This window comes from Bradyrhizobium sp. LB14.3, from assembly GCF_040547985.1.
Classification (GTDB): domain Bacteria; phylum Pseudomonadota; class Alphaproteobacteria; order Rhizobiales; family Xanthobacteraceae; genus Bradyrhizobium.
Genome location: NZ_JBEPQT010000004.1, coordinates 111408 through 167169, shown reverse-complemented (window position 1 = coordinate 167169; position 55762 = coordinate 111408). Strand labels below are relative to the sequence as shown.

Below are 55762 nucleotides of genomic sequence, written 5' to 3'. Positions count from 1 at the left end.
TGATCATCGCTGACCGATTGCTCCTTCGGAGCTGTTCGCCCGGTGAGCTGACTGAATAAGTTCAGCCGATAGGTGTCTGCCGCAACTATCCAGGCCCAGTCATGCAGGTGCACTGTCTTGCGCATCTTTCCAGCTGCCCAGAACGGTCAATCACCCGGTCAGAATATCCTCACACTTTTCAACATCAACTATAATGTTCTCGTCCTTTTAGGGCAGGCTAAGCAAAGACTGCCGCCATGTGCCCAATGGGCCACAGGCTGACTTCCGCCCGAGTTGAGCTGGGATCGGCTTATTTCCTGAAGGCAGACATAGCGGCTGTGTTGGCGGAGGTCGGTAACGGGCCAGATTCAGTCTCATGCAGCGCAGCAAATCGCGCCCGATGATCAGCCCGTCGATGCGGCGAGCACGGTCTATTCGGGCAACCCCGCTTTCCTAAGTCCCTCACCGCTTCCTCCGGCAGCCCCGCATTCTTGCACGTGGCGTCTGCCACACCATGCGGCAGATGAGTTAATCAAGCAGATCGAACACCTGTGGTGCAAACGAAGACGGCGTCCGCCCCGCGATACAGCCCGCGCGCGTCATTGTCGAATACGTACTCCGCGAAGGGATAGCGCAAGATGCGGATCCCATTGGATGAGGGTTCCCGTAACCGGGTAGCGCTTTGGCCTCGCCGACAATCGCGAGAATAAGCCGCCGGTAGAGAAAATGTAAGCTGCCGGTTAAGCGTCCCCGCCAATCTCGCGGCACTCTCTCGTCGGTGGAAAAACACCATCGAGGAGACACCGCAATGACCACGACCACGACGCACAGCACTTCGTGGCTGGAACGGACATCCGTATCGACCCGGCATGTCGCCAATTTCATCTGGAAATGTTGGAATGCCTTTCAGGAGCGCCGCGAGCGCCAAAAGTTGAGCGCCACCTTATCCGACCTAAGCAACCGAGAACTGACGGATATCGGCACCACGCGTGGCGAGATCGACTACGTCGCCTCGCACCGAGGTATTGACCCGCGGGGCATCCGATCCGGCGAATGGCCGCGATATCTGCCAACGGTGGATGGCCAGATTGGGCCTACCGACTCCCGATAGGGGTCAGGAGCGCCGTTTTTGCTGCGCCCGAAGTCCCTTCTGATCTTCCTCAGACACCAGACATTGGAATTGGGTGCGGTAGGCCCAGAAGGGCCACTTCCGGATGCACGCACCGTAACAGTAAAGAGACGAAGCCTCTTGTCTTAACGAAACTGAGCAACCGATCTCAATGCTTGGGACCATCGAACTTGGATCATGCACTGGGTGCATCAGAGGATGGTCCGACGTATCAGGTCATGCTGCCCGGGATGAAACAGCGGACGCGAGGATGTCCATCGATGTTGTGCTTCCAGACCATCGTCCGTCCGGCAAGGTTGGGTTGCTTGATGACGGCGCCATCCGGCACGAGCACCCATTCGTCGTCGATGCGAACGCGATATTGTCCGTGATCGGACTTCCAATTGGGTTCGGAGACGACGTAGGCGTCAGACTCCTCACAGCACTTCCCGAATTCGCTTTGCAGACTCTCGAACCAGGGCTTCAGCGGGGAATTCGCATAGCGCCCATCATCTCGCGCAAGTATCGCGGTCGACGGCAGCAGCAGCAGACAAATTGGAACCGCCATGTGCTTCATCGCTCTGATCGCCAGCATTTCGCCCCTCGGCCATCTCAGTTTCGAATCAGCGCCGCTGGCGTCGTGGGCAAGGAGCGCAGGAACACGAAGCGGGAGGTCACTGGTATTTCCGCATCGGCGCGACCATCCTGGCCAACGAGGATGAGGCCCGCTCCCCCATTTGCCACGGTCAGGATGACTTCTTCACCAGCCCATGTCCGGATCGGGTTCATCCCGATGACGAGAAACTCACCTACGGGCTGGTCCAGATATTGAAGTCTGAGCTGCGGAGCGATTTCGGGCGGCGCAAGCCGGAAGCCCAGTTGCTGCGCGAGTTCGTAGATTTGCCGCAACGGCACCGTCTCACTCTTGAAGCCCAGGTCGGCCGCGGTCACTGTCAGAAGCGTCACCGCCGTTCTGGTGCCGCTAACGGTAAACGCAGGTCGAGCAAGGGCCTCCGCTGCCGAGTTACCGACGCCACAACCAATCGCACTCAGTGCGGTGAGGACAGCAAACGTATCCGGGAACGTCCCGATGCTTATTGTTTTCCATTCGGCAACATCCGAAACGGACGTTACTGGACCCATGCGTGTTGGGACAAATGGCGTCGCCTTGAGAGTCAACTGCCTCTGCAGCACATCACGCGGCGAGCATTGAGCGTGAGCGCGGTTCGCAGAGGCGAGAACGCAAACGACCCAGACCAAGAGCCTCGCTGCAGCCGCCGCTCCCGTCAGCGCAACCATCCGACTCATGATATCCTCCCTCGTGACGCGGGATCGGCGAGCAGTTCATACTGTTCAGCCGCGCACGAGGATGCACCGAGATCATGGGAAGCGCTTTACAAGCGGCTTCCATTCTTCTTACCGTCTGCTTACATCGCAGCTCTGCTGGGGTGCGATCGTACAATAGGAGGACGCATTTGCTTTACTCCTTTGCGGACTTCACGCTGGATACGGACCGGCGGGAGCTGCGGCAGGGAGCCGACACGATTGCTGTCACGCCGCAGGTATTCGACCTTCTGAACTATTTGATCCGGAACAGGGAACGTGTCGTCAGTAAGGACGACCTCATCGCTGGCGTCTGGAATGGTCGCATCGTCTCGGACGCCGCTCTGACGACGCGCATCAATGCCGCTCGGAGCGCCATCGGTGACACCGGCGAGAAACAGCAGTTGATCAAAACATTGCCGCGCAAAGGTTTTCGCTTCGTTGGTGCAGTGCAGGAAGCCCGGAGGCCCGCAAATGAGACGGTTCGCGCAGTCGAGCGAACCGGCGACACGCCGCCGCGCCTATCCATCGTCGTGCTACCCTTCACGAACCTGAGCGGTGATCGTGAGCAGGACTATTTCGCGGATGGTGTAACCGACAGTTTGACCACGGACTTGTCGCGCATCAGTGGTTCATTTGTAATCGCACGGAACAGCGCCGTCTCGTACAAGGGTAAAGCAGTCGATGTACGGCAAGTTGGCCGCGAATTAAACGTTCGCTACGTGCTCGAAGGCTCAGTGCAATGCAGCGGCAGTCGGCTTCGGATGAACGTGCAGTTGATCGATGCTGAGAGCGGCCGGCATCTTTGGGCCGAGCGCTTCGAGAAGCCTGTCGTAGACCTGTTCGACATGCAGGACGAAATCATAGCGAGGCTCGCCAATACATTAGGTGCCCAGCTCATCGAGGCTGAGGCGCGACGAGCCGAGCGTATGGTGCATCCCGATGCGATGGACCTGTACTTCCAAGGCCGGGCCTGGTTGATGAAGGGGTTTAGCCTTGAATGCGTGACGCAAGCGCGGAGCTTCTTCGAACGCTCTCTAGAGTTCGACCCCTGCAACGTCGAAGCAATGATTGGCCTGGCAAGTGTTGATACGGCAGTTGCGACCAGCTTTACGACGGATGACGGGCCTGCGCGGCTTGCAGCTGCCGAGGCGATGGCGAATAGGGCATTGTCCATCAGGCCAAACCGTACTTCGGCCCACTTGGCCCTGGGTTACGTCCAGATCTTTACGAACCGGGCCGCCCAAGGCATCCGCGAATTCGAGCATGCGTTGGCGCTGGATTCGAATAGGGCCAACGCTCATGCTGCCCTTGGCCTCGCCAAGTTCTGCATGGGTCGCGCTGCCGAGACCGAAGGCCATATACGCGAGGCTTTACGTCTCTCCCCTCGCGACGTTGAAGCCTACCAGTGGACGTGTTATGTGGGTGTGGCCAAGCTACAGCTTGGTTCGGACGTCGAAGCCGTCAGTTGGCTGCGACGAAGCACCGAGGCGAACCGCAACTTTCCTCTCGCTCATTTGTCGCTCGCCGCTGCATTGGGCCTGACCGGCGCGCTCGATGAGGCGCGAAATGCTGCAAGAACGGGACTTGCGCTCAACTCGGGTTTCACCATCCGTCGCTTTCTTGCTGCTCAACAAAGCGACAATCCGATTTACCTTGCTGGGGTCGAGCGCGCGTGTGAAGGCTTCCGCCTCGCTGGCGTGCCGGAAGGGTGACGGGCGCTTCCGGTCACAACTAGGTCCGCGACCCGCGTCAGCGACGCGCGTAGGTTCCCCGTTTGAATACCAGCACTAGCGTGACGCCGGCCGGCGTGCGTGGATTCGCTCCGAACAGTTTGGAATATGAACTCGTCTCTATGTTGACGTGGATCTTGGTGGCCTCGTCCACTGTGTACGTCCCGGTGTGGGGCACCACACCCGACGCAATCGCATGACCTCCTCCGGCGAGAGACGCGCGGAATCTCCTGATGCGTATTTCGGCGCATCGAAGGAGGCGCAACTGCCGCTTTGGGTCAAAAGCCGCTGTTGGCCAATCCGTCGGGCGGCGTCAGGCTTCCCCCAAACAGCAGACATGATCGCTCTCGTGGTGTTCAGCTCAGGCTTCACAGTCCTTCTTGTGACCAGATTCGGCCTGCCAACACCTGAGCGGGAGCATTCTTGGCACGTGCGGGAGCATCGCCGACGTTAACCCTGTCGGCAAATGATTCCTCGCGCGTCGGCAGCCGTCGACAAGTCGCCTCATTGCCGCGGAGAATTTCCGACGGCACGAACCTGGATCGGAGGCGCATTATGCTGAGAATGGCGTTGTTGGGCCTTCTGATCCTGTTCAGTGTCGGAGTGCTGTCGGCAATGGAGCTGAGCGCGCCACCGCGTCGCGTCGTCGCGACCGTCCAGCCGCTTGCCGAGCGGCGCGCAAACATCTCTGCTTCGTATGACGCGTCGGCGAAGGCCGATCGCCTCGAGGTTGCCGCCGCGAGCAGCGCGATGCCGACAGAGGCAGCTTCAGTCAAAAACCCCGGTGCTCCGCAAGACATCCATGTCCGCTCGCCCGCGCCGGAACCGATCGTCCGTCATCGGCCCGATCCGAAGACGATCGCGGCCGCCAAACCTCCCAAGCCGAAGCCAAAGCCAATTGTTGTCAAGCGGACCGCCAATGTTCAGCGCGCAAAGTCTGCCAGCGAGACCGAGCCCTGTCGGCTCAAGGCGTTCGGCGGCTTGCTCAAGGCTTTGAATTTGACGCGCTGCGAAATCTGAAAACTCCACGAGCAGTCCAAGCTCGTGCCTGCTTCCTCTAGGAGGCGCTTACGGGTCCACACTTGTCGCCATCTTTCCTCCGGCCGAGGTGTCGCAAATTCTTGCCGTCATCCATATGTTGCCTCCATGAAAAAAATCGGATTCCTCTCCTTCGGGCACTGGACGCCCTCGCCGCAGTCGCAGACCCGCTCGGCGGCGGATACGCTGCTGCAATCGATCGAGCTCGCGGTTGCGGCAGAACAGCTCGGCGCGGACGGCGCCTATTTCCGCGTGCATCACTTCGCGCGACAGCTTGCTTCGCCCTTTCCGCTGCTCGCCGCCGTCGGCGCCAGGACCAGCAAGATCGAGATCGGCACGGCCGTGATCGACATGCGCTACGAGAACCCGCTTTACATGGCGGAGGACGCAGGCTCCGCCGATCTCATCGCCGGCGGTCGGCTTCAGCTCGGCATCAGCCGCGGCTCGCCCGAGCAGGTGATCGACGGCTGGCGCTATTTCGGCCATCAACCGGCCGACGGCGAGAGCGATGCCGACATGGGCCGGCGACATGCCGAGGCCTTTCTCGACATCTTGCGCGGCGAAGGGTTTGCAAAACCCAATCCGCAGCCGATGTTTCCAAATCCGCCGGGGCTGCTGCGCCTGGAGCCCCATTCAGAAGGCCTGCGCGAGCGGATCTGGTGGGGCGCCGGCTCGAACGCCACCGCGATCTGGGCCGCCAAGCTCGGCATGAACTTGCAGAGTTCGACGCTGAAGAACGACGAGACCGGCGAAGCTTTTCACGTGCAGCAGGCCGCGCAAATTCGTAGCTATCGCGCCGCATGGAAGGAAGCCGGCCACACCAGGGAGCCCCGCGTCTCGGTGAGCCGCAGCATCTTCGCGCTGCTCGACGATCGCGATCGCGCCTATTTCGGCAGGAGCGGCGAAGGCGAAGACCAGATCGGCTTCATCGACCCGCGCACGCGGGCAATCTTCGGCCGCAGCTATGCCGCCGAGCCGGATGCGCTGATCGAACAGCTCCGGCAGGACGAGGCGATCGCCGAGGCCGACACGTTGCTGTTGACCGTGCCGAACCAGCTCGGCGTGGACTACTGCGCGCACTCAATCGAGGCGATCCTGACACAGGTCGCGCCTGCGCTGGGATGGCGGTGAGACGTACGCGCGCGTAAATCTTCCAGAACAAAATCACCAAAGAGGGTTGAATGACCTCTCGGAAGGTCATCTCCCGAACCACTGAACAGAACCGTCATGGCTAAGCGGACACGGCGCGTTCGTCTCGGCGCTGTTGCGGAAGTCGACTTTGCCAACATCCCGAAATGGACCATCGACGAGGTCCACCGAGACGGCTTCGACGTTCTCTCGGCCTGGCTCCTTCGCAAGCGTCCGCATGCGGCCTGCGTGTCGATGTACTCCCGGATGCTCGTCAGTCTGCCGTCCCGAACCGTAGCCATTTCTCCATTTCGCTCGGATCGGATCGCGCTCGATCCGATCCCGTGCGTCGTGTCCCCAACGGTGGGGACGTCGTGTTCATCAGTCGAACTTGACCAGGTCCTTAAAGATCAGTTGACCCCAGCTATTTCCGCGCGCCTGCACAAGCAGTCCACCTTCCGAAAGCCCGCCGAGTTTGATCGGCGAGAAGCCGAGCTTTTCCGCAAGCGCGCCAATCTCCGCGGCGGCAGCGTCATCGTCGCTCGCCAGGAACACGACTCTCCTGCCGCCATGTGCGGCCGGATCTTGGCCGAGGACGGCAGCGCCCAAATGGTTGAAGCCCTTGACCAGTCTACCGCCAGCGAAGGCCTGCGCGACGGCCTTGGAAGAAGGCTGTCCTCCCAGTTTCTCAGGGGGCACGCCGTAGGCATTGGTCACATCGACGATGGTCTTCCCCTGCCAGGTGGGCAGCGCCTTCGCGACCTCCTGGTGCGACTCGAAACGGACGGCCAAAAAGACGATGTCTGCCTTGGCCGCTTCTGCCAGCTTTTTGGGAATGATCGTGGGTCCGATCGCGGCCGCGGCGGATGCAAAGCTTTCCGGGTCGCGCGTCGTTGCAACGGATACTTCGATGCCGTTGCGGGCAAACGCCCTGGCCAGAGCCTGGCCGATATTGCCGAAGCCGATAATTGCGTAGCTCATGATGTTTCTCCGATCTAGTGTTGATGCCGGGGTCAGACCTGCGCCATGCCGCCATCGACGGCGAGATCCACGCCGGTGATGAATGAGCTTTCATCGGAGGCGAGGAACATGACGGCAGCCGCGATTTCCTCTGGCTTGCCCCTGCGACCCATTGGGATCTGTGAAGCAAACTGAGCGGCCGCTTGCTCGGCTTGCTCGGGGGTAAGGCCGGTCGTTGTCTCCAGGGCGGGAGTCTCGGTTGGTCCGGGGCTCATCGTATTCACGCGGATTTTCCGGTCTTTCAGCTCCAGCGTCCAAGCGCGCGAGAAGTTGCGCACAGCCGCCTTGCTCGCGGCGTAGGCGCTAAACCCCGGCAGCCCCAACACGTTCGACACCGAAGAGTTCAGGATAATCGAACCGCCGTCTTTGAAGAGGGGAAGGGCCTTCTGCACGGCAAAGAACAGCCCCTTCACGTTCACGTCGAAGGTCTGGTCAAAATGGGCCTCAGTCGCTAGCGCGAGCGGTGCGATTGTGCCGGAGCCCGCGTTCGCGAAGAGAATGTCGATGTGACCATGTTTCTCTTTCACGACGGCGTAGAGCCGGTCCAGATCTTCCAAGCGCGACACGTCGCCCACGACGGTCGTAACGTTCCGCTCGATGAAGGCTGTAGCCTCCCTCAGCTCTTTCTCGCGTCGCCCGGTGATTACGACGTGCGCACCTTCTTCCACGAAGCGCTTGGCTGTGGCCAACCCAATCCCGCTGCTTCCGCCGGTGATGACTGCGATCTTGCCTTCTAGTTTTTTCATGATCTTTTATCTTTCGTTGTGTGTGGGCCAGGCACGGGACCGCACCGGGGTCAGAGTTGCGCCAGGCCGCCGTCGACGGCGACTTCGCTGGCGGTCATGAAGCTGCTGTCCGACGATGCGAGAAAGGCCGCCACGGCCCCGATCTCCGCCGGATCGGCCATGCGCTGGAGCGGAGTCATCGAGGCGAAGACCTTCTGGCCCTCCTCGCCCAGCGCTTCCTTCGCGAGTTCGGTCGCAGTCGCCCCGGGCGACAGCACGTTGACCCGGATGCCGCTGCCTTTCAGGTCCTCCGCCCAGGTCCGCGCGAGGTTGCGCACGGCCGCCTTGCTCGCGCTGTAGGCGCTCATTGCCGGGGCGCCCGTGGTGCCGGCGCTCGATCCGGTCAGGATGATCGAACCGCCCCGGCCCATCAGCGGCAGCGCCTTCTGGACCGTGAAGATCATACCCTTCACATTGGTGTCGAAGGTTTCGTCAATGTGCGCGGCGGTGATCTGGCCGAGCCGAAGCTGGCTTCCCGCGCCTGCATTGGCGAAGACGATGTCGAGGGTTCCGCGCTCGGACTTCACCGCCGCATAGAGTCGGTCGAGGTCGGCCTCATCCGAGACCGAGCCCTTCACCGCGCGGGCATTGGGCCCGAGGGCGGCGACAGCAGCGTCGAGCGCCTCCTGTCGGCGGCCGAAGATGAAGACGAAGGCGCCTTCTTCGATGAAGCGCTTTGCTGCGGCGCGCCCAATGCCGGTAGCGCCACCCGTGATAACTGCAACCTTACCGTCTAGCTTTCGCACAACGTCTCCTTTCGTGATGTCGGGACGGCATCTGCCCCCGAGAACCTCGACATAGGTCGGTCGGCGTCAGGCGTTGAGTGCGGAAGCGCGCACATCGGTGGTGCGAAATCGATCCGCGCGGACGACTGACGGCAGGGCGACGATCGGTGTCCGCCGTTCGGGGGAATTGGTCCGTGCTTGTGGACATTGGCTGGAATGACCGCCCGTACTGCTGTACGAGACGTTAGATACGGGCTTTGGAAGGCGCACCGCGCGGTGCGGGATCGCACCATGATCGACTGGGATGACGTTCGCTACTTTCTTGCCGTCGCGCGCGGAGGCTCGGTGCGGGCTGCCGCCGAGCGCCTCGGTGTGAATCACGCGACCGTGCTGCGACGCATCGCCCAGCTCGAGGAACGGCTCGGGGTCCAAATGTTCGAAAAGCTGCCTTCGGGCTACCGCCTGACGGCTGCGGGCGAGGAGGTCCTCGAGTTCGCGGACCAGATGGAAGCGTCGTCGCACCTGCTGGAGACGCGCGTCTTCGGGCGCGACCAGAGCGTGCGCGGGCTTCTGCGGGTGACGCTGGCGCCGCCGCTGGCGACACACCTGCTCATGCCGGACTTCGCCGACTTCGCGCGTCTGCATCCGGACATCGAGATGGAAATCCTGTCGTTCGGCGAGCTGGCAAATCTGACCAACCGAGAGGCCGACGTCGCGATCCGCGTCGTCTACGACCGCAAAACCCTGCCGCTCAATCTTCACGGCATGAAGGGACCGGAGCTGTTCGGCGGCGTCTACATGTCCAGGGATCGACTAGCCGCGTGTCGTACGGGCGCGCCGGATCCCATCCGGTGGATCGTCATCAGCATTCATGGAATACCCGACTGGGCCAGCGAGGGTGAGGTTCGCACCACGGGGGTTCCATTCAGGATCACGGACGCCGAGGCGCAGATCGTTGCAGTACGGCAAGGGCTCGGGATCACGACGCTGCCGTGCTTCATTGGCGATGCCGACCCCCTGCTGGTGAGGGTGCCGGGCACCGGCCTGCACATGTACGGAACGCTCTGGCTTCTCACACACGGGGAGACCCGCAAGACGAAGCGCGTACGGCTCTTCACGGAGTTCGTATCCCGCAGGCTCGCCGCATACGCTCCGCTTCTCGCGGGACTGTCCCTATCGCGCGACTGACGCCCGGCAGGTCGCCGGCGATGCTTGCATCCTTTCGTCGCAACATTTAGATCGCACCCGATTTAACCGGATACGATTTATATCGGGACGATATCGCAAACTCCGGAGGGATCCATGAGCCGTTTCGGAAAGCCTGCATTAAAGGGTGCAAGGATGTGCTGGAGAGAGCCGAGCTGGCCAGTCAATCGGGGCCAAACCGCATTCGGAGATGAGTACCAAATGGCGCGCCCGGAACGATTCGAACGTCCGACCCTCAGATTCGTAGTCTGATGCTCTATCCAGCTGAGCTACGGGCGCGTTTTTCGCGAACAGCAATGCGGGCAAGGCCTACATGCACCCTCCGGACAACGCCGAAGGGGTGCGAAAGAGCGCTCTGACTAACCGCTCTTGCCCGAATTGGCAAGGTCCGGATTGGGGAGATTTTGCAGGGCAACGACGGTTTCCGGTGGGCTTCCGGCCGACTACGCCCTTGCCCGCTCGTTGCGGATGGAGAGGAGTTCCACGGGACGGTCGGGGATGACGATCCGGAAGGTGGCGCCGAGGGTGCCTTCGACCAGATGGATGTCGCCGCCATGGGCGCGGACGAGCTCGGCGGCGATGGCAAGGCCAAGGCCGCTGCCGCCCGGGCGGCCGGAGGTCTGGAACGCCTCGAACAGATGGTCCCGGGTCTTCTGGGGCACGCCGGGGCCGGTGTCGGAGACCTCCAGGATGGCGACGGCGCCTTCGCGTTTTCCCGTGATCCGGATCTGCTGCGCGCCGCCCTCGGCCGACGAATGGCTTTCCAGTGCCTGGGCGGCGTTGCGGACGAGGTTGAGCAGCACGCGGAACAGCTGGTCGGGATCGGCGTCGACCGCGAGCCCCCGCTCGATCGCGGCGACCCAGACGATCGCGGCATCGCTGGCAAGGCCCGCGGTCTCGCGCACCTCCAGCACCACCGGCTCGATCAGGATCATGCGCCGATCGGGCGCGGCCTCCTGGGCGCGGCCGTAAGACAAGGTCGACTGGCAGAAGGCGATGGCGCGCTCGAGCGAACGCACGAGCTTTGGCGCAAAGCGCTGCACCCGCGGATCCGGCACGCTGGCGAGCTGGTCCGACAAAAGCTGGGCCGAGGCCAGCAAATTGCGCAGATCATGGTTGATCTTGGAGACGGCGAGGCCGAGGGCGGCAAGCCGGCTCTTCTGATGCAGCATCGACATCAAATCGCGCTGCATGTCCGACAATTCGCGCTCGGCGACCCCGATTTCGTCGCTGCGCTGGCTCGGCACGATGATCCCCGCCGAGCTTTCGGGGTTTTCGTGGAAGCCGACCAGGCTCGCCGTCAACCGCCGCATCGGGCGCACGAACAGATAATGGAGCGCGAGATAGACGAGGCCCGCGGTCAGCGCCGCGATGATCAGCGCGACCACCACGACGTTGCGGGAGAAGCGGTACATCGACTGCCGCAGCGGCAGCTCGTCGGTCACGATCTCGATGAACTGGGCGTTGCCGACCCCGGGCCCGACGATCCGGATGGCCTGGTTGCCGGTCTCCAGCATCATCCGGAACGAGCCGGTGATCGCCTCCCACGCCGTCATGTCGCGCAGGTCGATGTCGTGCTCGATGGCGGTCGGCAGATTGTCGCTGGCGAGCAGACGGCGCTGCTGGCCCATCTTGATGGCGACGGCGCGGGCATTGATGCTTTTCAGGATCTGGCGCGACAGCGAATCGGGAACCATGCCGAGCGGAGCTGCATCGAGCACCAGCGCCGCCGTGTTGGCCGCCGCCACGCGGTCGTTCAGCCGGTTGACCCAGAAGTTGGCGATGGCAGGCACGTAGAGCAGGACGGCCGCGATCATCACCAGGGGAACAGTGAGCAGCAACAGCTTGCCGGATAACCCAAGCCCGCGCGTCCCGCGCGGCTGCGTCGCCGGCGGGTCCCGCTGATCCTGATCCTGGATCGGCTGGAGGTCTGTCGCTGCCACGTATTCGCCCCTGTTGGCCTGGCTGATGGAGGATGCGACCAGCCCGGGGGCCGGTCAAATTACAGATCGCTAATCTGCCGAGGTGGGATGTAAGCGCGGATATCGCTAATCGCTACCTCGAGGGTTAAAAACCCCGCACAAACAGCGATATTCACCGGATCAGAGCGCTTGTGCGGCGTTGACGAAAAGGAGGCGCTCGCATATAAGCCGGCCAAATTGTCCGCGATGACCCGGTGTAACGCCGGGAGCGGCTCTCTTGGGGCCGAAAGCGGGCCCGTTTTGGGCAGCATCTTCCGGACTTTATCATCAATTCTACAGGCAAATTGCCCGGTCAGCGGAGAAAAACCCGTGAAGCGGACTTATCAACCCAGCAAACTGGTGCGCAAGCGCCGTCACGGCTTCCGTGCCCGTCTCGCTACTGCCGGCGGCCGCAAGGTTCTCGCCGCACGCCGCGCTCGCGGCCGCAAGCGTCTGAGCGCCTGAGCCGGACCCCCTTTTTGGGATTTCATCATGGATCGGCTGAGGCAGCGAGCGGATTTCCTCGCCGTTGCCAATGGCGCGCGGGTGAATAGTCCCGCGTTCGTCCTGCAAAGCCGTGGCCGTGACGACAGCGGCCCGATCCGGATCGGCTTCACCGTTACCAAAAAGAACGGCAACGCCCCCGAGCGCAATCGCATCCGGCGCCGGCTTCGCGAACTGGTGAAGCGGCTCGATCCGGTGTCGATGCAGCCCCATCATGATTATGTGCTGGTCGGCCGAAGGGACGCGCTCTCGCGCGGCTTCGCCACCATGCTCGACGATCTGCGCATAGCGTTCGCGAAGCCCGCGCGGCATACGCACAAGGGACGCGGCCCAAAAACCGACGGCCAAAGAACCGACGGCTTAAAGCCCGGCCCCGCTCCTGCGACCAGCCGCAAACCGGATTGATGACGAGAATGATGACCGATAACCGCAACACCATCCTCGCCGTCATTCTGTCGGGCCTCGTGCTGATCGCCTGGCAATATTTCTACAACATGCCGGCGATGGAGAAGCAGCGCGTCCAGCAACAGACGCAGGCCGAGCTGCAGAAGACCACGCCGCAGCCGACGGCTTCCGGGACGCCGGGCGCCACGCCGCAGCCCGGCACCGCAGGCTCGCCCTCCGCTCCCCAGACCGCCAATCAGCCGGGCCAGCCGATCGTCAGCCGCGAGGCGGCGATTGCCGCCTCCCCCCGCGTCAAGATCGATACACCCCGCTTGACCGGCAGCATTGCCTTGAAGGGTGCGCGCATCGACGATCTCGCGCTGGTGCAGTATCGCGAAACGGTCGACCCGAAGTCGCCGCCGATCATCCTCTATTCGCCGTCGGGCACTGCAGAGCCCTATTACGCGGAATTTGGCTGGGTGGCCGGGACAGGCGGCACAAAGGTGCCCGACCGGACCACCGATTGGCAGCAGGAGGGCACCAACAGCCTGACGCCGTCCACGCCGGTCATGCTGAAATACGACAATGGCGAAGGCCTCACCTTCCGCCGCACCGTCACGATCGACGACCACTACCTCTTCAGCATCAAGGACGAGGTGACTAATGTCGGCAACGCGCCGGTCAAACTCTATCCCTTCGCGCTGATCTCGCGCCACGGCACGCCGCACGTCTCGGGCTACTACATCCTGCATGAAGGCCTGATCGGTTATTTGGGCGAGCAGGGCTTGCAGGAGAAGGCCTATAAGGCTGTCGGCGAAGCACCCGCGATCGGCAACGGCGGACACGGGTTCGAATTCAACAACGTCACCAATGCCTGGCTCGGTATTACCGACAAATATTGGGCGTCTGCGCTCCTTCCCGACACGTCGGCAACGCTCAAGGCCCGTTTTGTCGCCGAACCCGGCACCCAGATCCGATACCAGACCGACTATCTGCAAAGCGAGCAGACCGTCCCGATCGGCGGCACGACGACGACGAACGCGCGGCTGTTCGCCGGCGCCAAGGAAGCCGGCGTCGTCGGCGTGTTCCCGTTCGCCGGCCTCGGCGGCTACAACAAGGAGCTCGGCCTCAACCATTTCGATCTCTTGATCGACTGGGGCTGGTTCTACTTCATCACCAAGCCGATGTTCCTCGGCCTCGACTTCTTCTACCGCTTCTTCGGCAATTTCGGCATCTCGATCCTGCTCGTGACCGTGATCGTGAAGTTCTTGTTCTTCCCGCTGGCGAACAAGTCCTACGCCTCGATGGCGAAGATGAAGTCGGTCCAGCCGCAGCTTCAGGCGCTCAAGGAGCGCTACCCCGACGACAAGGTGAAGCAGCAGCAGGAGATGATGGAGATCTACCGCAAGGAGAAGATCAACCCGGTCGCCGGCTGTCTTCCCGTGGTGATCCAGATCCCGGTGTTCTTCTCGCTCTACAAGGTGCTGTTCGTCACCATCGAGATGCGGCACGCGCCGTTCTTCGGCTGGATCAAGGACCTGTCCGCGCCGGATCCGACCAATCTCTTCACGCTGTTCGGCCTGATCCCGTTCGATCCGACCACGCTGCCGCTGTTCGGCCATTACCTCGCGCTCGGCATCTGGCCGATCATCATGGGCATCACGATGTGGTTCCAGATGAAGCTGAACCCGACGCCGCCGGATCCGACCCAGCAGCTGATCTTCAACTGGATGCCGCTGATCTTCACCTTCATGCTGGCGGGCTTCCCGGCGGGTCTCGTGATCTACTGGGCCTGGAACAACACGCTCTCAGTGCTCCAGCAGAGCTTCATCATGCGCCGCAACGGCGTGAAGGTAGAGCTGTTCGACAATCTCAAGGCGACGTTCGCGAAGAAGGCGACGTAGCTCTCCGTCATTGCGAGGAGCGAAGCTCCGAAGCAATCCAGACCGTTTCCCCGGAGGCACCCTGGATTGCTTCGCTTCGCTCGCAATGACACGGTAACAACCGAAAGCTTTCGCATGAATGACGACAAAGATGCGAAGCTGATCGAGGTCGGGCGAAAGCTGTTTGCCCGCGACTGGCAGTTCATCTGGGCCTCGCCCTCGATTGAAACGCTGCCGCCGATGGCGGGGCTGGAGATCGCCTTTGCCGGCCGCTCCAATGTCGGCAAGTCGAGCCTGATCAACGCGCTGACCGGCCGCAACGCGCTCGCGCGCACCTCGCATACGCCGGGCCGCACCCAGGAGCTGATCTTCTTCGAGGTCCCCGGCAAGACCGAGCTCCGCCTCGTCGACATGCCCGGCTATGGCTATGCCAAGGCGCCGAAGAGCCAGGTCGCGTCCTGGACCGAGCTGATCCACAAATTCCTGCTCGGCCGCGCCTCGCTCGCGCGCGTCTACGTGCTGATCGACGCGCGGCATGGCCTCAAGGAGGTCGACCACGAAGTCCTGAAGACGCTCGACCGCTCCGCGGTCAGTTACCAGATCGTGCTGACCAAGGCAGACCAGGTGAAGGCCGCCGAGCTCGCTGAGCGGATTGCCGAGACCGGCGTTGCGCTCGCCAAACATCCCGCCGCGTTTCCGGATGTGCTGACGACCTCGTCCCGCTCCGGATCTGGCATGGCCGAGCTGCGCGCCGCGATGGCGAAGCTGCTGGAGGAGCGGACCAAGTGATGGCTCGCCTCTTGATCGGGTTTGCCGGTCTGATGGGCGCCGCCGGCGTCGCGCTCGCCGCCGCCGCCGCCCACGGTGGCGATGCGAGCCGGCTTGCTTCGGCGAGCGCCATGCTGCTGTTTCATGCAACTGCCGTATTTGCGGCCACAGCCCTGCTCGCGCACCGCCTTCTGCACGGCGGAATTGGCCTGATCGCCGCGTTCGGTTTTGTGCTCGGTGCCGCGCTGTTCGCGGGCGACCTCACCTTGCGGCAATATGCCGGCCATTCGCTGTTTCCATATGCGGCGCCGACGGGTGGAACGGTGATGATTTTGAGCTGGCTGGTGGTGACGCTCGCGACGGTGGTGGTGAAGCGCGGTCCGTAGCGGCTGCGTCGGGGCACGAAGACCACTTTGCGCCTCGCCCGCCAATCAGATAGAACGCCGCCCGAGTATCCCGCCAGCGAGATCCGCCTCATGACCGAAATCTCACCGCTCGACCAGGCCCGCATCCTGTCCGAAGCGCTGCCGCACATGCAGCAGTATGACGAGGAAACCATCGTCATCAAGTATGGCGGCCATGCCATGGGCGACGAGGAGGCCGCGAAGAATTTTGCCCGCGACATCGTGCTGCTCGAGCAGACCGCGATCAATCCGGTGGTGGTGCATGGCGGCGGCCCGCAGATCGCGACCATGCTCAAGCGGCTCGGCATCGCCTCGGAATTCGCCGCCGGCCTGCGCATCACTGATGCCGCGACGATCGAGATCGTCGAGATGGTGCTGGCCGGCTCCGTCAACAAGCAGATCGTCGGCTACATCAACGAAGCCGGCGGCAAAGCCGTGGGCCTGTCAGGCAAGGACGCCAACATGGTGAAGGCGTCGAAGACGACGCGCACCATCATCGATCCGGACTCGCACATCGAGAAGGCGGTCGATCTCGGCTTCGTCGGCGACCCCGAGAAAGTCGACCTCACGCTGCTCAACCAGCTGATCGGCTACGAGCTGATCCCGGTGCTGGCACCGCTCGCGACCTCGAAAGAGGGCCAGACGCTGAACGTCAACGCCGACACTTTTGCAGGCGCCGTGGCCGGCGCGCTGAAGGCAAAGCGGCTGCTGCTGCTTACCGACGTACCCGGCGTGCTCAACAAGTCGAAGAAGCTGATCCCGCAGCTCTCGGTCAAGGACGCGCGAAAGCTAATCGCCGACGGCACCATTTCCGGCGGCATGATCCCGAAGGTCGAGACCTGCATCTACGCGCTCGAACAGGGTGTCGAGGGCGTCGTCATCATCGACGGCAAGATGCAGCACGCGGTACTGCTCGAACTCTTCACCAACACGGGCACCGGAACGCTGATCCACAAGTGAGAGATGAGAAACCGAGAGACGCCGTCATGGTCGAGCGGAGAGTTCAGCCACCGCGCCGCTCCACTCTCACGCGCTTCCTGATGACGCTCCCTGCCGCAGCCATCTCGTTTGTCTTCTCCTCCGCGCCGGCCTTCGCCGACCTCAAGATCTGCAACCGCATGTCCTATGTCGTCGAGGCCGCGATCGGCATCGACGACAAGGCGGCGACCGCCACGCGCGGCTGGTTCAGGATCGATCCCGCCACCTGTCGCGTGGTGGTGCAGGGCACACTCTCCGCCGACCGCATCCTGCTCAACGCCCGCGCGCTCGGCGTCTACGGCGCATCCCCGATCCCGCAGAACGGCAGCGACACGCTGTGCGTCGCGCAGGACAATTTCGTCATCGCGGCCGCGCGGCAGTGCCGCAGCGGCCAGACCCAGGCCGCCTTCACGCAGATCACGCCGACGCAAGGCGCGGACGGCAATCTCGTCGCCTATCTCGCGGAGGATTCCGAATATGACGACGAGCAGGCCCGCCTTGCCGCCATCCAGCGGCTTTTGGTGATTGCAGGCTACGATGCCGCGCCGATCGATGGCGTCGACGGGCCGAAGACGCAAGGCGCGCTGGCCGCTTTTCTGAAGAGTCGCGGATTGTCGTCGGACATCGTGTCGTCGCCGAACCTCTTCAAGACCATGGTCGATGCGGTGCAGACGCCGTCTCCGACCGGCCTCACCTGGTGCAACGACACCCCGCACAAGGTGATGGCAGCGGTCGCCACCGACGACGGCAAGTCGGTGACGAGCCGCGGCTGGTATCGCATCGATCCCAAGACCTGCCTGCACCCTGACGTGGCCGGCCAGCCCAGGCAGATCTTCAGCTTCGCCGAGGCCATCGACGCCGACAACCGCGTCGTCAAGCTGAAGGACAAGCCGCTGAACTGGGGCGGCGACAAGCAACTTTGCACGCGCGAAACCAAGTTCGAGACCCACGAGCAGACCGATTGCGGCGCACGCGGTTTCGCGGCGACGGGTTTCGGCGCGGTAGACATGTCAAGCGGCGGCAAGACGCTGCGGTTTGCGATGCCGTGATTGAGAAAGCTGTGATGACCCCACCCCGCGCCTTCGCCCATGTCGACACCTGGGTGTTCGACCTCGACAACACGCTGTATCCGCACCACGTCAATCTGTGGCAGCAGGTCGATGCTCGGATCACCGAGTTCGTTTGCAACTGGCTGAACCTGACGCCGGTGGAAGCGCGCAAGATCCAGAAGGATTATTACCAGCGCTTCGGCACCACGATGCGCGGCATGATGACCCTGCACGGCGTACGCGCCGACGACTATCTCGCCTACGTCCACAAGATCGACCACTCGCCGCTGGAGCCGAACCCGGCGCTGGGCGAGGCCATCGCAAAACTGTCGGGACGAAAGCTGATCCTGACCAACGGCTCGGTCGACCATGTCGATGCGGTGCTGGCGCGGCTGGGCTTTGCTGCGCATTTCGATGGCGTGTTCGACATCATCGCGGCCGAATTCGAGCCGAAGCCGGCGCCGCAGACCTACCGGAAATTTCTCTTGGACCATTCGGTCGACCCGATACGGTCGGCCATGTTCGAGGACCTCGCCCGCAACCTCACCGTCCCGCACGAGCTCGGCATGACGACGGTGCTGGTGGTGCCTGACGGCACCAGGGAGGTGGTGCGCGAGGACTGGGAGCTGGAAGGCCGGGACGCCGCCCATGTCGACCACGTCACGGATGATCTGGCGGGGTTTTTAGGCAGGTTGCCTCATCCCAGGTGAGCCGTCATACCCGGCGAAGGCGGGTATCCGGTCATCGCCGCCGTCTCGATTCATCACGACCGCCGCGGCGTACTGGATCACCCGCTCCAGCGCGCATTTGCGCGCAAGGCGGGTGATGACAGCGAACCAAGCTTGACTCCGTCCCCCAAATCCCGAAAAAGCGCCCCAATCCATCAAAATTCCCATTCCCTAGAGGAAATGCCGATGTCCCTCCAAGCCCTCGAATCCACCATCAACGGCGCCTTCGAGGCGCGCGACGGCGTCTCGACCTCGACCAGGGGCGAGGTGCGCGAGGCCGTGGATCAGGCGCTGGAGATTCTGGACAAGGGTGAGGCCCGCGTTGCCGAGCGCGGCACCGACGGCAAGTGGAAGGTCAATCAATGGCTGAAGAAGGCGGTGCTGCTCTCGTTCCGCCTCAACGACATGGGTGCCATTCCCGGCGGCCCGGGCAAGGCGACCTGGTGGGACAAGGTGCCCTCGAAGTTCGACGGCTGGGGCGAGAACCGCTTTCGCGACGCCGGTTTCCGCGCCGTCCCCGGCTCGATCGTGCGCCGCTCGGCCTTCATCGCCCGCAACGTCGTGTTGATGCCGTCCTTTGTCAATCTCGGCGCCTATGTCGATGAGTCGACCATGATCGACACCTGGTCGACCGTCGGCTCCTGCGCGCAGATCGGCAAGCGTGTGCACATCTCCGGCGGCGTCGGCATCGGCGGTGTGCTCGAGCCGCTGCAGGCCGAACCCGTCATCATCGAGGACGATTGCTTCATCGGCGCGCGCAGCGAAGTCGCGGAGGGCGTGATCGTGCGCAAGGGCGCGGTGCTGTCGATGGGCGTATTCCTGGGCGCCTCGACCAAGATCGTCGACCGCGAGACCGGCGAGATTTTCATCGGCGAGGTGCCGGAATATTCGGTCGTCGTTCCCGGCGCGCTGCCCGGCAAGCCCATGAAGAACGGCCAGATCGGCCCGAGCACCGCCTGCGCCGTCATCGTCAAGCGCGTCGACGAGCGCACACGCTCGAAGACCAGCATCAACGAGCTGCTGCGGGATTAAATCTCCCTCACCGTCACCGTGAGGCGGCCGCTCCTTCAGCGGCCCTCGAAGGGCGACGGCCCGGCTGCTGGCTGCATCGAACCCTCCTTCCTTCCATCGGCACCAACATCCGGGCGACCTCTCCCGCCCGGAGCCTTTGGCATGGACTGGACCTGGTAGCTCTTCCGCTTCGACGACCGCCTCTGCTCCTGCAAAGGGCTGGGACCAGCAGGGCGAGATCGAATTTGTCCCGCCGAGCGCTAGCCCGCCCGGCGGCATGCATGTTAAGCGGGGCGCATGACCGATGCTCTCTCGATTGCCCGCGATCTCATCCGCTGCCCCTCGGTAACTCCGGCCGATGCCGGTGCGCTGGGCGTGCTCGAAAAAGCTCTCACTGCGGCCGGCTTCACGTGCCACCGCGTCACCTTCAGCGAGCCCGGCACGGCCGACGTCGACAATCTCTATGCGCGGATCGGCACTGACGCGCCGCACATCACCTTCGCCGGCCACACCGACGTGGTGCCGCCGGGCGACGAGAGCGCCTGGAGCGTCGGCGCATTCTCCGGCGAGGTGAAGGACGGCTTTCTGCACGGCCGCGGCGCGGTCGACATGAAGGGCGGCATCGCCTGCTCGGTGGCAGCCGTGCTGGAGCATCTCGCCGCGAACGACGATAAGCCGCGCGCAGACGGAAAGGGCTCGATCTCGTTCCTGATCACCGGCGACGAGGAAGACGTCTCCATCAACGGCACCATCAAGCTGTTGAAGTGGGCGGCCGAGCGCGGCGAGAAATTCGATCATTGCGTGCTTGGCGAGCCCTCCAATGTCGAGACGCTCGGCGACACCATCAAGGTCGGCCGCCGCGGCTCGCAATCCGGAACGCTTTACGTCGACGGCATGCAGGGCCATGTCGCCTATCCGCACCGAGCGGCGAATCCGGTGCCGGACATTTCGCGATTGATCGTCGCGATCTCCGACGAGCCGCTCGACCATGGCAGCGCGCAGTTCCAGGCCTCCAACCTCGAATTCACCTCGGTGGACGTCGGCAACACCGCCAGCAACGTCATCCCCGGCCAGGCTCGCGCAAAATTCAACATCCGCTACAACGACAACCATAGCCAGGCGAGCCTGCGCGAGCTGGTCGAGACGCGGCTGACAAAAGCCTGCGGCAACCGCATTCGCGCCCGCATCGTCTGGGATCCCTCGAACTCGAATGTGTTCGTAACCAAGCCCGGCCCGTTCACCGAACTCGCGGTGTCCGCGATCGAGGACGTGACGGGCCGCAAGCCGGAGCTGTCGACCTCGGGCGGCACCTCGGATGCGCGCTTCATCTCCAGCTACTGCCCGGTGATCGAGTTCGGCCTGGTCGGCCAGACCATGCACCAGATCGACGAGCGCGTGCCGGTGGTTGATCTGGAGAAGCTCACGCAGGTGTATCGCGGGATTTTGGCAAGGTATTTTGGGTAGGCTCTGCTGCCAGCTACTCACTCCGCCGTCATGCCCGGGGAGACAGCAAACGCCCTCCTCTCAGTAATCCACCTTCATCAGATACAGCCCGTCCGGCGGGGCGACGATGCCGCAGGCGGCGCGGTTGCGCGCGGCGAGCGCTGCGGAGAGATCGTCGGCGGTCCAGCGTCCCTCGCCGACCCACACCAGCGACCCCACCATCGAGCGCACCTGGCTGTGCAGGAACGAGCGCGCCGAGGTGATCACCGTCAGCTCGCGGCCGTTGCGCTCTACGTCAAGCTGGTCGAGCGTCTTCTCCGGCGATTTGGCCTGGCACTCAGTGTCGCGAAACGTCGTGAAATCGTGCTTGCCGAGCAGGCGCTGCGCCGCCGCGTGCATTGCGTCGGCATCGAGCCGGCGCGGCACGCGCCAGGCGTGGCCGGCATCGAGCGCGAGATTGGCGCGGGTGTTGACGATGCGGTAGCGGTAGTGACGCTTCACGGCCGAGAAGCGCGCCTCGAAGGTATCAGGCACGATCTCCGCCTCGAGCACCGCGACCGGATGCGGGCGCAGATGCGCATTCAAGCCGTCGCGAAAACGGCCCTGCGGAAACTCCTTGTCGATATCGACATGCGCGACCTGGCCTCGCGCATGCACGCCGGCATCGGTGCGTCCGGCGCCGTGCACGCGCGCATCCGCGCCGGTCATCGCCTTGACGGCAGCCTCCAACGCGCCCTGCACCGACGGCAGCGTCTCCTGCACCTGCCAGCCGAAGAACGGCGCGCCGTCATATTCGATGGTGAGCCTGTAGCGTGGCATCAGGCCAGCCGCATCGGCGGCTTCAGCGGCAAGCCGCGCAGGAAGTCCGCGGCCTGCATGCGCGCCTTGCCTTCGCGCTGGAGCTCGATAAGGCGGATTGCGCCATCGCCGCAGGCAATGGTGAGGTGATCGTCGAGCACCTCGCCCGGCCTACCCGAACCCTTCGCCAATTCACAGCGCAGGATTTTTACGCGCGCGTTCTCGCTCACCCCGGTGAGCTCGGCCCAGGCGCCGGGGAACGGCGACAAGCCGTGGATGTGGCGCAGCACCTCGCGCGCCGGCCTGGTCCAGTCGATCCGCGCTTCGGCCTTGTCGATCTTGGCCGCATAGGTGACGCCGTCCTCGCTCTGCTGCTTGAGCTGAAGCCCGCCGCGGGCGAGCGCGGCCATGGCGCGCACCATCAGATCGGCGCCGAGCCGGGACAGGCGGTCGTGCAGATCGACCGCAGTCATGGTGTCAGTGATTGCAAGGCGCTCGGCCATGGCGACGTCGCCGGTGTCGAGGCCGACATCCATCTTCATGACCATCACGCCGCTCTCGGCATCGCCGGCCATGATCGCGCGGTTGATGGGAGCAGCACCGCGCCAGCGTGGCAACAGCGAAGCATGCAGATTGTAGCAGCCGAGCTTTGGCGCATCGAGGATCGCCTGCGGCAGGATCATGCCATAGGCGACGACGACGGCCGCATCGGCGTCGAAGGCACGAAATTCTGCCAGCGCCCCCTCGGTTTTCAACGTCTTCGGCGTCAGCACGGGAACGCCGAGTTTTCGTGCGGCCTCTTCCACCGGGGTCAACTGCAATTGCAGGCCGCGCCGGCCGCCGGGCTTCGGCGCGCGCGTATACACGGCCGCGATGTCGTGGCCATGCGCGACGAGCTCGAGCAGCGTCGGCACGGAGAAATCGGGCGTGCCCATGAAGATCAGGCGGAGGGGCATGACAAGCACTCGGTACGTTCCCTCCCCCCTTGTGGGGGAGGGCTAGGGAGAGGGGTGCCACACGACGCGCTCTCTCGGTTTGAGCTTTCGCGGCACGCATTTGATTCGGATCATGGACAGACTTCCGCCTGGGCTACCCCTCTCCCCCGCCCTCCCCCACAAGGGGGGAGGGAGTGCAGGGGAGTACGAGGCAGCACTAAACCTCACTCCGCGCGCTTGGCGGCCTTCTCGAACTTCTTGATCACGCGGTCGCGCTTGAGTTTTGACAGGTAATCGACGAACAGCACGCCGTTGAGATGGTCGATCTCGTGCTGGATGCAGGTGGCGTAGATGCCTGCGGCGTCCTCCTCGTGCACCTTGCCGTCGAGATCGGTGAAGCGCACGCGCACTTTCGCGGGACGTTCGACCTCCTCGTAATATTCGGGGATCGACAGGCAGCCTTCCTCGTAGACCGACAGCTCCTCGGAGGAGGCGATGATTTCCGGATTGATGAAGACGCGCGGCTCGAGCTTGGTCTCGCCGTCCTGGTCGGGCTTGGCAAGGTCCATGGTAATCAGCCGCAACGGCTGCGCGATCTGGATCGCCGCAAGCCCGATGCCGGGCGCGTCGTACATGGTCTCGAACATGTCGTCGGCAAGCTTGCGGATCTCCGGCGTGACCTTCTCGATCGGCTTGGAGACCAGACGCAGCTGCTTGTCGGGCAGGATGATGATTTCTCTGAGGGCCATGGCCGCGATTTAAGCCGCGCGCCCGATGCGGTCAATCCGGCCCGGAACCCCGTTAACCTTCCGCTAACCATAAAACTTCAGGTTTCGTTAACCGTAAAAATTAACGGGGCATTTACCATAAATGTTCGCTATTCGTTCGTGCCGCGAAGCGAATCGGTTAGAAGCAGGGGCATGAACGAGATCATTTTCATGCTCGGCGACTGGCCGGTGCGCACCGTGGACGCGCTGATCGGCTTCGGCGCGCTCGTCCTCATCCTGATGGTGGCGATCGCCGTCGTGATCGCGCGCTCTGGACGGCGCGGCGCGGAACTTGCGATGGCCAACGCCATCCGCGCCGACGAGCTCGAGGAGCGCCTGAGCCAAGTGCTGCACGCCCAGGGCGAGGCTTCGGGCCGGGTCGATGCCATGACCCAGACGCTCGCCGGCCGCCAGGCCGACATGGCGCGCGCGGTCAACGAACGGCTGGATTCGGTGACCCACCGCGTCGGCCAATCGATGGAAAACACCACGCGCAACACCATGGATAGCCTGCGCGCCCTGCACGAGCGGCTCGGCATCATCGACAGCGCGCACAAGAACCTCACCGACCTCACCACGCAGGTGACATCCTTGCGCGACGTGCTCGCCAACAAGCAGTCGCGCGGCGCCTTCGGTCAGGCGCGGATGGAGGCGATCGTTCAGGACGGTCTGCCGAAGGGGGCCTACGAGTTCCAGTTCACGCTGTCGACCGGCAAGCGGCCCGACTGCGTCGTGTTCCTGCCCGACCAGCGTCCGCTCTGCATTGACGCGAAATTCCCGCTGGAAGCAATGACTGCGCTGCACGATGCCCGCACCGACGAGGAACGGCGCGTCGCCACGCAGCGGCTGCGCAGCGACGTGATGAAGCATGTCAGCGACATCGCCGAGAAATACCTCGTCGCCGGCGAGACCCAGGAAATGGCGTTGATGTTCGTGCCGTCGGAATCGGTCTACGCCGAGATCCATGACGGCTTCGACGACGTGATCCAGAAGGCCTATCGCGCCCGTGTCGTGCTGGTGTCGCCCTCGCTGCTGATGCTGGCGATTCAGGTGATGCAGCAGATCATGAAGGACGCGCGCATGCGCGATGCCGCCGACCAGATCCGCACCGAAGTGATCAAGCTCGGCGACGACCTCGGCCGCCTCAGGGATCGCGTGGTGAAATTGCAGAAGCACTTTGCCGACGCGAACGAGGACGTGCGGCAGGTGCTGATCTCCGCCGACAAGATCGAGAAGCGCGCGGGGCGGATCGAGGAGCTCGATTTCAGCAAGACCGACGCACCCGAAGGCCCGCATCTGGTGGCGACCGGCGCGCCGGAGCTGTTCCCAAGGACTCTCCAGGCGGGGGAGTGACCTGTTCGAGACTGCCGCCACAATCTCGGCTGTCGTCGTCCGGCTTGACCGGGCGACCCAGTATTCCAGAGACGCCAAATGGGAACGCGCAGCTACTACGTCTACATACTCGCTAGCAAGATCGGCGGCACCCTCTATATCGGCGTGACCAATGATCTCATCCGCCGGGTAGCGGAACACAAATCAAAGCTGATTGAGAGCTTCACAGAGCAGTACGACGTCGTCAGGCTCGTCTACTTCGAGCAGTTCGATGATCCCGAGAACGCGATCAGGCGCGAGAAGCGACTCAAGAAATGGAAGCGAGCATGGAAGATCGCGCTGATCGAGAAAGACAATCCGGACTGGAATGATCTTTATCCGGAGATAGCAGGTCCCCCATAACTCCTGCCTCTGGAATACTGGATCGCCCGGTCAAGCCGGGCGACGACACCTCGCTTGTGGCCGCCAGAATCTGCTAACACCCTCCCATGACCGCACCCGACGCGACCTCTTCCGCCACCGCTGACGCGCCCTCCTCCTGGCGTGACAGCCTTGCCGTTTACCTGCAACCGCGGGTGCTGATCGTGCTGTTCCTCGGCTTCTCGTCCGGGCTGCCGCTGGCGCTGTCGGGCTCGACGCTGCTGGTGTGGATGCGGGAATCTGGCGTCGATCTCAAAACCATCGGGCTGTTTGCGCTGGTCGGCACGCCCTACACGCTGAAATTCCTGTGGGCGCCGCTGGTGGACGCGCTGCACGTGCCGCTGTTCACGCGCGCGTTCGGGCGGCGGCGCGGCTGGCTGCTGTTCTCGCAATCGCTGCTGATCGTCGCGATCCTGCTGCTGGCGCTGACCGACCCCGCGCGCTCGCCGTTCTTCGTCGCGCTCGGCGCATTGCTGGTGGCGACGACCTCGTCGACGCAGGACATCGTGGTCGACGCCTTCCGCGTCGAGAGCCTGCCGGATAGCGAGCAGGCCGCCGGCATGGCGTCCTATGTCGCGGCCTATCGCATCGGCATGCTGGTCTCGACCGCCGGTGCGCTGTTCATCGTTTCGGGTTTCGAGAGCACCGGCATCACCCGCACATCTGCCTGGATGTGGGGCTATGTGGTGATGGCGGGAATGGTGCTGATCGGGACGATCACCGCACTGGTCGCGACCGAGCCCGAGCAGTCGGTGCGGGCGGAAACCGCGACGCAAACGGAGACCGCGTTCGCACGCGTGCTGCGCGCGGCGATCGGCGCCTTCTCGGAATTCCTGACGCGGAAGGACGCGCTCGCCGCGCTCGCCTTCGTCGTGCTGTTCAAGTTCACCGACGCCTTCTCCGGAACGATGACCGCGCCGTTCGTGATCGACCTCGGCTTCTCCCGCAACGACTATGCGGCGATCGTGAAGGGCGTCGGCCTCGCGGCGACGCTGATAGGCGGCTTTGCCGGCGGCTTCGTCGCGAGGCGCTATTCGCTTGCGACCAGCCTTTGGATCGGCGGCGTGGTGCAGGCGCTCGCGAACCTCTCCTTCTCCTGGCTGGCCTTGGTCGGCACCAGCCAATGGGCGCTCGCCTTCGCCATCACAGCTGAGAATTTCACCAGCGCCATCGGCACCGTGATCTTCGTCGCCTATCTTTCGGCGCTCTGCCAAAACCCGCTGCACACGGCGACGCAATATGCGCTGCTCACCGCGCTTGCCGCGGTGGGGCGGACCTATCTCTCATCAGGCGCCGGCTTCGTGGCGGATACGACCGGCTGGCCGCTGTTCTTCGTGATCTGCATGCTGGTGGCGATCCCGAGCCTGGTGCTGCTGGTCTGGCTGCAGAAGCGCGGGCACTTTGACGCGCTGGGCCCGATAAGGGTTTAGTCTCGACCGCAATCGTCACTGCGAGCGAAGCGAAGCAATCCAGACTGCCGCCGCGGAAACAGTCTGGATTGCTTCGTCGCAAGAGCTCCTCGCAATGACAGCGGAGGTCCCTACTGCTTCTTGATCAAACTCCACTTCGTGATCACAGCTTCGCTCATCTGGCCAGGATCGCTGGCGCAGGCGATTTCGTCGACCTTGACCGAGATCTCCTTGCCGGCGAACGTCTTCAGCTGTGCGGCCTGCGCGTCGCCGCTGGGAACGAGCTGGAAGGTCTCGGGCCCGGTCTCGAGATTGCACAGCCCGCTCGGCGGCGGCAGCCGGCGCGGTTCGGTGGTGATCTGGTAGGTCGCGACCCGCTTGCCGACGTTCTTGACGTCGCGCACTTTCATCGTGTTCAGCTCGCCCGAGAGCACCTCGCCGGCATTGATCAGCTTGCCGGGCTTCGCCGGCGGCGGAGCCCCGTCGTCCTGCTGCGCGGAGATGGCCGGTGTCCCCAGCATCAACATCGTTGCGACCAAAGCCCATCGTGTGGCGAAAAGTTTCGTCATGTCGTTCGTTCCGTAAGTCTGGATGGCTAGAACAAGGTGCGCTGCCGCATCGCGGCCGATAGCGTACCTTCATCGAGATAATCAAGCTCGCCGCCGACCGGCACACCATGGGCGAGCCGGGTTACTTTTACGTTGGCGTCCTGAAGCAGGTCGGTGATGTAATGCGCCGTGGTCTGGCCGTCGACGGTGGCATTCAGCGCCAGAATGACTTCATGCACCTGCGTGTCATGCGCGCGCGCCACCAGCGCCTCGATGGTGAGGTCCTGCGGGCCGACACCGTCGAGCGGCGACAACGTCGCGCCCAGCACATGGTAGCGCCCTTGAGTGGCATTGGCCCGCTCCAACGCCCAGAGATCGGCAACGTCGGCGACGACGACGATGATCGAGGGATCGCGCTTCGGATCGAGGCAGACCGTGCAGGGACTTTGCGTGTCGATGTTGCCGCAGGTCTTGCAGACCTGGACCTTGTCGAGCGCGACCTGCATGGCCGAGGACAGCGGCATCATCAGCGCTTCGCGCTTCTTGATCAGATGCAGCGCCGCACGCCGCGCCGAGCGCGGACCGAGGCCCGGCAGCCGCGCGAGAAGCTGGACCAGCCGCTCGATTTCAGGACCCGCAACAGCGCCCATACTATTGGCCGAGCATCCCCGGCGGCAGGCTGAGCCCGCCCGTGAGCGCCTGCATCTTCTCCTGCATGGCGGCCTCCGCCTTGCGGCGGGCGTCACCGAACGCGGTGACGAGCAGATCCTCGAGCACCTCGCGCTCTTCGACCTTCATCAGCGAGGGATCGATCCTGACGCCCTTGACGTCCATCTTCGCGGTCATGCGCACGGCGACGAGACCGCCGCCGGAAATGCCCTCGACCTCGACGTTGGCGAGTTGGTCCTGCATCTCCTGCATCTTGGATTGCAGCTGCTGCGCCTGCTTCATCATGCCGAAAATATCGACCATCGGTGCTGTCCTTGGAAAGCTAGGCTCTAGAGATCGTCGCCGTCGGAACCGTCGGGCGGATCGTCACTGCCATAGTCGGCGTTAATATCGGATGCCGGCGCCTCGGGGGCAAGCCTGCGGACTTCGACGACCTTCGCACCCGGAAAACGCGACAGCACCTCCCGCACGCGCGGATCGGCCTCAGCGGTGCGCGCATGTTCCTGCTTGGCCGCGTGGTTCACCGAGCGCAGCGTCGGCTGGCCTTGCTCGTTGGAGACGATCACGGTCCAGCGGCGCCCGGTCCACAGCTCGAATTTTCGCGCGAGGTCGGAAATCATGGTCTTGGAGGCGTTGGGCTCGAGCGCGACTTCCAGCCGGCCCTCCTCGAAACGGACGAGACGCATGTCGCCTTCGAGCGCGCCCTTGATCATGAGGTCGCGCCTCTGGCCGGCGAGCGCGACGAGCTGGGTGAAGCTCGTGACGCGCAGCGCGGGCGTCGCGCCTTGCGGGTCAGAAGCGGGCGCTGCCATCTGCGGACGGGCCCCACCGCCGCCGCCAAACGACGACGGAGACGAATTCGGCATGCGAACGGGCGCAGCGGACGCAACCGGCGCGGCCGGCGCGCTACGCGCGGCACCGCCACCGCTCACGACCGGCGAACCGCCTCCGCCCTGCTCCAGCATCTTGAGCGCCTCGTCCGGCGTCGGCAGGTCGGCGACATAGGCGATGCGCACCAGCACCATCTCGGCGGCTGCCGCGGGCCGCGTCGCGGCCTGCACCTCGGTGATGCCCTTGAGCAGCATCTGCCACATCCGCGACAGCACGCGCATCGAGATCTTCGAGGCGAAATCCCGCGCGCGCACGCGCTCGGTCTCGCCATAGGCGACGTTGTCGGCGGTCGCCGGCACGATCTTCACGCGGGTGACGAAATTGACGAACTCGGCGAGATCCGAGAGCACGACGATCGGATCGGCGCCGACGTCGTACTGGTCGCGGAACTCCCTGAAGGCGCTGGCGATGTCGCCACGCGCCAGAGAGTCAAAAAGGTCGATGACGCGGGTGCGGTCGGCGAGCCCCAGCATCTGCCTGATAGCATCGGCCTTCACGGTGCCTGCTGCATGCGCGATCGCCTGATCGAGCAGCGAGAGCGAATCGCGCACCGAGCCTTCCGCTGCGCGCGCGATGATTCCGAGCGCCTCCGGCTCGATCTCGACGTTTTCCTTGGCCGCGATGTTGGCGAGATGCTTCATCAGCACGTCGGCCTCGACCCGGCGCAGGTCGAAACGCTGGCAGCGCGACAGCACCGTGACCGGAACCTTGCGGATCTCCGTCGTGGCGAACACGAATTTGGCGTGCTCCGGCGGTTCCTCCAGCGTCTTCAGGAAGGCGTTGAACGCCGCCGTCGACAGCATGTGGACTTCGTCGATGATGTAGACCTTGTAGCGGGCGCTGGCCGGCGCGTAGCGCACGCTGTCATTGATCTGGCGGACGTCGTCGACGCCGGTATGCGAGGCCGCGTCCATCTCCAGCACGTCCATGTGCCGGCTTTCCATGATCGCCTGGCAGTGCACGCCGAGTGTCGGCATGTGGACGGTCGGGCCCTTCACCGAGCTATCCGGCATCTCGTAGTTGAGCGCACGGGCGAGGATACGCGCGGTGGTGGTCTTGCCGACGCCGCGGACGCCGGTGAGAATCCAGGCCTGCGGAATGCGGCCGGTCTCGAACGCATTGGAGACGGTGCGGACCACGGCCTCCTGGCCGATCAGATCGTCGAACGAGGAAGGGCGGTATTTCCGCGCGAGCACCCGGTAGGGCGTTCCCGGCTGGGCGCCGAGGGCAAAGCCGGCCTGGCTGGCGCTATCGGAATTGGGAGGGGCGCCGGCGTCGGTCATCGGTCGATCCGCAATGGAATGTCTTTCAGCCGGCGTTTGCGGAAAGGAGCGCGCTGGCGGTTTTGCGCCGGCGCAATTCGCTCGAAAAACAAGTAGGAGACTGACGAGCGACCCGATCCGGACCTCGTTAGGGCTGCTTCCTTCCGGACCTGACCCGGTTGGCGAGTGGCTCGTCCACCGCCAATCTCCCGGCCCCTATTTGGGGCCAAAGGGCCCGGAAAGCAAGCGGGTATGCGTCGGTCCCGCGCACCCGGCGGGGCCGCCCGTCGAACCATTTGGGCCGCTGACAACTGCTCAGGGTCCGCTGCCTGGAACCTCCGTGATTCGCGCAAATCGCTTACGGTACTCCGCGGGCGTCACACCGACGTGACGATGGAATGCGCGGCGCAGCGTATCGGCGTCGGCAAATCCACAATGCAGCGCCACCTGCTTCGGGGCTTCATTGCCAAACTCGAGCAGCCGCCGCGCCGCGTTGACGCGGGCCTCTTCGACCCAGGTCGCAGGCGTGACCCCCACCTCGGCGCGGAACAGCCGCGCAAAATGCCTCGGGCTGAGCTCCATGCGCGTCGCCAGGCTGGCAACGCTGTGATCCAGCCCGGGGTTGGCGGCGACCCAGCGCTGCAGCTCCTGCAGCGCGGCGCGGCCGGCGGGGACAGCCTCGCCCTTGCGGGTGAACTGCATCTGCCCACCCGGGCGCTTGAAGAACATCACGAGCTGGCTTGCGACCTTCATGGCCGTATCGCGTCCGAGATCTTCCTCGACCAGTGCCAGCGCGAGATCGAGCCCCGCAGTCACGCCGGCGGCTGTGCGGAGCTTTCCGTCGATGACGTAGATGGCATCCTTATCCACCGTGACCGATGGGAATCTGCTGGCCAGCATGTCTGCGACCGCCCAATGCGTCGTGACCCGCCTGCCATCCAGAAGACCGGCGGCGGCAAGAAAGAACGCCCCGCTGCACACCGAGCCGAATCTACGGGTCCTCGAAGCCCGTCGCCGAAGCCAGTCGACCACGCGTCCATCCGCAGGGACTTCGGCGGCGTTCGGGCATCCCGCCACCAGCAGGGTGTCGATGGGGTCCTGGAAGTCACGGTCGACGATCCGGTCAGGCATCAGCCGGATGCCTGAGGAGCTGCGGATCGGCCCCGGCTCCGCGCCACCCACGAACAAGGCATAGGCCGGATAGCCGGCCTGCACGTTCGCTTCGGCAAACACGTCGAGTGGTCCGGCAACGTCGAGCAGCTGCACTCCCGGCAGCGCCACGATCACGATCGTTCTTGGCTTCGGTTTCGCGCCCATGGCCGCCTCGGTCCGGATTTGTCCGCTTTAGACGTATTACGTCGATTCCAGACAGACTAGCCGGGATTTACCATGCACGCGACCGAAGTTTCAGGAGCTGATCATGTCAGACATCATCGAGGCCACCGTCATTCCCGACAGCAGGCTGGCGCGTGCCATCACCGAATACATCCGCGACACCGAAACCGACCTGCTCTTCAACCATTCCAGCCGCGTCTACCAATTCGGCGCGATAGCGGGCGTCCGCCGCGGACTGACATTCGACCGCGAACTGCTTTACGCCGGCGCCATGTTTCACGACATCGGCCTGATGCCGCACCATGGCAGCAAGCACGAGCGGTTCGAGGTCGACGGCGCGCACGCCGCGCGCGCGTTCCTGCGTAGCCACGGCATTTCGGAAGCCGATGCCTACACCGTCTGGACCGCGATCGCCCTGCACACGACGCCGGGCGTCCCTCAGCACATGCACCCTGTCGTCGCGCTGGTGACCGCAGGCGTCGAGATGGACGTTCTCGGACTGACCTACGGCGAATATTCCGACGAAGAGCGCACGGCGGTCGTGAAGGCGTTTCCGCGCGCACCGCACTTCAAGGAAGACATCATCCAGGCCTTCTACGACGGCATCAAGCACCGGCCGGATACGACGTTCGGCAACGTCAAGGCCGATGTCATCGCCGACAAGGAGCCGCATTTCCATCGTGGCAATTTCTGCAGCGTCATCCGCAACTCCCATTGGCACGGCTGAACGCACTTCGTGCCCGTTGCAAATCCGCGCCTCAATCACCGATCAGGAAGTACGACATGAGCGATAAACGCCCCCACCTCACGCACGCGACGGGAGCTCCCGTCAGCGACAATCTCAACATCATGACCGCCGGCCGCCGTGGCCCCGCATTGTTGCAGGATGTCTGGCTGATCGAGAAGCTCGCCCATTTCGATCGCGAGGTGATTCCCGAGCGACGCATGCATGCCAAGGGATCCGGCGCCTTCGGGACCTTCACGGTCACCCATGACATCTCAGGCTATACCAAGGCGAGGATCTTCTCGGAGATCGGCAAGGTGACGCCGATGTTCGCGCGCTTCTCGACGGTCGCCGGCGAGCGCGGCGCGGCCGACGCCGAACGCGACATCCGCGGCTTTGCGCTCAAGTTCTACACCGAGGAAGGCAATTGGGACATGGTGGGCAACAACACGCCCGTGTTCTTCTTCCGCGATCCGCTGCGCTTTCCCGACCTCAATCATGCGATCAAGCGCGATCCCCGGACCGGAATGCGCAGCGCCGACAACAATTGGGACTTCTGGACGCTGTTACCGGAAGCCCTGCATCAGGTCACCATCGTGATGAGCGAGCGCGGCCTTCCCAGAAGCTTCCGGCATATGCATGGCTTCGGCAGCCACACCTACAGCTTCATCAATGCCGCCAATGAGCGGACCTGGGTGAAATTTCACTTCCGGACGCAGCAGGGCGTCGAAAACCTGACTGATGCCGAGGCTGAAGCACTCATCGGCAAGGACCGCGAGACTCACCAGCGCGACCTGTTCGAGAGCATCGAACGCGGCGATTTCCCGCGCTGGACGATGTTCGTGCAGATCATGACCGACGATCAGGCCAAGGCGTTTGCCTTCAACCCATTCGACCTGACCAAGGTCTGGCCCAAGGCGGACTTCCCACTGGTCGAGGTCGGCTATTTCGAACTGAACCGCAATCCGGAAAATGTCTTCGCCGAGGTCGAGCAGGCATCCTTCTCGCCGGCTCATGTCGTTCCGGGCATCGGCTTCTCGCCCGACAAGATGCTGCAGGCAAGGCTGTTCTCCTACGGCGACGCGGCGCGCTATCGCCTCGGCGTCAACCATCATCTGATCCCGGTCAACGCGCCGAAATGTCCGTATCACAGCTACCATCGCGACGGCGCAATGCGGACCGACGGCAATCTCGGGGGCACGCCGACCTACTTCCCGAACAGCCGCGGCGAATGGACGGACCAGTCCGATCTCAACGAGCCGCCGCTCGAGATCGACGGTGCAGCGGCACATTGGGATCACCGCATCGACGACGATCATTATCGGCAGCCCGGCGACCTCTTTCGCAAGATGAACGCTGAGCAGCGGCAGGCCTTGTTCGACAACACGGCGCGCGCTGTCGGAGCGGCGGCCATCCCGATCCAGGAACGGCACATCGCCAATTGCACCAAGGCCGATCCCGCCTACGGCGCGGGCGTCCGCGACGCGTTGACGCGTCTTGCGACTGTTCGCGCCAAGGCTGCAGAAAAGGCTACAGAAAAGGCCGCAGAATAGGATCGACCGATCCTGACCGACCTCTCGTCGACTTCAGCGAACGGCACCGACAGGTGCCGTTCGCATTTTTAAAGCGAACCACCGAAGCCTCTCAATTTTTTCGCGAAAATAGCTTGAACCGAGCCGCTCGCCGGGCCGTGCCAGGCATCGCCGCGCCACTCTCGCCACCAGGCGCAGATGCGGACATTCGCCTCGGAATGCGTCACGCCGATAGGCTCCGTGCCTATCTTCGAGGCCCACTCATCCCTGAGGCAATCGAGTCTTGACAGGGCCCGCCCGGCAGCGCCTTTCTATGAAATCCTGCCGGAACCAAAACAAAAGGGTGCGCGAAGGTCCGATCCAGAGCATTTTTCAGCCGGCTGACGCCGATTGATGGGAATTTTCGCGCGAGATCAATCACACACCTTCATCCAACCAGAAAAGCGATTCCTCAAAATGGTTACACGTCGTGATGTCGCATCGATTGTCGGACTTGGCGCGATGGCTGCGGCCACGCTGGCCTCCCCGGCCGTGGCGCAGACCGCAGCGGATCCCAACGAATCGACCTTCGCCCGCATCCGCCGCACCAAGAAGATGCGGATCGGCGCGGTCGGCGGCGGCGCGCCTTATTACATGAAGGACCTCGCCAGCGGCCAGTGGAAGGGCTTTTACGTCGACATCGCCAAGGCGCTCGCCGACGACATGGAGGCCGAGCTCGAGATCACCGAGACCACCTGGGGCAATTCGGTGCTCGATCTCCAATCCAACAAGATCGACATCTTCTTCGGCCTCAACCCGACCCCGAAGCGCGCACTCGTGGTCGACTTCTCGGTGCCGGTCTTCAACAACGCCTTCGGCATCCTCTGCAAGAAGGATTTCAAGCCGAAGAGCTGGGCCGAGCTCAACTCGCCCGACGTCAAGATCGCCGTCGACCAGGGCTCGTCGCACGACCAGGTCGTCAGCCGCCTGACGCCGAAGGCGCAGATATCGCGCCTGAAGTCCGCCGACGACGCCACCGCCGCGCTCCAGACCGGCCGCGTCGACGCGCAGTGCCTGATCACCATGCTGTCGCTGACCGTCCTGAAGAAGAATCCCTCGCTCGGCCAGTTCGTGCTGCCGACGCCGATCTTCGCCACAACGTCCAACGCCGGCTTCCGCCGCGAGAGCGACAAGACCTGGCGCGACTACGTCAACACCTGGATCGACTTCAACAAGGGCCTCGGCTTCATCCGCAACGCGATCATCACCAACATGGAGCTGGTGGGCGTGACCGAAGCGGACATTCCGCCGGGCGTTTCGCTGTAGGATGTGATGAGTTCGGGTCGAGCTCAATCCGCAAGGCGCGGTGCGCTCCCTCTCCCGCTTGCGGGAGAGGGTCGGGGTGAGGGTGTCTCCACAACCAAGAACCCCCGTGAGGACAGAGCCCTCACCCGCATCGCATCTTCGATGCGATGCGACCTCTCCCGCAAGCGGGAGAGGTGAAGCAAGAAAGCACGCATGTATCAGTGGGACTTCAGCATCCTCTGGAGCTATCGCTGGCTCTTTCTCAACGGGCTCGGCGTCACCGTCGGCTTCACCGTGGTCATCGTCGTGCTCGGGCTCGTATTCGGCCTGTTCGGCGCCTTCGGCACCCTGTCGCGCTTCAAGGCGGTGCGTTTGCTCGCGCTGACCTTCATTGAGGCGTTCCGCTGTACGCCGATCCTGGTGCAGTTGATCTGGTTCTATTACGCGCTGCCGATTCTGGCCGGTGTCGAGATGACGCCGATCACGGCCTCGGCGCTGGCGCTCTCGCTCTATGGCGGCTCGTTCTATTCGGAGATCATCCGCGGCGGCATCATCTCGATCGACCGTGGCCAGTCCGAAGCCGGCGCCGCGCTGGGCATGACGCCGGGACAGAGCATGAGGCGCATCGTGCTGCCGCAGGCAATCAAGCGCATGATCCCGGCGCTGATGAACCAATCGATCATCCAGTTCAAGAACACCTCCCTGGTCTCGGTACTGGCGGTGCCCGACCTGGTCTATCAGAGCCAGGTCGCGGCCCATGACAGCTACCGTCCGCTGGAGACCTACACCGCCGTCGCGGTCGCCTATGCGGCAATCCTGATTCCCCTGACCATTATGGTCCGGCGCGGCGAGAAGCGACTGGCGGTCAGCGAATGAGCGACACGTCGAAAATCGAGATCCGCGGCCTGCGCAAGAGCTTTGGCAGCAACGAGGTTTTGAAGAGCATCAGCCTGGACGTCGCCAAGGGCGGCGTCGTGGCGCTGATCGGACCGTCCGGCTCCGGCAAGTCGACGCTGCTCCGCTGCGTCAATCTCCTGGTGACGCCCGACGGCGGCAGCGTTCGCGTCGGCGACACGCGCTTCTCGTTCGGAGAGGGTACGAAGCTCCCCGATGTGAAGACGCTGGCAAGATTCCGGGCCACCACCGGCATGGTGTTCCAGCATTTCAATCTGTTCCCGCACATGACGACGCTCCAGAACGTGATGGAGGGACCGGTCACGGTGCGGCGCATGGCCAGGTCTGACGCCGAGAAGCTGGCGCGGGCACAGCTTGCCAAAGTTGGGCTTGCGGAGAAGGCCGACCAATATCCGGCAACGCTCTCCGGCGGACAGAAGCAGCGCGTCGCGATCGCCCGCGCGCTCGCGATGGAGGCGGATGTCATGCTGTTCGACGAGGCCACCTCCGCGCTCGACCCCGAGTTGGTCGGCGAGGTGCTCGCCGTCATCCAGCAATTGGCGTCCGAGGGCATGACCATGGTGATCGTGACCCACGAGATCGCCTTTGCCCGCGAAGTGGCCGACCGTCTGATCTTCATGCGCGACGGCGTCGTGGTCGAGGAAGGTCCGGCGCGACAGGTGATCGACAATCCGCAGCAAGCGGCGACGCGCGCCTTCCTCAGCCATTTCCACCGCACCGGCGCGCTTCCGCCGGCCAACGCAACAACGTGATGCCAGATATCGATCGCGCCTATCTCGTCACCGGTGCCGCCAGCGGCATCGGCCGCGCCACCGCAAAACTGCTCGCCGCCCCCGGCACCGCGCTGCTGCTGCACACGCGCTCCAACGCAGCCGGCCTCGACGCCACGGCGGCGGAAGCCGAAGCGCAAGGCGCGGTCGTCGCAAAATGTCTCGGCGATCTCGCCGAAGAAACAGCCGCCACCGACGCCATCGCCGCCGCCCAAGTCGCCTTTGGGCGGCTCGATGGATTGATCCTGGTCGGCGGCCATGCCCGCCGCGGCAGCGCGATCGGCACGCCGGCGGATCAGTTCCGGCAGGCGATGGACGAATCGGCGCTGGCCTTCACGCGGCTGGTCGAGGCCGCGCTGCCGCTGCTGCGCGCCGGGCAAGACGCGCGGATCGTGGCGGTGTCGTCCTTCGTCGCGCATGCGATCCGGCCCGAATTTGCGCCGTTCGCCGCGACCGCCGCAAGCCGCGCCGCGCTCGAAGCCCTGGTGCGCCTCACTGCCGTCGAACTCGCCCAGGACGGCATTACCGTCAACGCGGTCGCGCCGGGCCTCATCCTCAAGGACAGACCGAGCGAGAGCAGGCTTTCGCCCGAGCAGATCGCCGCAACCGAGGCGCTGATCCCGATGGGGCGTCGCGGACGACCGGAGGAAGTGGCCGAGATCATCGCCTTCCTGGCGTCACCAAAAGCGTCCTACGTCACCGGCCAGGTCTGGCACGTCAATGGAGGCCTGACATGATCGAAGCGACCGTCGAACGCATCAGGCTGTTCCTGATCGAGAGCCCGATCAAGATGGCGCGCCTCCAGGGCGTCGGCAACGTCAAGGGCACGGTGAAGCGCGTGCTGATCGAGCTCACCTCGAGCGACGGCGTGATCGGCTGGGGCGAGGCGGCACCGTGGGAGGTGTTCACGGGAACGCCGGAAGCGGCGTTTTCTGCGCTCGACATCTATTTGCGGCCGATCGTGCTGGGCAAGCCGGTGCGCCGCATCCGCGCGCTGATGGCTGAGCTCGACCGTGCGCTGGTCGGACATGCCGAGGCCAAGGTCGCGATCGAGATGGCGCTGCTCGATATCGTCGGCAAGTCCTCGGGACTTTCGGTTGCCGATTTGCTCGGCGGCCGCGTGCGCGACACGATCCCGCTGTCGTTCTCCATCGCCGATCCGGATTTCGCCGCCGATCTCGAACGCATGCGAACGATGGTTCCGGACGGCAACGTCATCTACAAGGTCAAGACCGGCGTGAAGCCGCATCGCGAGGACCTCGATCATCTCGAGGCGATCCGCAACGAGTTCGGCGACAAGGTCGATCTGCGCGTCGATTACAACCAGGCGCTGGCGCCGTTCGGCGCCATCAAGATCCTGCGCGACATCGAGCAGTTCGCGCCGACCTTCATCGAGCAGCCGGTGCCACGCAAATATCTCGACGTGATGGCGCAGCTCACCGCGGCGCTGGAAACACCCGTGCTCGCCGACGAAAGCTGCTTCGATCGCCGCGACATGATGGAGGTGGTGCGCCGCGAGGCGGCAGACGCCGTCTCGATCAAGTTGATGAAGGCGGGCGGCCTGTTCGAGGCGCAGGCGATCATGGCGATCGCCGACATCGCCGGGCTGCCGGGCTATGGCGGCACGTTGTGGGAAGGCGGCATTGGGCTGGCCGCCGGCACGCAGCTGATCGCAGCAACACCCGGCATCTCGCTCGGCTGCGAATTCTACATGCCGCATCATGTGCTGACCGAGGACGTGCTCGAAGAGCGCGTCGCCAACCGCGGCGGCCACGTCGTGGTGCCCGACGGACCGGGCCTCGGCATCCGCGTCAGCGAAGCCTCGATCCACGCCAACGCGCGCGTGCTGGCGGAGGCCTAGCCGCCACCCTCGCTGTCGTACCGGGCAAGCGTAAGCGTAGACCCGGGACGACGATCGCGTATGCAGGCCCGATCCTTCCCCTCGCTAACTCCGTATCGTATGGTCCGACCAAACGAGCCCGGTCGCCGGGCAATCTGGAAACATACATGTCCGAACCCGCCTGGTCGCTGCACTCCCGCCTGAAAGAGGACACCATCGACATCGGCGATTTGCCGCTGTCCAAGGTACTGGTCATCAAGGACGCGCATTATCCCTGGCTACTGCTGGTGCCGCGGCGCACGGATGCGGTCGAGATCATCGATCTCGACGAGGTGCAGCAGGCGCAATTGATGACGGAGATCTCCCGCGTCTCGCGCGCGCTGAAGGAGATCACTAACTGCGACAAGCTCAACATCGCGGCGCTCGGCAATCTCGTTCCGCAGCTTCACGTCCACATCATCGCGCGCCGCACTGGCGACGCCGCCTGGCCGCGGCCGGTCTGGGGCGTGATGCAGCCCTTGGCGCACGATGCCACAGAGGTGCAGAATTTCATCAGCGCGCTTCGCCGCAAGATCTGGTTGGGTTGAAAGAACAAGAAATGTCAGCATTCGACTCGTTTCCGCTGGGACAACCGGCCTTCGTCACCAACATTCTCGACCGCGCCGCGCATCTGCGCCGCGACGACGAAAAGCTGTTCGCGATGGAGCAGAAGCCGTCGTCGCGCGCCTATATCGTCTACCGCGACTCGCTGCTGGTGAAGCGCGAGGGCGAAAAAATGCGCGCCCTGCTGGGAATCGACGAGGCGCTGAAATGCGGCGCCAATCCCGGTACGATCTTCTTGGGTCTGCGCGACGGCGCCGCCATGTTCGGTATGGGCCTGTCGCAGGCCGCGTCCGAGAAGCTGGTCGGGCGCGAGGACTACGCCCTCACCGAGCTGCGCGGCATGGCGATGCAGGGCGCAGTTCGCCCGGAGGAGCTGTCGGCGATCGCAATGGCGAAATCGATGGTGAGCTGGCATCAGCGCCACGGCTATTGCGCCAATTGCGGCACGCGGACCGGGATGAAGGAAGGCGGCTGGAAGCGCGAATGCCCGAGTTGCAAGGCCGAGCATTTCCCGCGCACCGACCCTGTCGTGATCATGCACGTCTCCTCCGGCGAAAAATGCCTGCTCGGCCGCCAGAAGCAGTTTCCGCCCGGCATGTATTCGTGCCTCGCCGGCTTCGTCGAGGCCGCCGAAACCATTGAGGACGCGGTGCGCCGCGAGATCCTCGAAGAGTCCGGGATCCGCTGCACCGACGTGCAGTATTACATGACCCAGCCCTGGCCTTATCCGTCGTCGCTGATGATCGGCTGCAGCGCGCGGGCCGTGAGCGAGGACATCGTCGTCGATCATTCCGAGCTTGAGGATGCGCGCTGGTTCACGCGCGAGGAGGCCGCCCTGATGCTGACGCGGACGCATCCCGACGGGCTCGCCGGTCCGCATCCGTTCGCCATCGCCCATCACCTGCTCGGCCGCTGGGTGCACGGCAAGAGCTGAGACCGCCGATGGCTGCATCAGGGATCGCGCCGCGCATCCTCTGCATCGGCATTCCCGTGCGCGACCTGACCTTTCGGGTCGAGGCCGTGCCCGCGCGCGGCAGCAAGGCGAATGCCACCCATCTCGCGGAGATCTGCGGCGGCAACGCGCTCAATGCCGCAATCGCCATGGCGCGGCTTGGCGGCCGCGTCTCTTTCGCGGGCCCCATGGGCGATGCCCGGGAGATTTCGAGCGGCTTCATCCTCGAACGGATGGAAGCTGAAGGCATCGAGACCACACAAATCGTGCGCATGCCGGGGCTGATGACGCCTGTGTCGGCGATCATGATCGATCCGTCGGGCGAACGAACGCTCACCATCTATCGCGATCCCGCGCTGTCGACCGTGAAGCTGCCGGACGCCGACGCACTGCTCGCCGATTGCCGGGCGGTTCTCGTCGAAAGCCGCTGCGCCGCATTCGCGACCTCGCTCTGCGCTGAGGCACGCCGGCGCGGCATTGCCGTCATCGTCGGCGTCGATCGCGCGATGTCGTTGCAGGACAGCCTGCTCACGGTCGCCTCGCACCTGCTGTTTGCCAGCGAACAGGTGCAGGAGACGGCCGGCATCGCCGATGACGGCGCGGCGTTGAAGCGCTTGGCCGCGCTCACGCCCGCCTTCCTCGCCGCCACCCGCGGCCCGCGCGGCACGATCTGGCTTAACGAGGCGGGGGAGCTGGAGGAGATGCCGGCGTTCGCGGTTCAGGCCGTCGATACGCTCGGCGCCGGGGACGTGTTCCATGGCGCCTTCACGCTACGTCTCGCCGAAGGCGGCGGCGTGCGGGAGGCGCTGCAATTCGCCGCGGCCGCCGCAGCGTTGAAATGCACCCGCCACGGCGGCGGCATGGCGTCTCCGCAACGTATTGAAGTTGAAAAGCTTTTAAGCATATCGCAGACGGCGACGCTCGATCGAGCGCCGAGATTATAGACTTGCTATAGAAAGATTTTCTCTATATCAGGGAAAACGCCCCTTGAAATGGAACAAAGTTCTTCAAATGACCGATCTCGTTGTCCAGATCCCCGAGACCAGCCGCCGCCTCGACGCCATCGACCGCAAGATTCTGATGGTCCTTCAGGACGATGCCTCCCTCTCCGTCGCCGAGATCGGCGACCGCGTCGGCCTGTCCTCGACCCCCTGCTGGAAGCGTATCCAGCGCCTGGAGGCCGACGGCGTGATCATCAAGCGGGTGGCCTTGGTCGACCAGAACAAGATCGGGCTCGGCATCTCCGTGTTCGTGTCGGTGGAGAGCGCCGACCATTCCGACGCCTGGCTGAAGAAGTTCGCCGAAGCCGTCAGCGCCATGCCCGAGGTGATGGAGTTCTATCGCATGGCCGGCGACGTCGACTACATGCTGCGCGTCGTGGTCGCGGACATGCAGGCCTATGACGTGTTCTACAAGAAGCTGATCAGCGCCGTGCCGCTGAAGAACGTCACCTCGCGCTTCGCGATGGAGAAGATCAAGTCGGTGACCACGCTGCCGATCCCGGCTGTGGTGACGGCGTAGGGTCTCACCACACAGACGCTGTCATCGCCCGGCGTGACCGGGCGAATCCGCCCAGTACTCCAGAGACGACGATGGGGTACGGATAAGCCGCGGCGTACTGGATGCCCCCCGGTCAAGCCGGTCAAGCCGGGGCATGACAGCAAGTGACGCTAGCCTCGCGCCTCAGATCTTCTGATTGTACTCGCCGACTTCGGGATGCGTGCGCAGCACGCTGTTCACCATCTCGAACATGTCGTGCATGCGCTGCTCGGAGACCGGGCTCTCGACCACGACGACGAGCTCGGGCTTGTTGGAGGACGCGCGCACCAGGCCCCAGCTTCCGTCCTCGACCGTGACGCGCACGCCATTGACGGTGACGAGGTCGCGGATCGACTGGCCGCCGATCTTGGCACCCTTCGCCTGCAAGCCCTCGAAGTGCTTCACCACCTTGTCGATGACACCGTATTTGGTCTCGTCGGCGCAATGCGGCGACATGGTCGGCGACGACCAGGTTTTTGGCAGCGCGTTCTTCAAGTCCGCCATCGACTTGCCGGGGGCGCGGTCGAGCATGTCGCAGATCGCGAGCGCCGACACCAGGCCATCGTCATAGCCGCGGCCGTAGGGCTTGTTGAAGAAGAAATGGCCGGACTTCTCGAAGCCGGCGAGCGCACCCGTCTCATGGGTGCGGCGCTTCATGTAGGAATGGCCGGTCTTCCAATAGGTGGTTTTCGCGCCCTGCTTCTGCAACACCGGGTCGGTGATGAACAGGCCAGTCGACTTCACGTCGACGATGAACTGCGCGTCCTTGTGGATCGCCGACATGTCGCGCGCCAGCATCACGCCGACCTTGTCGGCAAAGATCTCCTCGCCGGTGTTGTCGACGACGCCGCAGCGATCGCCGTCACCGTCGAAGCCGAGGCCGACATCGGCCTTGTGCTGCAGCACCGCGTCGCGGATGGCGTGCAGCATCTCCATGTCTTCAGGGTTCGGATTGTATTTCGGGAAAGTGTGGTCGAGTTCGGTGTCGAGCGGAATCACCTCGCAGCCGATCGCTTCAAGCACCTGCGGCGCGAACGCGCCGGCGGTGCCGTTGCCGCAGGCCGCGACGACCTTGAGCTTGCGCTTGAGCTTCGGACGGCTGGTAAGATCGGCGATGTAGCGCGCCGGATAATTCTCGTGGAACTGGTAGGAGCCGCCGGCCTTGTTCTTGAACTCGGCGCCCAGCACGATCTCCTTCAGCCGCGCCATCTCGTCGGGACCGAAGGTCAGCGGGCGATTGGCGCCCATCTTCACGCCGGTCCAGCCATTGTCGTTGTGCGAGGCTGTGACCATGGCGCAGCAGGGCACGTCGAGATCGAACTGCGCAAAATAGGCCATCGGCGTCACCGCGAGCCCGATGTCGTGCACCTTGCAGCCTGCTGCCATCAGGCCGGAGATCAGCGCGTATTTGATCGAGGCCGAATAGCCGCGGAAATCATGACCGGTGACGATCTCTTGCTTGACCCCGAGCTCGGCGATCAGCGCACCCAGCCCCATGCCGAGTGCCTGGATTCCCATCAGGTTGATTTCCTTCTGGAACAACCAGCGCGCGTCGTATTCGCGAAAACCCGTGGCCTTCACCATCGGCTCGGATTCGAAGGCGTAAGTGTTGGGCAGCAAGACGGATTTCGGCTTGGGAAACATTGAGACGGTCTCGCGAAATGAGGCAGGATTTGGTGCAGCCTTAGCGAATGCCGGGCCGCAGCGGAAGGCGGGAATGAAGGCTTATGGCGGATAATTGCGGCGGTTTGGTAACGGGGTTTGTACCCGCGACGTGATATGCATCTCTGACCAGAATGGGCTAACTCTGCAGGCGTGCAATCTCCTCTTCAACGACCGCCCTTAGGGGCGGAAGTGCCTGTTGAACCGTCTCCCACACAAACCGGGCTGCAACGTCCTCATAGTTGTGGCGATAGACATTGCCCGCAGCCGCCATCTGCTTCCACGCGATTGCTGGGTGCCTCGTTTTCACGTCATCAGGCAGGCGGCGAGATGCTTCTGAAATGATCTCGAGGCACCGCGTTACCGCATAGACGGTCCGTAGATCCGCCGCGAACGCATCACGATCAAGGCCTCCGGCGAACTCGATCGCCAGATCGATGTGATGCAAGACGTCGCGGAGAGTCCCCTCGATGCGATCAGAAGGCATAGACAGCGTCAGCCGTCGCTGCGGGAGCGAGGTATGATTTCAGGCCGTCGCGGTTGACGACGTCAACGGGCTCGTCAAAAAGATTGGCAATATATTCCTTGAGCTCGACGTAATCGAAGATCGTGATCCGCGCATCGGGATCGATCTCGACTATGATATCGACATCACTGCCGGAATGGCTTTCGCCCCTCGCCACCGAGCCAAACAACGCGGCATGCAAAACGCCCCGCTCGCGCAGGGCAGGTTCGGACTGTCGCAAGATGGCAATCGCATCGGGACTGTTCATTGGCGGAATATAGCACTCCGCCCGCCCCAGCGGGAGGGCCTAACAAGGCCGCCGGGGAGACCTTACTGCTCCAGAACCATCTGGCCGTTGGCGTATTCGAAACGCTTGAGGCGGGAGAGGAAGGAGAGGCCGAGCAGGTTCTCGGACAGCGCCTCGTCGGGCAGCACCATGGCGTCGACGTCGCGCACGATTAGGCCGCCGACATCGAGCATGGCGATACGGGTGCGCGCGGCCTTGATGGTGCCGTTCGCGGTGGAGACGGTCGCAGTGTAATCGCCGCGCGAGGGACGCAGGCCAAAGCGGGCGGCCGAGGTCTCGTTCAGCGCAACCACGGAGGCCCCGGTGTCGACCATGAAGCCGATGCGCTGGCCTTCAATCCGGCCGTCGGTCTGGAAATGACCCCGTCCGTCGCGGGGGATGCTGAGGCTGCGGCCGCCGGCCGGCGCGGTGGACGCGAGTGCCACCGTCGTGCGTGGCACCGACGTCGCCGAGGCGGAGCTCATCCTGTCCGCCATCTGCGCCATGAAAGTGCCGAGGCCGATCATGATCGCCGCCAAGATCATTATGTTACGCATTACACCACTTCCGAGCCGGAAAGCTCGATTTGACCACGCGGCAAGCCAGCCCGCGAGCGGCGCTGCGGCCAGAGCGGTGCTATTTTGACGAAAAGGATGAGCGGACGGTTAATGCGCCTTCGTAACTCTCAGGTGCCGCGCGGCTTGACTCGCCGGGTCGGCAACGCATTCGCCGGATCTTCCGGCCAGGGATGGCGCGGATAGCGGCCGCGCAGGTCGGAGCGAACCGCGCTGTAACTGCCGCGCCAGAAACCGGGGAGATCGCGCGTCACCTGTACCGGGCGCTGCGCCGGCGACAGCAATTCCAGCACCAGCGGCACCTTGCCCGCGGCGACCGACGGATGAGTGTTGAGGCCGAACAATTCCTGGAGCCGCACCGCGATGGTCGGCCCCTGCTCGGCCTCGTAGTCGATCGCGAGCACGCTGCCGGTCGGCGCCTCGAAATGCGTCGGCGCCTCGCGGTCGAGCCGCGCGCGGATCTCCCACGGCAACAATGCCATCAACGCGTCGGAGAGATCGCCGGTGGAGATGTCCTTCAGCGCGATCTTGTCGTAGAGCGCCGGCACCAGCCAGTCGCCGCGCCGCGCGATCAAGCCTTCGTCCGACAGGTCGGGCCAGCTGCCGCCTTCGGCCTTACGCAAAAACATCACGCGGTCGCGCCATTGCTTTGCTGCCTTCGACCAGGGCAGCCGGTCGAGGCCGACGGCAATGAGCCCGTCGGCGAAGATGCGCGCGGTGTCTTCCGAGGGCGACACGGCAAGCGTCGCCTCGGAGAGAGTGATCGCGTGCAGCGCGCGCTTGCGCCGCGCCCGCAGCGCCATCGCACCGCGGTCGAACGAGATCTCGTCGACGGATTCGATATGCTCGGCGAAATGCTGCTCGATCTCGTCCTGCGTGATTTGCGCGGCGAGCAGAATGCGGCCGCTCGCCGCCGTCCCCGTCATCTCGCCGATCGCGATATAAGGTGCGCGGGCAAGTGACGATGTCTGATCGACGGCGGCACCACGACCGTTGGCAAGCACGAAACTGCCATTGCCGCGATTCCGCGCGACGCGATCCGGGAAGGCATAGGCGAGCATCAGGCCCGTCGAGAGGTCACCTTCTCCGGCCGCCGTCTTCTCTGACGCCGCCACCTGTGAAGCCCAGCGCCGGGCGAGGTCGCGCGCGCTCGTTGCGCGTGGCGAGCGCTCGCGGCGGAACTGGTCGCGACGGTGTTCGAGATCGACGCTGTCGCCGCCGAGCCCGCGCTCGGTGATGATGGCGGCGATCTCGGCGGCGGCTTCGCCCTCGCCGGCACGATGCGAATCCACGATCATGCGCGCCAGCCGCGGCGGCAGCGCCAGCGCACGCAGGCTCTTGCCTTCCGCGGTGATGCGGCCGTCGCCATCGAGCGCATTGAGCTCGGAGAGCAGGCTCTTGGCTTCCTTCCAGGCCGGCTGCGGCGGCGGATCGAGAAACGACAGCGCGGCAGCGTCAGCGACGCCCCATTGCGCGAGATCGAGCACCAGCGAGGACAGATCGGCGCTGAGGATTTCCGGTTGGGTATAGGGCGCGAGAGACGCCGTCTGCGGCTCGTCCCAGAGCCGGTAGCAGACACCGGGCTCGGTGCGGCCGGCGCGACCGCGGCGCTGGTCCGCCGCCGCGCGCGAGACGCGCACGGTCTCGAGCCGCGTCAGCCCGATGTCGGGTTCGTAACGCGGCACGCGGGCAAGACCGGAATCGACGACGATGCGCACGCCTTCGATGGTGAGCGAGGTTTCCGCGATCGAGGTCGCCAGCACCACCTTGCGCGTGCCCTTCGGCGCCGGCGAGATGGCACGGTCCTGCACCGCGGCATCGAGCGCGCCGAACAGCGGCACGATTTCGATACTGGCATCCTGCACGCGTTCGCTGAGGAAATTCTGGGTGCGGCGGATTTCGGCGGCACCCGGCAGGAACGCCAGCACCGAGCCGCTATCGGCGCGTAGCGCGGATGCGATCGCATCCGCCATCTGCCGCTCCACCGGCGCATCCGCCTTGCGACCGAGATAGCGTGTTTCGACGGGAAAGGCGCGGCCCTCGCTTTCGACGACGGGCGCTTGCCCAAGCAGCTTTGCCACGCGGGCGCCATCGAGCGTTGCCGACATCACGAGGATGCGCAAATCCTCGCGCAGGCCCTGTTGCGCGTCGCGCGCCAGCGCAAGGCCCATATCGGCATCGAGCGAGCGCTCGTGGAATTCGTCGAACAGGACGGCGGCGACGCCTGACAGCTCGGGATCGTCGAGTATCTGACGGCTGAAGATGCCTTCGGTCACCACCTCGATGCGGGTCGCACGCGAGATTTTTGAGCCGAAGCGAACGCGGTAGCCGACGGTCTCGCCGGCCCTCTCGCCAAGCGACTTGGCCATGCGGTCGGCGCTGGCGCGCGCAGCAATGCGTCGCGGCTCGAGCACGATGATCTTGTTGCCCTTGGCCCAGGGGGCATCGAGCAGCGCGAGCGGCACGCGCGTGGTCTTGCCGGCGCCCGGAGGGGCGACCAGCACGGCCGCGTTGTGCGCCTCCAGCGTGCGCGAGAGTTGGTCGAGCACGGCATCGATCGGGAGGGGCGTGTCGAAAGTGCGGGGCAAAAATTTATCCGGTCGTCATGCCCGGGCTTGTCCCGGGCATCCACGTTCTTTCATCTGACAGTGAACAAGACGTGGATGGACGGGACAAGCCCGGCCATGACGGAATCGTTCGTGCTGCCAGCGCCGATCAGCCCTGCACCGGCGGGCGGCCGATGCTTTCGTAGGTGAAGCCGGCCGCAGCCATGTCCTCGGGGCGGTAGATGTTGCGGAGATCGACGACGACGGGCTGGGCCATGGTCGCCTTCAGCCGGTCGAGATCGAGGCCGCGGAACTGCACCCATTCGGTGACGACAACCAGCGCATCGGCACCTTCAGCGCAGGAATAGGCGTCCTCGCAATAGGTGATGTTGGGCAGTTCGCCCCTGGCCTGCTCCATGCCGACGGGATCGAACGCCTTCACCTTCGCGCCCATGTCGATCAAGCCCGTGACCAGCGGGATCGACGGGGCATCGCGCATGTCGTCGGTGTCGGGCTTGAAGGTGAGGCCGAGCACGGCAATGGTCTTGCCGCGCAGCGAGCCGCCGAGCGCCTGGCTGACCTTGCGGGCCATCGCGCGCTTGCGGTTCTCGTTGACCGCCAGCACGGATTCGACGATGCGCAAGGACACGTCGTAGTCCTGCGCGATCTTGATCAGCGCCTTGGTGTCCTTCGGAAAGCACGAGCCGCCGAAGCCGGGGCCGGCATGCAGGAATTTGGTGCCGATGCGGTTGTCCAGCCCGATGCCGCGCGCGACCTCCTGCACGTTGGCGCCGACCTTTTCGGAGAGGTCCGCGATCTCGTTGATGAAGGTGATCTTGGTCGCGAGGAAGGCGTTCGCGGCGTATTTGATCATCTCGGCGGTACGGCGCTCCGTAAACATCAGCGGCGCCTGGTTCAGCGACAGCGGACGGTAGATGTCGCCCATCACCTTGCGACCGCGCTCGTCGGAGGTGCCGACGACGACGCGATCGGGAAACTTGAAGTCGCGGATCGCGGCGCCCTCGCGCAGGAATTCGGGGTTGGAGGCGACGACGACGTCAGCCTTGGGGTTGGTCTCGCGGATGATGCGCTCGACCTCGTCGCCGGTGCCGACCGGAACGGTCGACTTCGTCACCACGACGGTGAAACCGGACAGCGACTGCGCGATCTCTTTCGCAGCAGCGTAGACATAGGACAGATCGGCGTGGCCGTCACCGCGGCGCGACGGCGTGCCGACCGCGATGAACACGGCATCGGCATCGGCGACCGGCTTGGACAGGTCGGTGGTGAACTCCAGCCGCTTGGCCTTGACGTTGCTCGCGACGAGTTCGTCGAGCCCGGGTTCGTAGATCGGGATCTCGCCGCGATGAAGTGCAGCGATCTTCTTCTCGTCCTTGTCGACGCAGATGACGTCATGACCGAAATCTGCAAAGCAGGCTCCGGACACCAGTCCCACATAGCCCGTTCCGATCATCGCGATTCGCATGAAAAACCCTGTTTTGGCTTGGTTAATGAAATCCCAATTCGGGGAAGGTTTAGCATTTTCCCCATGGAAGGGAACCGTCAGCCCGCAAAAACCGGGCACTTGAATTGCAACGGTAAACAAATCGAAAGCCGCAAGGCGCCACACTGCTCCGCGTTCACACAGATCCGGGCGGAACACGCCTCGAAAAGGGACACCATGGCACCATCGGGCACAATCGCCACGAGCGTGGGGCTCGCCCCGTCTGCTGCGCGTGTGGATTGGGTCGATTACGCCAAGGGCATCTGCATCGTCATGGTCGTGATGATGCATTCGGTGCTGGGGGTGGAGCTCGCCGCCGGCCAGACCGGTTTCATGCATGTCGCCGTGGCCTTCGCAAAGCCGTTCCGGATGCCGGATTTCTTCCTGATTTCGGGCCTGTTCCTGCCACTGGTGATCGACCGGGACTGGCGAACCTATCTCGACCGCAAGGTGGTGCATTTCGCCTATTTCTATGTCGTGTGGGTGACAATCCAGTTCGGCTTCAAGGCCCCCGCATTCGCCGCCGAAACCAGCTGGCGCGACGCCGGCCTGCTGTATCTGGAATCCTTCGTCGAGCCGTTCGGCACGCTCTGGTTCATCTATCTGCTGCCGATCTTTTTCGTCGTCACAAAACTGACACGGCGAATCCCCCCGCCCGCGATCTGGCTCATCGCGGCCGCGCTGGAGACGGCGCGTGTTGCAACCGGCTGGACCGCGATCGACGAGTTCTGCGCGCGCTTCGTCTATTTCTATTCGGGCTACCTGTTCGCGCCCTACGTGTTCGCGCTGGCGGATCGCGCGCGCAATCATCCCGCATGGGCGCTGGCAGCGCTCGCAACGTGGGCGCTGGTCAATGCCGGCCTGGTTACGCTCGGCGCGAGTGAGTGGAAGATCGTGTCGCTCGTGCTCGGCTTCGCCGGCGCCTGCGCCATCATCACCATGGGCACGCTGCTCGCACGCGCGCGCTGGCTGAATTTTTTCCGCTTCTGCGGCGAGCATTCGATCGTGATCTATCTCGCCTTCTTCCTGCCGATGGCGGCGACACGGATCCTGCTGCTACGCACGGGTGTCATTCCCGACATCGGCACGGTGTCGCTAATCGTCACCATCGTCGGCGTGATCGGAGCACTCGCGATCTGGAAGGCGGCGTTGCGGCTCAACGCCAATTTCCTGTTCGAACGGCCGGATGCATTCTGGATTGTACCGAAGAAGGCCGGGGCGCGGTTGCAGCCGGGCTCGCTGTCGTCGCCCGGCTCGGCCGGGCGACCCAGTATTCCAGAGACCGCAGTGATCGACCGATAAGCCGCGGCGTACTGGATGCCCCCACGACAGCGGGGGATAGCTGCGTCACTGCCCTAAAAATCCCACCCGCAAGGCTGTCAAAGCCCGCAAAAATTCATACATTGCGGCATGCCCAAAATCTCCCCGAAAGCTGCCGAACCCACGTCCGCCAAGCCTGTCGCCGCCAAGCCGGCCGGCAAGGGCGACCATATTTTCCTGGTCGACGGTTCCGGCTACATCTTCCGCGCCTACCATGCGCTGCCGCCGCTGAACCGCAAGTCCGACGGCTTGCAGGTCAATGCCGTGCTCGGCTTCTGCAACATGCTGTGGAAGCTGTTGCGCGACATGCCCCCCGACAACCGGCCGACGCATCTGGCGATCATCTTCGACAAGTCGGAAATGACCTTTCGTAACAAGATCTATCCTGAGTACAAGGCGCACCGGCCGCCTGCGCCTGACGATCTGATCCCGCAATTTTCGCTGATCCGCGAAGCGGTGCGCGCGTTCGACCTGCCTTGCCTGGAACAGATCGGCTTCGAGGCCGACGATCTGATTGCGACCTATGTGCGGCAAGCCTGCGAGCGCGGCGCCAGCGCGACCATCGTGTCCTCCGACAAGGACCTGATGCAACTCGTCACCGATTGCGTCACCATGTACGACACCATGAAGGACCGCCGCATCGGCATCCCCGAGGTGATCGAGAAGTTTGGCGTGCCACCGGAGAAGGTGGTGGAAGTGCAGGCACTGGCGGGCGATTCCACCGACAACGTTCCTGGCGTGCCCGGCATCGGCATCAAGACCGCGGCGCAGCTGATCACCGAGTATGGCGATCTCGACCAATTGCTGTTCCGCGCCACTGAGATCAAGCAGCCGAAGCGGCGCGAGGCGCTGATCGAGCATGCGGAAAAGGCGCGCATCTCGCGCCAGCTCGTGCTGCTCGACGACAAGGTCGCGCTGGAGGTACCGCTGGACGATCTCGCCGTCCATGAGCCCGATGCGCGCAAGCTGGTCGCTTTCCTGAAGGCGATGGAGTTCACGACGCTGACGCGCCGCGTTGCCGACTATTCGCAGATCGATCCTGCCAACGTCGATGCCGATCCCGGCTACGCCAGCGGCGCCAGCGTCTTCTCGCCGCTGCCGCCTTCGGACGTCGTGCCGGCACCAGGAGCCGGCACGCCGGCGCAAGTTCAGGCGGGCCAGCGCAACGCATCGGCGAGCAAAGAGGACAAGGCGGCGAGCCCGAAGGGCGCGCCGATTTCTCTCGCAGCCGCGCGCGAAGAGGCTTTGCGCAAGCTTCCGGTCGACCGCAGCAAGTACCAGGCCATCAAGACACTCGCGGAATTAAACGCGTTCATCGCGCGTATCCATGATGCGGGCCATGTCTCAGTCGAGATCCGGGGAAATTCCATCGATCCGATGCAGGCCGATCTCTGCGGCATCGCGCTGGCGCTGGCCCCGAACGAGGCCTGCTACGCGCCGCTGGCGCACAAGCAGTCCGGCGGCGGCGCCGGCCTGTTCGACGCGGGCCTCGCGCCCGATCAGGTCAAGCACGACGATGCGATCGAAGCGCTGCGGCCAGTGCTGGAATCATCAGGCATTCTCAAGATCGGCTTCGACGTCAAATTCACCGCCGTGATGCTGGCGCAACACGGCATCACCTTGCGCAACGCCGACGACGCGCAGCTGATCTCCTATGTGCTGGACGCCGGCCGCGGCTCGCACGGGCTGGAGTCGCTTTCCGAGCGTTGGTTTGGTCACGCCATGCTGAAGGAGAACGAGCTGCTCGGCAGCGGCAAGGGCAAGATCACGTTCGACCAGGTGCCGATCGACAAGGCCGCGCCGCTGTCGGCGGAAGGCGCCGACATCGCCTTGCGCGTCTGGCGCGTCCTGAAGCCGCGCCTTGTCGCCGAGCACATGACCACCGTCTACGAGACGCTGGAACGCCCGCTGGTCACAGTGCTCGCACGTATGGAGCGGCGCGGCATCTCGATCGACCGCCAGGTGCTGTCGCGTCTCTCCGGCGACTTCGCCCAGACCGCGGCCCGCGTCGAAGCCGAGATCCAAGGGATCGCGGGCGAGCCCGTCAATGTCGGTAGCCCGAAGCAGATCGGCGATATCCTGTTCGGCAAGATGGGACTGTCAGGCGGCACCAAGACAAAGACCGGCGCGTGGTCCACCACCGCTCAGGTGCTCGACGAGCTGGCCGAGCAGGGCCATGACCTTCCCAAGAAGATTCTGGAGTGGCGCCAGGTCTCGAAGCTGAAATCGACCTACACCGACGCGCTGCCGACCTATGTCCATCCGCAGACCCATCGCGTGCACACGACCTACGCGCTGGCCGCGACCACGACGGGTCGGCTGTCGTCGAACGAGCCGAATTTGCAGAACATTCCGGTGCGCACCGAGGACGGACGCAAGATCCGGCGCGCCTTTATCGCAACATCGGGGCACAAGCTCGTCTCCGCCGACTATTCGCAGATCGAGCTACGGCTGCTCGCCGAGATCGCCGACATTCCCGTGCTGAAGCAGGCGTTTCGCGACGGTCTCGACATTCACGCCATGACGGCATCGGAGATGTTCGGCGTGCCGATCGAGGGCATGCCGAGCGAAATCCGGCGACGCGCCAAGGCGATCAATTTCGGCATCATCTACGGCATTTCGGCGTTCGGCCTCGCCAACCAGCTCGGCATCGCGCGCGAGGAGGCCTCCGCCTACATCAAGAAATACTTCGAGCGCTTCCCCGGCATCCGCGCCTACATGGACGAGACGCGGGATTTCTGCCGGAGCCACGGCTACGTCACCACGCTGTTTGGCCGGAAGATGTACTATCCCGACATCAAGGCTTCGAACGCCTCGGTGCGCGCCTTCAACGAGCGCGCGGCAATCAACGCGCGGCTCCAGGGCACCGCCGCCGACATCATCCGCCGCGCCATGACGCGGATGGAGGATGCGCTGGCCGAAAAGAAGCTGTCGGCGCAGATGCTGCTTCAGGTGCATGACGAATTGATCTTCGAAGTGCCCGACGCCGAGGTCGCAGCGACGCTGCCGGTCGTGCAGCACGTGATGCAGGACGCGCCGTTCCCGGCGGTGCTGCTCTCGGTGCCGCTGCATGTGGACGCGCGCGCGGCGAACAATTGGGACGAGGCGCACTGATTTTTCTTGCCTCGCCCTGCTTACGGGGCGAGGCAGCGTAGCGCGTGCGGCCGCACCTGAATTGTCCTCCGTGCAATTGCGCGGTGGCCTCGCGATCCCCCGCACACTAAAACCGTGCCGTCTCCCGCACCGGTTCAGCCATGCCCCACACGTCCGCCCTGCTCGGCTTCGCCCTGGTCTGCCTCGGCCTCGTGCTCACGCCCGGGCCGAACATGATCTACCTGATCTCGCGTTCGATCACGCAGGGACCGGCGGCGGGCATCGTCTCGCTCGGCGGCGTGGCGCTGGGCTTCGTGTTCTACATGCTGTGCGCGGCGTTCGGCATCACGGCGCTGCTGCTCGCCATACCCTTTGCCTATGACGCGTTGCGCTTCGCCGGTGCCGGTTATTTGCTGTGGCTCGCCTGGCAGGCGGTGAAGCCCGGCGGGCGCTCGCCGTTCCAGGTGAAGCAGCTTTCGATCGACAGCCCGCGCAAATTGTTCGCAATGGGGTTCGTCACCAATCTGCTCAACCCGAAGATCGCGATGCTGTATCTCGCGCTGCTGCCGCAGTTCATCGACCCTACCGCCAGCAGCGTGCTGACGCAGTCGGTGGTGCTCGGTGCGATCCAGATCGCGATCAGTGTCAGCGTGAATGCGATGATCGCGCTCGCGGCAGGATCAATCGCGCTGTTTCTGACGAGTCGGCCGAGCTGGATGCTGGTGCAGCGCTGGTTGATGGGCACGGTGCTGGCCGGGCTCGCGGTGCGGATGGCGGTGGAAGCGAAGAAGGTGTGATTGCTTTCTTCCTTCTCCCCTTGCGGAGAACGTGGCGCGAAGCACCGGATGATGGTTCTCTCCTCGAGCACAGATGCAGGTGAGTTCGGCGAGACAGACCCCGCACCCGTCTCGCCGCTGCGCGGCGAGCCACCCTCCCCCGCAAGGAGGAGGGAGAAGAAACCTCAATCCAGCTTTGCTTCCATGCCCCGCTTCACCGCCGGGCGGGCCATCAGGGCCTCGTACCAGCGCTTGACGTTGAGGAAATCGGCCAGCTCAACCTTGTGGCGAGGGTGGCGCCATGCCCAGCCCAGGATGGCAAAATCGGCAACCGATATCTCGCCGGCGACGAAATCGCGGTCCGCTAGCCGGCGGTCGAGCACGCCGTAGAGTCGGCGGGTCTCGGCCATATAGCGCTTGAGGCCGTAGGCGCGGTCCTGCTCGTTCTCGAGCGCGATGAAATGGTGCACCTGGCCCGGCATCGGGCCGAAGCCGCCCATCTGCCACATCAGCCATTCATAGACCGGGATGCGGCCGGCCAGCGATTTCGGCAGGAATTTGCCGGTCTTTTCGCCGAGATAAAGCAGGATCGCGCCGGACTCGAAGAGGCTGACGGGCTTGCCGTCCGGCCCCTCGGGGTCGAGGATCGCCGGAATCTTGTTGTTGGGTGAGAGCTTCAGGAAATCCGGCGCCATCTGCTCGCCCTTGCTGATGTTCACCGGCACCACCTTGTAGGGCAGCCCCATTTCCTCCAGCGCGACCGAGATCTTGCGGCCGTTCGGCGTGTTCCAGGTGTGCAGCTCGATGGTCATTTTTCGCGTTTCCTTGCCCCGTTTCCTTGCGCAGTTTCCTTGCGCAGTGGCCCAGTTTCCTGCCCAAGAGATATCTAGCATCCACCTACTCCAGAAGGTTGCACCCGCACAACCGGCGGGCCGGGATGGCCGATCCCTGTTGACGGGGGAAGCCCCCTCTGGAATGTCGCGTCCGTCGCGGATAAATTCCGCCACTTCCAAAAACGCTCCCGAGGGCCCGCCGTGTCTAAATCCGCCTCCCGCGCCCGACTGTTCGAGATCATCCGCCGGCGCTCCTTCGGCCGCGGCGAGGTGACGCTCGCGTCGGGCCGCAAGAGCGATTTCTACTTCAACCTCAAGCCGACCATGCTCGATCCGGAGGGCGCCACTCTGCTTGCCGAACTGACCTATGAAGCGCTGAAGGACGACCAGCTCGATTTCATCGGCGGGCTCGAGATGGGCGCGGTGCCGCTGGCCGGCGCGCTGGCGCAGATCTCCTGGATCAAGGGCCATCCGATCGCGGCCTTCTTCGTGCGCAAGAAGCCGAAGGAGCATGGCGCGAAGCTTGTCATCGAGGGACTGCCCAGGGGCGAGACGCTCGAGGGCAAGCGCGTCGTCATCGTCGAGGATGTCACCACCACCGGCGGCTCGGCGCTGAAAGCGGTGGAATCCGTGCGCGAGGCGGGCGCCGAAGTGGTGCTGGTGCTGACCATGGTGGACCGCGAGGAAGGCGCCGATGACACATTTGGCGCGGCCGGCCTGCCGTTCCGCTCGCTGTACAAGGCCTCGGAGTTTTTGAAGGCTTAAGGGTGCCCCGTCCCGGGCGCAGCGCAGCATCCGGGGCACGAAGCCTCGCCCTCAACCGCTCATTTACCATCCCGCGTTATGGTGAATCTTGTGCTGAGACCTGATGGTCCCGGCCGGTCGCGTAGCGTGGGTGGAGTAAGCGTTTGCGTACAGTCATGTCCCATGCGCGCCGGCGGCGGCGCGTGATGCTTGTCGCCGCCACACTGGCAGCACC

The 55762-nt window shown here is 64.1% G+C and carries 55 protein-coding genes, 1 tRNA gene, 1 other RNA gene and 2 pseudogenes (2 of these 59 only partly in view); 34 read left to right on the top strand and 25 right to left on the bottom strand.

The genetic code is table 11. The features are described from left to right. On the bottom strand, positions 1 to 125 hold the 5' end (the start) of the coding sequence (locus ABIB00_RS10905; RefSeq protein WP_247445319.1) for a hypothetical protein. Its footprint begins 151 nt before the window's first position; the window shows 125 of its 276 coding nt (coding positions 1-125); its start codon is at positions 123 to 125; its stop codon lies beyond the left edge, outside the window. Positions 126 to 787: 662 nt separating this feature from the next. Between ABIB00_RS10905 and ABIB00_RS10900 the strand changes: the two genes are divergently transcribed. After that, the gene (locus tag ABIB00_RS10900; RefSeq protein WP_247445321.1) at positions 788 to 1090 is read left to right on the top strand and encodes a DUF1127 domain-containing protein; all 303 of its coding nucleotides are present in this window, start codon (positions 788 to 790) and stop codon (positions 1088 to 1090) included. A gap of 229 nt (positions 1091 to 1319) precedes the next feature. Here the strand turns inward: ABIB00_RS10900 and ABIB00_RS10895 are convergent, their stop codons facing one another. Both ABIB00_RS10895 and ABIB00_RS10890 read right to left on the bottom strand, forming a co-directional pair. Further along, positions 1320 to 1682, bottom strand: coding sequence for a hypothetical protein (locus ABIB00_RS10895; protein WP_354104315.1), 363 nt, complete (start codon positions 1680 to 1682; stop codon positions 1320 to 1322). Between the two features lie 17 nt (positions 1683 to 1699). After that, entirely contained in the window at positions 1700 to 2395 is a 696-nt protein-coding gene (locus ABIB00_RS10890) for a hypothetical protein (protein WP_025576406.1), read from the bottom strand. A gap of 167 nt (positions 2396 to 2562) precedes the next feature. On the opposite strand from ABIB00_RS10890, the gene ABIB00_RS10885 reads away from it, so the two are divergent. The 3 genes from ABIB00_RS10885 (at position 2563) to ABIB00_RS10875 (ending at position 6312) form a co-directional block, all read left to right on the top strand. After that, positions 2563 to 4125 (top strand): winged helix-turn-helix domain-containing protein, encoded by a 1563-nt coding sequence (locus ABIB00_RS10885; protein ID WP_247445322.1) that lies wholly within the window; start codon positions 2563 to 2565, stop codon positions 4123 to 4125. Positions 4126 to 4698: 573 nt separating this feature from the next. Continuing rightward, complete coding sequence (locus tag ABIB00_RS10880) at positions 4699 to 5163, top strand: hypothetical protein (protein ID WP_354104314.1); 465 nt, start codon at positions 4699 to 4701, stop codon at positions 5161 to 5163. Positions 5164 to 5289: 126 nt separating this feature from the next. Continuing rightward, the gene (locus tag ABIB00_RS10875) at positions 5290 to 6312 is read left to right on the top strand and encodes an LLM class flavin-dependent oxidoreductase (RefSeq protein ID WP_247445324.1); all 1023 of its coding nucleotides are present in this window, start codon (positions 5290 to 5292) and stop codon (positions 6310 to 6312) included. A gap of 165 nt (positions 6313 to 6477) precedes the next feature. On the opposite strand, the pseudogene ABIB00_RS39065 reads toward ABIB00_RS10875, so the two are convergent. The 4 genes and pseudogenes from ABIB00_RS39065 to ABIB00_RS10860 form a co-directional block, all read right to left on the bottom strand. Beyond that, a pseudogene (locus ABIB00_RS39065) lies at positions 6478 to 6555 on the bottom strand (class I SAM-dependent methyltransferase); the annotation flags it as partial. A 135-nt stretch (positions 6556 to 6690) separates the two neighbouring features. Beyond that, positions 6691 to 7290: an NADPH-dependent F420 reductase gene (locus tag ABIB00_RS10870; RefSeq protein WP_354104313.1), complete on the bottom strand. Its 600-nt coding sequence runs from the start codon at positions 7288 to 7290 to the stop codon at positions 6691 to 6693. A gap of 32 nt (positions 7291 to 7322) precedes the next feature. After that, positions 7323 to 8075: an SDR family NAD(P)-dependent oxidoreductase gene (locus ABIB00_RS10865; RefSeq protein ID WP_354104312.1), complete on the bottom strand. Its 753-nt coding sequence runs from the start codon at positions 8073 to 8075 to the stop codon at positions 7323 to 7325. Positions 8076 to 8125: 50 nt separating this feature from the next. Beyond that, positions 8126 to 8860 carry an SDR family NAD(P)-dependent oxidoreductase gene (locus ABIB00_RS10860; protein WP_354104311.1) on the bottom strand — a complete coding sequence of 245 codons (735 nt, stop codon included), beginning with the start codon at positions 8858 to 8860 and terminating at the stop codon, positions 8126 to 8128. A gap of 270 nt (positions 8861 to 9130) precedes the next feature. Between ABIB00_RS10860 and ABIB00_RS10855 the strand changes: the two genes are divergently transcribed. Next, positions 9131 to 10027: a LysR family transcriptional regulator gene (locus ABIB00_RS10855; protein ID WP_354104310.1), complete on the top strand. Its 897-nt coding sequence runs from the start codon at positions 9131 to 9133 to the stop codon at positions 10025 to 10027. Between the two features lie 220 nt (positions 10028 to 10247). Here ABIB00_RS10855 and ABIB00_RS10850 read toward each other — a convergent pair. Beyond that, positions 10248 to 10324, bottom strand: a tRNA-Arg gene (locus tag ABIB00_RS10850). A gap of 164 nt (positions 10325 to 10488) precedes the next feature. Beyond that, positions 10489 to 11988: an ATP-binding protein gene (locus ABIB00_RS10845; RefSeq protein WP_247351420.1), complete on the bottom strand. Its 1500-nt coding sequence runs from the start codon at positions 11986 to 11988 to the stop codon at positions 10489 to 10491. A gap of 348 nt (positions 11989 to 12336) precedes the next feature. On the opposite strand from ABIB00_RS10845, the gene rpmH reads away from it, so the two are divergent. The 10 genes from rpmH (at position 12337) to dapE (ending at position 21179) form a co-directional block, all read left to right on the top strand. Continuing rightward, positions 12337 to 12471 carry a 50S ribosomal protein L34 gene (rpmH, locus tag ABIB00_RS10840; RefSeq protein WP_008542748.1) on the top strand — a complete coding sequence of 45 codons (135 nt, stop codon included), beginning with the start codon at positions 12337 to 12339 and terminating at the stop codon, positions 12469 to 12471. Positions 12472 to 12498: 27 nt separating this feature from the next. Then, entirely contained in the window at positions 12499 to 12915 is a 417-nt protein-coding gene (gene rnpA, locus ABIB00_RS10835) for a ribonuclease P protein component (RefSeq protein WP_247351422.1), read from the top strand. An 11-nt stretch (positions 12916 to 12926) separates the two neighbouring features. Next, positions 12927 to 14798: a membrane protein insertase YidC gene (gene yidC / locus ABIB00_RS10830; protein ID WP_354104544.1), complete on the top strand. Its 1872-nt coding sequence runs from the start codon at positions 12927 to 12929 to the stop codon at positions 14796 to 14798. 114 nt (positions 14799 to 14912) lie between these two features. Next, a complete protein-coding gene (gene yihA / locus ABIB00_RS10825; RefSeq protein ID WP_354104309.1) occupies positions 14913 to 15566 on the top strand; it encodes a ribosome biogenesis GTP-binding protein YihA/YsxC in 654 nt (217 codons plus the stop codon). Continuing rightward, positions 15566 to 15931, top strand: a complete 366-nt coding sequence (locus ABIB00_RS10820; protein WP_354104543.1) for a DUF423 domain-containing protein — start codon at positions 15566 to 15568, stop codon at positions 15929 to 15931. The genes yihA and ABIB00_RS10820 overlap by 1 nt, the downstream gene beginning before the upstream one ends. 90 nt (positions 15932 to 16021) lie before the next feature. After that, entirely contained in the window at positions 16022 to 16909 is an 888-nt protein-coding gene (gene argB, locus ABIB00_RS10815; RefSeq protein ID WP_354104308.1) for an acetylglutamate kinase, read from the top strand. A gap of 80 nt (positions 16910 to 16989) precedes the next feature. Next, positions 16990 to 17976, top strand: coding sequence for a DUF1036 domain-containing protein (locus ABIB00_RS10810; RefSeq protein ID WP_354104542.1), 987 nt, complete (start codon positions 16990 to 16992; stop codon positions 17974 to 17976). Positions 17977 to 17990: 14 nt separating this feature from the next. Next, entirely contained in the window at positions 17991 to 18686 is a 696-nt protein-coding gene (locus ABIB00_RS10805) for a pyrimidine 5'-nucleotidase (protein ID WP_354104307.1), read from the top strand. 204 nt (positions 18687 to 18890) lie between these two features. Then, positions 18891 to 19736 carry a 2,3,4,5-tetrahydropyridine-2,6-dicarboxylate N-succinyltransferase gene (gene dapD, locus ABIB00_RS10800; RefSeq protein ID WP_354051170.1) on the top strand — a complete coding sequence of 282 codons (846 nt, stop codon included), beginning with the start codon at positions 18891 to 18893 and terminating at the stop codon, positions 19734 to 19736. A gap of 276 nt (positions 19737 to 20012) precedes the next feature. Beyond that, on the top strand, positions 20013 to 21179 hold the full coding sequence (gene dapE, locus ABIB00_RS10790; protein ID WP_354104306.1) for a succinyl-diaminopimelate desuccinylase: 1167 nt from the start codon (positions 20013 to 20015) through the stop codon (positions 21177 to 21179). A gap of 60 nt (positions 21180 to 21239) precedes the next feature. Here dapE and truA read toward each other — a convergent pair whose 3' ends face one another. The 3 genes from truA to def form a co-directional block, all read right to left on the bottom strand. After that, positions 21240 to 21977 carry a tRNA pseudouridine(38-40) synthase TruA gene (gene truA, locus ABIB00_RS10785; protein ID WP_354104305.1) on the bottom strand — a complete coding sequence of 246 codons (738 nt, stop codon included), beginning with the start codon at positions 21975 to 21977 and terminating at the stop codon, positions 21240 to 21242. Continuing rightward, positions 21977 to 22912 carry a methionyl-tRNA formyltransferase gene (fmt, locus tag ABIB00_RS10780; protein WP_354104304.1) on the bottom strand — a complete coding sequence of 312 codons (936 nt, stop codon included), beginning with the start codon at positions 22910 to 22912 and terminating at the stop codon, positions 21977 to 21979. The genes truA and fmt overlap by 1 nt, the downstream gene beginning before the upstream one ends. A gap of 203 nt (positions 22913 to 23115) precedes the next feature. Beyond that, positions 23116 to 23640, bottom strand: coding sequence for a peptide deformylase (gene def, locus ABIB00_RS10775; RefSeq protein WP_354104303.1), 525 nt, complete (start codon positions 23638 to 23640; stop codon positions 23116 to 23118). Positions 23641 to 23811: 171 nt separating this feature from the next. Here def and ABIB00_RS10770 point away from each other — a divergent pair, with 171 nt between their 5' ends. The 3 genes from ABIB00_RS10770 (at position 23812) to ABIB00_RS10760 (ending at position 26840) form a co-directional block, all read left to right on the top strand. Next, on the top strand, positions 23812 to 25011 hold the full coding sequence (locus ABIB00_RS10770) for a DNA recombination protein RmuC (RefSeq protein WP_354104302.1): 1200 nt from the start codon (positions 23812 to 23814) through the stop codon (positions 25009 to 25011). Between the two features lie 78 nt (positions 25012 to 25089). Further along, positions 25090 to 25392: a GIY-YIG nuclease family protein gene (locus ABIB00_RS10765; protein WP_247351443.1), complete on the top strand. Its 303-nt coding sequence runs from the start codon at positions 25090 to 25092 to the stop codon at positions 25390 to 25392. A gap of 86 nt (positions 25393 to 25478) precedes the next feature. Next, positions 25479 to 26840 (top strand): AmpG family muropeptide MFS transporter, encoded by a 1362-nt coding sequence (locus tag ABIB00_RS10760; RefSeq protein ID WP_354104301.1) that lies wholly within the window; start codon positions 25479 to 25481, stop codon positions 26838 to 26840. Between the two features lie 110 nt (positions 26841 to 26950). Here ABIB00_RS10760 and ABIB00_RS10755 read toward each other — a convergent pair whose 3' ends face one another. From ABIB00_RS10755 to ABIB00_RS10730, 6 genes are all read right to left on the bottom strand, one after another. After that, positions 26951 to 27388 (bottom strand): hypothetical protein, encoded by a 438-nt coding sequence (locus tag ABIB00_RS10755; RefSeq protein ID WP_354104300.1) that lies wholly within the window; start codon positions 27386 to 27388, stop codon positions 26951 to 26953. Positions 27389 to 27414: 26 nt separating this feature from the next. Beyond that, positions 27415 to 28017: a recombination mediator RecR gene (recR, locus tag ABIB00_RS10750; protein ID WP_247445346.1), complete on the bottom strand. Its 603-nt coding sequence runs from the start codon at positions 28015 to 28017 to the stop codon at positions 27415 to 27417. 1 nt (position 28018) lies between these two features. Continuing rightward, positions 28019 to 28339, bottom strand: coding sequence for a YbaB/EbfC family nucleoid-associated protein (locus tag ABIB00_RS10745; RefSeq protein ID WP_247445347.1), 321 nt, complete (start codon positions 28337 to 28339; stop codon positions 28019 to 28021). A 26-nt stretch (positions 28340 to 28365) separates the two neighbouring features. Beyond that, entirely contained in the window at positions 28366 to 30210 is a 1845-nt protein-coding gene (locus tag ABIB00_RS10740) for a DNA polymerase III subunit gamma/tau (protein ID WP_354104299.1), read from the bottom strand. A 92-nt stretch (positions 30211 to 30302) separates the two neighbouring features. Continuing rightward, positions 30303 to 30399: signal recognition particle sRNA small type (gene ffs, locus ABIB00_RS10735), an RNA gene on the bottom strand. 105 nt (positions 30400 to 30504) lie between these two features. Beyond that, entirely contained in the window at positions 30505 to 31506 is a 1002-nt protein-coding gene (locus ABIB00_RS10730; RefSeq protein WP_247445349.1) for a GlxA family transcriptional regulator, read from the bottom strand. Positions 31507 to 31609: 103 nt separating this feature from the next. Between ABIB00_RS10730 and ABIB00_RS10725 the strand changes: the two genes are divergently transcribed. From ABIB00_RS10725 to ABIB00_RS10675, 11 genes are all read left to right on the top strand, one after another. Continuing rightward, entirely contained in the window at positions 31610 to 32251 is a 642-nt protein-coding gene (locus ABIB00_RS10725) for an HD domain-containing protein (RefSeq protein ID WP_354104298.1), read from the top strand. Positions 32252 to 32307: 56 nt separating this feature from the next. After that, positions 32308 to 33801 carry a catalase gene (locus ABIB00_RS10720; protein ID WP_354104297.1) on the top strand — a complete coding sequence of 498 codons (1494 nt, stop codon included), beginning with the start codon at positions 32308 to 32310 and terminating at the stop codon, positions 33799 to 33801. A 435-nt stretch (positions 33802 to 34236) separates the two neighbouring features. Continuing rightward, entirely contained in the window at positions 34237 to 35085 is an 849-nt protein-coding gene (locus tag ABIB00_RS10715; RefSeq protein ID WP_354104296.1) for a transporter substrate-binding domain-containing protein, read from the top strand. Positions 35086 to 35277: 192 nt separating this feature from the next. Next, complete coding sequence (locus tag ABIB00_RS10710) at positions 35278 to 35940, top strand: amino acid ABC transporter permease (RefSeq protein ID WP_247351458.1); 663 nt, start codon at positions 35278 to 35280, stop codon at positions 35938 to 35940. After that, positions 35937 to 36731, top strand: coding sequence for an amino acid ABC transporter ATP-binding protein (locus ABIB00_RS10705; protein WP_354104295.1), 795 nt, complete (start codon positions 35937 to 35939; stop codon positions 36729 to 36731). The genes ABIB00_RS10710 and ABIB00_RS10705 overlap by 4 nt, the downstream gene beginning before the upstream one ends. Continuing rightward, on the top strand, positions 36731 to 37486 hold the full coding sequence (locus tag ABIB00_RS10700; RefSeq protein WP_354104294.1) for an SDR family NAD(P)-dependent oxidoreductase: 756 nt from the start codon (positions 36731 to 36733) through the stop codon (positions 37484 to 37486). The genes ABIB00_RS10705 and ABIB00_RS10700 overlap by 1 nt, the downstream gene beginning before the upstream one ends. Next, entirely contained in the window at positions 37483 to 38610 is a 1128-nt protein-coding gene (locus ABIB00_RS10695) for a muconate cycloisomerase family protein (RefSeq protein WP_354104293.1), read from the top strand. The genes ABIB00_RS10700 and ABIB00_RS10695 overlap by 4 nt, the downstream gene beginning before the upstream one ends. A 146-nt stretch (positions 38611 to 38756) precedes the next feature. Next, the gene (locus ABIB00_RS10690; protein WP_354104292.1) at positions 38757 to 39176 is read left to right on the top strand and encodes an HIT domain-containing protein; all 420 of its coding nucleotides are present in this window, start codon (positions 38757 to 38759) and stop codon (positions 39174 to 39176) included. Positions 39177 to 39187: 11 nt separating this feature from the next. Then, entirely contained in the window at positions 39188 to 40126 is a 939-nt protein-coding gene (nudC, locus tag ABIB00_RS10685) for an NAD(+) diphosphatase (protein ID WP_354104291.1), read from the top strand. Positions 40127 to 40134: 8 nt separating this feature from the next. Continuing rightward, positions 40135 to 41088, top strand: a complete 954-nt coding sequence (locus ABIB00_RS10680; RefSeq protein ID WP_354104290.1) for a sugar kinase — start codon at positions 40135 to 40137, stop codon at positions 41086 to 41088. Between the two features lie 67 nt (positions 41089 to 41155). Then, positions 41156 to 41665 carry an Lrp/AsnC family transcriptional regulator gene (locus ABIB00_RS10675; RefSeq protein WP_247445358.1) on the top strand — a complete coding sequence of 170 codons (510 nt, stop codon included), beginning with the start codon at positions 41156 to 41158 and terminating at the stop codon, positions 41663 to 41665. Positions 41666 to 41827: 162 nt separating this feature from the next. On the opposite strand, the gene ABIB00_RS10670 is transcribed toward ABIB00_RS10675, so the two are convergent. From ABIB00_RS10670 to ABIB00_RS10645, 6 genes are all read right to left on the bottom strand, one after another. After that, entirely contained in the window at positions 41828 to 43327 is a 1500-nt protein-coding gene (locus tag ABIB00_RS10670) for a phosphomannomutase/phosphoglucomutase (RefSeq protein ID WP_354104289.1), read from the bottom strand. 157 nt (positions 43328 to 43484) lie between these two features. Next, complete coding sequence (locus tag ABIB00_RS10665; RefSeq protein WP_354104288.1) at positions 43485 to 43832, bottom strand: HepT-like ribonuclease domain-containing protein; 348 nt, start codon at positions 43830 to 43832, stop codon at positions 43485 to 43487. After that, positions 43822 to 44118, bottom strand: a complete 297-nt coding sequence (locus ABIB00_RS10660) for a nucleotidyltransferase family protein (RefSeq protein WP_247351471.1) — start codon at positions 44116 to 44118, stop codon at positions 43822 to 43824. The genes ABIB00_RS10665 and ABIB00_RS10660 overlap by 11 nt, the downstream gene beginning before the upstream one ends. 62 nt (positions 44119 to 44180) lie before the next feature. After that, positions 44181 to 44693, bottom strand: a complete 513-nt coding sequence (locus ABIB00_RS10655) for a TIGR02281 family clan AA aspartic protease (protein ID WP_354104287.1) — start codon at positions 44691 to 44693, stop codon at positions 44181 to 44183. Positions 44694 to 44821: 128 nt separating this feature from the next. After that, positions 44822 to 47299: an ATP-dependent helicase HrpB gene (gene hrpB, locus ABIB00_RS10650; RefSeq protein ID WP_354104286.1), complete on the bottom strand. Its 2478-nt coding sequence runs from the start codon at positions 47297 to 47299 to the stop codon at positions 44822 to 44824. Positions 47300 to 47426: 127 nt separating this feature from the next. Then, positions 47427 to 48743, bottom strand: coding sequence for a UDP-glucose dehydrogenase family protein (locus ABIB00_RS10645; RefSeq protein ID WP_354104285.1), 1317 nt, complete (start codon positions 48741 to 48743; stop codon positions 47427 to 47429). Between the two features lie 195 nt (positions 48744 to 48938). Here ABIB00_RS10645 and ABIB00_RS10640 point away from each other — a divergent pair. From ABIB00_RS10640 to ABIB00_RS10630, 3 genes and pseudogenes are all read left to right on the top strand, one after another. After that, positions 48939 to 49991, top strand: a pseudogene (locus tag ABIB00_RS10640) (acyltransferase family protein); the annotation flags it as partial. Positions 49992 to 50171: 180 nt separating this feature from the next. After that, positions 50172 to 53195 carry a DNA polymerase I gene (gene polA, locus ABIB00_RS10635; RefSeq protein WP_354104284.1) on the top strand — a complete coding sequence of 1008 codons (3024 nt, stop codon included), beginning with the start codon at positions 50172 to 50174 and terminating at the stop codon, positions 53193 to 53195. 140 nt (positions 53196 to 53335) lie between these two features. Then, positions 53336 to 53971, top strand: a complete 636-nt coding sequence (locus tag ABIB00_RS10630; RefSeq protein WP_354051129.1) for a LysE family translocator — start codon at positions 53336 to 53338, stop codon at positions 53969 to 53971. A 164-nt stretch (positions 53972 to 54135) separates the two neighbouring features. On the opposite strand, the gene ABIB00_RS10625 is transcribed toward ABIB00_RS10630, so the two are convergent. Continuing rightward, entirely contained in the window at positions 54136 to 54762 is a 627-nt protein-coding gene (locus ABIB00_RS10625; RefSeq protein WP_354104283.1) for a glutathione S-transferase family protein, read from the bottom strand. A gap of 222 nt (positions 54763 to 54984) precedes the next feature. Between ABIB00_RS10625 and pyrE the strand changes: the two genes are divergently transcribed. Beyond that, positions 54985 to 55548 carry an orotate phosphoribosyltransferase gene (pyrE, locus tag ABIB00_RS10620; RefSeq protein WP_247348712.1) on the top strand — a complete coding sequence of 188 codons (564 nt, stop codon included), beginning with the start codon at positions 54985 to 54987 and terminating at the stop codon, positions 55546 to 55548. Positions 55549 to 55733: 185 nt separating this feature from the next. Further along, a protein-coding gene (locus ABIB00_RS10615) for a DUF2865 domain-containing protein (RefSeq protein WP_354104541.1) crosses the window boundary here: on the top strand, positions 55734 to 55762 show its 5' portion. 745 nt of this gene lie beyond the right edge of the window; only the first 29 of its 774 coding nucleotides appear in the window; the start codon lies at positions 55734 to 55736; the stop codon falls past the right edge of the window.

Excerpts from the sequence above, each read along its gene's own strand:
- ABIB00_RS10895 (WP_354104315.1), bottom strand. The coding sequence starts at position 1,682 with ATGCTGGCGATCAGAGCGATGAAGCACATGGCGGTTCCAATTTGTCTG.
- ABIB00_RS10740 (WP_354104299.1), bottom strand. The coding sequence starts at position 30,210 with ATGACCGACGCCGGCGCCCCTCCCAATTCCGATAGCGCCAGCCAGGCC.
- yihA (WP_354104309.1), top strand. The coding sequence starts at position 14,913 with ATGAATGACGACAAAGATGCGAAGCTGATCGAGGTCGGGCGAAAGCTG.
- ABIB00_RS10700 (WP_354104294.1), top strand. The coding sequence starts at position 36,731 with ATGCCAGATATCGATCGCGCCTATCTCGTCACCGGTGCCGCCAGCGGC.
- ABIB00_RS10870 (WP_354104313.1), bottom strand. The coding sequence starts at position 7,290 with ATGAGCTACGCAATTATCGGCTTCGGCAATATCGGCCAGGCTCTGGCC.
- ABIB00_RS10665 (WP_354104288.1), bottom strand. The coding sequence starts at position 43,832 with ATGCCTTCTGATCGCATCGAGGGGACTCTCCGCGACGTCTTGCATCAC.
- ABIB00_RS10675 (WP_247445358.1), top strand. The coding sequence starts at position 41,156 with ATGACCGATCTCGTTGTCCAGATCCCCGAGACCAGCCGCCGCCTCGAC.
- ABIB00_RS10745 (WP_247445347.1), bottom strand. The coding sequence starts at position 28,339 with ATGGTCGATATTTTCGGCATGATGAAGCAGGCGCAGCAGCTGCAATCC.
- polA (WP_354104284.1), top strand. The coding sequence starts at position 50,172 with ATGCCCAAAATCTCCCCGAAAGCTGCCGAACCCACGTCCGCCAAGCCT.
- ABIB00_RS10865 (WP_354104312.1), bottom strand. The coding sequence starts at position 8,075 with ATGAAAAAACTAGAAGGCAAGATCGCAGTCATCACCGGCGGAAGCAGC.
- ABIB00_RS10805 (WP_354104307.1), top strand. The coding sequence starts at position 17,991 with ATGACCCCACCCCGCGCCTTCGCCCATGTCGACACCTGGGTGTTCGAC.
- nudC (WP_354104291.1), top strand. The coding sequence starts at position 39,188 with ATGTCAGCATTCGACTCGTTTCCGCTGGGACAACCGGCCTTCGTCACC.
- ABIB00_RS10760 (WP_354104301.1), top strand. The coding sequence starts at position 25,479 with ATGACCGCACCCGACGCGACCTCTTCCGCCACCGCTGACGCGCCCTCC.
- dapD (WP_354051170.1), top strand. The coding sequence starts at position 18,891 with ATGTCCCTCCAAGCCCTCGAATCCACCATCAACGGCGCCTTCGAGGCG.
- ABIB00_RS10695 (WP_354104293.1), top strand. The coding sequence starts at position 37,483 with ATGATCGAAGCGACCGTCGAACGCATCAGGCTGTTCCTGATCGAGAGC.
- ABIB00_RS10710 (WP_247351458.1), top strand. The coding sequence starts at position 35,278 with ATGTATCAGTGGGACTTCAGCATCCTCTGGAGCTATCGCTGGCTCTTT.
- ABIB00_RS10630 (WP_354051129.1), top strand. The coding sequence starts at position 53,336 with ATGCCCCACACGTCCGCCCTGCTCGGCTTCGCCCTGGTCTGCCTCGGC.
- ABIB00_RS10655 (WP_354104287.1), bottom strand. The coding sequence starts at position 44,693 with ATGCGTAACATAATGATCTTGGCGGCGATCATGATCGGCCTCGGCACT.
- ABIB00_RS10770 (WP_354104302.1), top strand. The coding sequence starts at position 23,812 with ATGAACGAGATCATTTTCATGCTCGGCGACTGGCCGGTGCGCACCGTG.
- ABIB00_RS10765 (WP_247351443.1), top strand. The coding sequence starts at position 25,090 with ATGGGAACGCGCAGCTACTACGTCTACATACTCGCTAGCAAGATCGGC.
- truA (WP_354104305.1), bottom strand. The coding sequence starts at position 21,977 with ATGCCACGCTACAGGCTCACCATCGAATATGACGGCGCGCCGTTCTTC.
- ABIB00_RS10810 (WP_354104542.1), top strand. The coding sequence starts at position 16,990 with ATGACGCTCCCTGCCGCAGCCATCTCGTTTGTCTTCTCCTCCGCGCCG.
- ABIB00_RS10875 (WP_247445324.1), top strand. The coding sequence starts at position 5,290 with ATGAAAAAAATCGGATTCCTCTCCTTCGGGCACTGGACGCCCTCGCCG.
- yidC (WP_354104544.1), top strand. The coding sequence starts at position 12,927 with ATGACCGATAACCGCAACACCATCCTCGCCGTCATTCTGTCGGGCCTC.
- ABIB00_RS10755 (WP_354104300.1), bottom strand. The coding sequence starts at position 27,388 with ATGACGAAACTTTTCGCCACACGATGGGCTTTGGTCGCAACGATGTTG.
- ABIB00_RS10730 (WP_247445349.1), bottom strand. The coding sequence starts at position 31,506 with ATGGGCGCGAAACCGAAGCCAAGAACGATCGTGATCGTGGCGCTGCCG.
- ABIB00_RS10900 (WP_247445321.1), top strand. The coding sequence starts at position 788 with ATGACCACGACCACGACGCACAGCACTTCGTGGCTGGAACGGACATCC.
- ABIB00_RS10820 (WP_354104543.1), top strand. The coding sequence starts at position 15,566 with ATGGCTCGCCTCTTGATCGGGTTTGCCGGTCTGATGGGCGCCGCCGGC.
- fmt (WP_354104304.1), bottom strand. The coding sequence starts at position 22,912 with ATGCCCCTCCGCCTGATCTTCATGGGCACGCCCGATTTCTCCGTGCCG.
- ABIB00_RS10660 (WP_247351471.1), bottom strand. The coding sequence starts at position 44,118 with ATGAACAGTCCCGATGCGATTGCCATCTTGCGACAGTCCGAACCTGCC.
- ABIB00_RS10855 (WP_354104310.1), top strand. The coding sequence starts at position 9,131 with ATGATCGACTGGGATGACGTTCGCTACTTTCTTGCCGTCGCGCGCGGA.
- ABIB00_RS10890 (WP_025576406.1), bottom strand. The coding sequence starts at position 2,395 with ATGAGTCGGATGGTTGCGCTGACGGGAGCGGCGGCTGCAGCGAGGCTC.
- argB (WP_354104308.1), top strand. The coding sequence starts at position 16,022 with ATGACCGAAATCTCACCGCTCGACCAGGCCCGCATCCTGTCCGAAGCG.
- ABIB00_RS10715 (WP_354104296.1), top strand. The coding sequence starts at position 34,237 with ATGGTTACACGTCGTGATGTCGCATCGATTGTCGGACTTGGCGCGATG.
- recR (WP_247445346.1), bottom strand. The coding sequence starts at position 28,017 with ATGGGCGCTGTTGCGGGTCCTGAAATCGAGCGGCTGGTCCAGCTTCTC.
- ABIB00_RS10690 (WP_354104292.1), top strand. The coding sequence starts at position 38,757 with ATGTCCGAACCCGCCTGGTCGCTGCACTCCCGCCTGAAAGAGGACACC.
- ABIB00_RS10670 (WP_354104289.1), bottom strand. The coding sequence starts at position 43,327 with ATGTTTCCCAAGCCGAAATCCGTCTTGCTGCCCAACACTTACGCCTTC.
- ABIB00_RS10725 (WP_354104298.1), top strand. The coding sequence starts at position 31,610 with ATGTCAGACATCATCGAGGCCACCGTCATTCCCGACAGCAGGCTGGCG.
- ABIB00_RS10880 (WP_354104314.1), top strand. The coding sequence starts at position 4,699 with ATGCTGAGAATGGCGTTGTTGGGCCTTCTGATCCTGTTCAGTGTCGGA.
- rnpA (WP_247351422.1), top strand. The coding sequence starts at position 12,499 with ATGGATCGGCTGAGGCAGCGAGCGGATTTCCTCGCCGTTGCCAATGGC.
- ABIB00_RS10720 (WP_354104297.1), top strand. The coding sequence starts at position 32,308 with ATGAGCGATAAACGCCCCCACCTCACGCACGCGACGGGAGCTCCCGTC.
- dapE (WP_354104306.1), top strand. The coding sequence starts at position 20,013 with ATGACCGATGCTCTCTCGATTGCCCGCGATCTCATCCGCTGCCCCTCG.
- ABIB00_RS10680 (WP_354104290.1), top strand. The coding sequence starts at position 40,135 with ATGGCTGCATCAGGGATCGCGCCGCGCATCCTCTGCATCGGCATTCCC.
- ABIB00_RS10625 (WP_354104283.1), bottom strand. The coding sequence starts at position 54,762 with ATGACCATCGAGCTGCACACCTGGAACACGCCGAACGGCCGCAAGATC.
- def (WP_354104303.1), bottom strand. The coding sequence starts at position 23,640 with ATGGCCCTCAGAGAAATCATCATCCTGCCCGACAAGCAGCTGCGTCTG.
- ABIB00_RS10645 (WP_354104285.1), bottom strand. The coding sequence starts at position 48,743 with ATGCGAATCGCGATGATCGGAACGGGCTATGTGGGACTGGTGTCCGGA.
- ABIB00_RS10705 (WP_354104295.1), top strand. The coding sequence starts at position 35,937 with ATGAGCGACACGTCGAAAATCGAGATCCGCGGCCTGCGCAAGAGCTTT.